56 protein-coding genes (1 of these 56 running past the window's edge) are annotated in these 56,455 nt (G+C 41.4%); 20 read left to right on the top strand and 36 right to left on the bottom strand.

Annotated elements, in window-relative coordinates; translation table 11 throughout:
• Window positions 1–124: 124 nt before the first annotated feature.
• Complete coding sequence (locus tag P2W73_RS12365; RefSeq protein WP_276502358.1) at window positions 125–1,207, bottom strand: AAA family ATPase; 1,083 nt, start codon at window positions 1,205–1,207, stop codon at window positions 125–127.
• Between the two features lie 252 nt (window positions 1,208–1,459).
• Here P2W73_RS12365 and P2W73_RS12360 point away from each other — a divergent pair, with 252 nt between their 5' ends.
• The gene (locus P2W73_RS12360) at window positions 1,460–2,011 is read left to right on the top strand and encodes a pyridoxamine 5'-phosphate oxidase family protein (RefSeq protein WP_276502357.1); all 552 of its coding nucleotides are present in this window, start codon (window positions 1,460–1,462) and stop codon (window positions 2,009–2,011) included.
• Between the two features lie 166 nt (window positions 2,012–2,177).
• Here P2W73_RS12360 and P2W73_RS12355 read toward each other — a convergent pair whose 3' ends face one another.
• From P2W73_RS12355 to moaA, 4 genes are all read right to left on the bottom strand, one after another.
• On the bottom strand, window positions 2,178–2,375 hold the full coding sequence (locus P2W73_RS12355) for a hypothetical protein (protein ID WP_276502356.1): 198 nt from the start codon (window positions 2,373–2,375) through the stop codon (window positions 2,178–2,180).
• A gap of 2 nt (window positions 2,376–2,377) precedes the next feature.
• Entirely contained in the window at window positions 2,378–3,115 is a 738-nt protein-coding gene (locus P2W73_RS12350) for a sulfite exporter TauE/SafE family protein (RefSeq protein ID WP_276502355.1), read from the bottom strand.
• A 7-nt stretch (window positions 3,116–3,122) separates the two neighbouring features.
• A complete protein-coding gene (locus P2W73_RS12345) occupies window positions 3,123–4,307 on the bottom strand; it encodes a molybdopterin molybdotransferase MoeA (protein WP_276502354.1) in 1,185 nt (394 codons plus the stop codon).
• 228 nt (window positions 4,308–4,535) lie between these two features.
• Window positions 4,536–5,516: a GTP 3',8-cyclase MoaA gene (gene moaA, locus P2W73_RS12340; protein ID WP_276502353.1), complete on the bottom strand. Its 981-nt coding sequence runs from the start codon at window positions 5,514–5,516 to the stop codon at window positions 4,536–4,538.
• A 169-nt stretch (window positions 5,517–5,685) separates the two neighbouring features.
• Here moaA and P2W73_RS12335 point away from each other — a divergent pair, with 169 nt between their 5' ends.
• The 9 genes from P2W73_RS12335 to P2W73_RS12300 all read left to right on the top strand — a co-directional run bounded on the left by P2W73_RS12335 (window position 5,686) and on the right by P2W73_RS12300 (window position 15,370).
• The gene (locus P2W73_RS12335) at window positions 5,686–6,135 is read left to right on the top strand and encodes an SRPBCC family protein (protein WP_276502352.1); all 450 of its coding nucleotides are present in this window, start codon (window positions 5,686–5,688) and stop codon (window positions 6,133–6,135) included.
• 238 nt (window positions 6,136–6,373) lie between these two features.
• Window positions 6,374–6,874, top strand: coding sequence for a (2Fe-2S)-binding protein (locus tag P2W73_RS12330; RefSeq protein WP_276502351.1), 501 nt, complete (start codon window positions 6,374–6,376; stop codon window positions 6,872–6,874).
• On the top strand, window positions 6,871–9,264 hold the full coding sequence (locus tag P2W73_RS12325) for a xanthine dehydrogenase family protein molybdopterin-binding subunit (protein ID WP_276502350.1): 2,394 nt from the start codon (window positions 6,871–6,873) through the stop codon (window positions 9,262–9,264). Before P2W73_RS12330 ends, P2W73_RS12325 begins: the two co-directional genes overlap by 4 nt.
• 218 nt (window positions 9,265–9,482) lie before the next feature.
• Window positions 9,483–10,316: an FAD binding domain-containing protein gene (locus tag P2W73_RS12320; protein ID WP_276502349.1), complete on the top strand. Its 834-nt coding sequence runs from the start codon at window positions 9,483–9,485 to the stop codon at window positions 10,314–10,316.
• 971 nt (window positions 10,317–11,287) lie between these two features.
• Window positions 11,288–11,812, top strand: coding sequence for a transposase (locus P2W73_RS26505; RefSeq protein WP_369127523.1), 525 nt, complete (start codon window positions 11,288–11,290; stop codon window positions 11,810–11,812).
• Window positions 11,694–12,200, top strand: a complete 507-nt coding sequence (locus tag P2W73_RS12315) for a YybH family protein (protein ID WP_276502348.1) — start codon at window positions 11,694–11,696, stop codon at window positions 12,198–12,200. The genes P2W73_RS26505 and P2W73_RS12315 overlap by 119 nt, the downstream gene beginning before the upstream one ends.
• A gap of 651 nt (window positions 12,201–12,851) precedes the next feature.
• The gene (tnpA, locus tag P2W73_RS12310; protein ID WP_276502347.1) at window positions 12,852–13,313 is read left to right on the top strand and encodes an IS200/IS605 family transposase; all 462 of its coding nucleotides are present in this window, start codon (window positions 12,852–12,854) and stop codon (window positions 13,311–13,313) included.
• Window positions 13,314–13,367: 54 nt separating this feature from the next.
• Window positions 13,368–14,261 (top strand): AAA family ATPase, encoded by an 894-nt coding sequence (locus tag P2W73_RS12305; RefSeq protein ID WP_276502346.1) that lies wholly within the window; start codon window positions 13,368–13,370, stop codon window positions 14,259–14,261.
• Entirely contained in the window at window positions 14,258–15,370 is a 1,113-nt protein-coding gene (locus tag P2W73_RS12300) for a vWA domain-containing protein (RefSeq protein WP_276502345.1), read from the top strand. Before P2W73_RS12305 ends, P2W73_RS12300 begins: the two co-directional genes overlap by 4 nt.
• Here the strand turns inward: P2W73_RS12300 and P2W73_RS12295 are convergent.
• From P2W73_RS12295 to P2W73_RS12270, 6 genes are all read right to left on the bottom strand, one after another.
• Window positions 15,365–15,982, bottom strand: coding sequence for a nucleotidyltransferase family protein (locus P2W73_RS12295; RefSeq protein WP_276502344.1), 618 nt, complete (start codon window positions 15,980–15,982; stop codon window positions 15,365–15,367). The two genes, P2W73_RS12300 and P2W73_RS12295, sit on opposite strands and share 6 nt — an antisense overlap.
• A 223-nt stretch (window positions 15,983–16,205) precedes the next feature.
• Window positions 16,206–17,366 carry an XdhC family protein gene (locus P2W73_RS12290; protein WP_276502343.1) on the bottom strand — a complete coding sequence of 387 codons (1,161 nt, stop codon included), beginning with the start codon at window positions 17,364–17,366 and terminating at the stop codon, window positions 16,206–16,208.
• A 280-nt stretch (window positions 17,367–17,646) separates the two neighbouring features.
• Window positions 17,647–18,183: a methyltransferase domain-containing protein gene (locus P2W73_RS12285; RefSeq protein ID WP_276502342.1), complete on the bottom strand. Its 537-nt coding sequence runs from the start codon at window positions 18,181–18,183 to the stop codon at window positions 17,647–17,649.
• 74 nt (window positions 18,184–18,257) lie between these two features.
• Window positions 18,258–18,920: a gluconate 2-dehydrogenase subunit 3 family protein gene (locus tag P2W73_RS12280; protein WP_276502341.1), complete on the bottom strand. Its 663-nt coding sequence runs from the start codon at window positions 18,918–18,920 to the stop codon at window positions 18,258–18,260.
• 20 nt (window positions 18,921–18,940) lie between these two features.
• The gene (locus P2W73_RS12275) at window positions 18,941–19,351 is read right to left on the bottom strand and encodes an endonuclease domain-containing protein (protein ID WP_276502340.1); all 411 of its coding nucleotides are present in this window, start codon (window positions 19,349–19,351) and stop codon (window positions 18,941–18,943) included.
• Between the two features lie 234 nt (window positions 19,352–19,585).
• Window positions 19,586–21,331 (bottom strand): GMC oxidoreductase, encoded by a 1,746-nt coding sequence (locus tag P2W73_RS12270; protein WP_276502339.1) that lies wholly within the window; start codon window positions 21,329–21,331, stop codon window positions 19,586–19,588.
• Between the two features lie 150 nt (window positions 21,332–21,481).
• Here P2W73_RS12270 and pulA point away from each other — a divergent pair, with 150 nt between their 5' ends.
• Window positions 21,482–23,449, top strand: a complete 1,968-nt coding sequence (pulA, locus tag P2W73_RS12265) for a type I pullulanase (protein ID WP_276502338.1) — start codon at window positions 21,482–21,484, stop codon at window positions 23,447–23,449.
• A gap of 4 nt (window positions 23,450–23,453) precedes the next feature.
• Here the strand turns inward: pulA and P2W73_RS12260 are convergent, their stop codons facing one another.
• From P2W73_RS12260 to P2W73_RS12250, 3 genes are all read right to left on the bottom strand, one after another.
• Window positions 23,454–23,831, bottom strand: coding sequence for a VOC family protein (locus P2W73_RS12260; RefSeq protein WP_276502337.1), 378 nt, complete (start codon window positions 23,829–23,831; stop codon window positions 23,454–23,456).
• A 65-nt stretch (window positions 23,832–23,896) separates the two neighbouring features.
• The gene (locus tag P2W73_RS12255) at window positions 23,897–24,367 is read right to left on the bottom strand and encodes a hypothetical protein (RefSeq protein WP_276502336.1); all 471 of its coding nucleotides are present in this window, start codon (window positions 24,365–24,367) and stop codon (window positions 23,897–23,899) included.
• A gap of 11 nt (window positions 24,368–24,378) precedes the next feature.
• Window positions 24,379–25,185 (bottom strand): helix-turn-helix domain-containing protein, encoded by an 807-nt coding sequence (locus P2W73_RS12250; RefSeq protein WP_276502335.1) that lies wholly within the window; start codon window positions 25,183–25,185, stop codon window positions 24,379–24,381.
• Window positions 25,186–25,514: 329 nt separating this feature from the next.
• Between P2W73_RS12250 and P2W73_RS12245 the strand changes: the two genes are divergently transcribed.
• Window positions 25,515–26,777 carry a DEAD/DEAH box helicase gene (locus tag P2W73_RS12245; RefSeq protein WP_276502334.1) on the top strand — a complete coding sequence of 421 codons (1,263 nt, stop codon included), beginning with the start codon at window positions 25,515–25,517 and terminating at the stop codon, window positions 26,775–26,777.
• Between the two features lie 109 nt (window positions 26,778–26,886).
• Window positions 26,887–27,456: a DUF1543 domain-containing protein gene (locus P2W73_RS12240; protein WP_276502333.1), complete on the top strand. Its 570-nt coding sequence runs from the start codon at window positions 26,887–26,889 to the stop codon at window positions 27,454–27,456.
• A gap of 71 nt (window positions 27,457–27,527) precedes the next feature.
• Here the strand turns inward: P2W73_RS12240 and P2W73_RS12235 are convergent, their stop codons facing one another.
• The 4 genes from P2W73_RS12235 to P2W73_RS12220 all read right to left on the bottom strand — a co-directional run bounded on the left by P2W73_RS12235 (window position 27,528) and on the right by P2W73_RS12220 (window position 31,385).
• Complete coding sequence (locus P2W73_RS12235; RefSeq protein ID WP_276502332.1) at window positions 27,528–28,358, bottom strand: nickel-binding protein; 831 nt, start codon at window positions 28,356–28,358, stop codon at window positions 27,528–27,530.
• Window positions 28,359–28,411: 53 nt separating this feature from the next.
• Window positions 28,412–28,795 carry a group I truncated hemoglobin gene (locus P2W73_RS12230; RefSeq protein WP_276502331.1) on the bottom strand — a complete coding sequence of 128 codons (384 nt, stop codon included), beginning with the start codon at window positions 28,793–28,795 and terminating at the stop codon, window positions 28,412–28,414.
• A gap of 38 nt (window positions 28,796–28,833) precedes the next feature.
• Complete coding sequence (locus P2W73_RS12225; RefSeq protein ID WP_276502330.1) at window positions 28,834–30,231, bottom strand: FAD-binding oxidoreductase; 1,398 nt, start codon at window positions 30,229–30,231, stop codon at window positions 28,834–28,836.
• A gap of 272 nt (window positions 30,232–30,503) precedes the next feature.
• Window positions 30,504–31,385, bottom strand: a complete 882-nt coding sequence (locus tag P2W73_RS12220; RefSeq protein ID WP_276502329.1) for a helix-turn-helix domain-containing protein — start codon at window positions 31,383–31,385, stop codon at window positions 30,504–30,506.
• Between the two features lie 143 nt (window positions 31,386–31,528).
• Between P2W73_RS12220 and P2W73_RS12215 the strand changes: the two genes are divergently transcribed.
• Entirely contained in the window at window positions 31,529–33,754 is a 2,226-nt protein-coding gene (locus tag P2W73_RS12215; RefSeq protein WP_276502328.1) for an FUSC family protein, read from the top strand.
• Between the two features lie 201 nt (window positions 33,755–33,955).
• On the opposite strand, the gene P2W73_RS12210 is transcribed toward P2W73_RS12215, so the two are convergent.
• The 4 genes from P2W73_RS12210 to P2W73_RS12195 form a co-directional block, all read right to left on the bottom strand.
• Window positions 33,956–34,606, bottom strand: a complete 651-nt coding sequence (locus P2W73_RS12210) for an NIPSNAP family protein (RefSeq protein WP_276502327.1) — start codon at window positions 34,604–34,606, stop codon at window positions 33,956–33,958.
• 134 nt (window positions 34,607–34,740) lie between these two features.
• A complete protein-coding gene (locus P2W73_RS12205; protein WP_276502326.1) occupies window positions 34,741–35,262 on the bottom strand; it encodes a hypothetical protein in 522 nt (173 codons plus the stop codon).
• A gap of 139 nt (window positions 35,263–35,401) precedes the next feature.
• Complete coding sequence (locus tag P2W73_RS12200) at window positions 35,402–35,899, bottom strand: DinB family protein (RefSeq protein ID WP_276502325.1); 498 nt, start codon at window positions 35,897–35,899, stop codon at window positions 35,402–35,404.
• Between the two features lie 94 nt (window positions 35,900–35,993).
• Window positions 35,994–36,851, bottom strand: a complete 858-nt coding sequence (locus tag P2W73_RS12195) for a helix-turn-helix transcriptional regulator (protein WP_276502324.1) — start codon at window positions 36,849–36,851, stop codon at window positions 35,994–35,996.
• Window positions 36,852–36,991: 140 nt separating this feature from the next.
• Between P2W73_RS12195 and P2W73_RS12190 the strand changes: the two genes are divergently transcribed.
• Window positions 36,992–37,432 (top strand): DUF6392 family protein, encoded by a 441-nt coding sequence (locus P2W73_RS12190; protein WP_276502323.1) that lies wholly within the window; start codon window positions 36,992–36,994, stop codon window positions 37,430–37,432.
• A 231-nt stretch (window positions 37,433–37,663) separates the two neighbouring features.
• Here the strand turns inward: P2W73_RS12190 and P2W73_RS12185 are convergent, their stop codons facing one another.
• From P2W73_RS12185 to P2W73_RS12170, 4 genes are all read right to left on the bottom strand, one after another.
• Window positions 37,664–39,115 carry a T9SS type A sorting domain-containing protein gene (locus tag P2W73_RS12185; protein WP_276502322.1) on the bottom strand — a complete coding sequence of 484 codons (1,452 nt, stop codon included), beginning with the start codon at window positions 39,113–39,115 and terminating at the stop codon, window positions 37,664–37,666.
• A gap of 537 nt (window positions 39,116–39,652) precedes the next feature.
• Complete coding sequence (locus tag P2W73_RS12180; RefSeq protein WP_276502321.1) at window positions 39,653–39,943, bottom strand: hypothetical protein; 291 nt, start codon at window positions 39,941–39,943, stop codon at window positions 39,653–39,655.
• Window positions 39,944–40,153: 210 nt separating this feature from the next.
• Entirely contained in the window at window positions 40,154–40,528 is a 375-nt protein-coding gene (locus P2W73_RS12175) for a nuclear transport factor 2 family protein (protein ID WP_276502320.1), read from the bottom strand.
• A gap of 136 nt (window positions 40,529–40,664) precedes the next feature.
• A complete protein-coding gene (locus P2W73_RS12170; protein ID WP_276502319.1) occupies window positions 40,665–41,828 on the bottom strand; it encodes a THUMP domain-containing class I SAM-dependent RNA methyltransferase in 1,164 nt (387 codons plus the stop codon).
• A 162-nt stretch (window positions 41,829–41,990) separates the two neighbouring features.
• Between P2W73_RS12170 and P2W73_RS12165 the strand changes: the two genes are divergently transcribed.
• From P2W73_RS12165 to P2W73_RS12155, 3 genes are all read left to right on the top strand, one after another.
• Window positions 41,991–43,319 carry a cytochrome ubiquinol oxidase subunit I gene (locus P2W73_RS12165; RefSeq protein WP_276502318.1) on the top strand — a complete coding sequence of 443 codons (1,329 nt, stop codon included), beginning with the start codon at window positions 41,991–41,993 and terminating at the stop codon, window positions 43,317–43,319.
• A 5-nt stretch (window positions 43,320–43,324) separates the two neighbouring features.
• A complete protein-coding gene (locus tag P2W73_RS12160; RefSeq protein WP_276502317.1) occupies window positions 43,325–44,347 on the top strand; it encodes a cytochrome d ubiquinol oxidase subunit II in 1,023 nt (340 codons plus the stop codon).
• 214 nt (window positions 44,348–44,561) lie between these two features.
• Complete coding sequence (locus tag P2W73_RS12155; RefSeq protein ID WP_276502316.1) at window positions 44,562–44,957, top strand: ATP-binding protein; 396 nt, start codon at window positions 44,562–44,564, stop codon at window positions 44,955–44,957.
• A 23-nt stretch (window positions 44,958–44,980) separates the two neighbouring features.
• Here P2W73_RS12155 and P2W73_RS12150 read toward each other — a convergent pair whose 3' ends face one another.
• Together P2W73_RS12150 and P2W73_RS12145 are read right to left on the bottom strand one after the other, a co-directional pair.
• A complete protein-coding gene (locus tag P2W73_RS12150; protein ID WP_276502315.1) occupies window positions 44,981–45,451 on the bottom strand; it encodes a hypothetical protein in 471 nt (156 codons plus the stop codon).
• Between the two features lie 98 nt (window positions 45,452–45,549).
• Window positions 45,550–46,725: an acetyltransferase domain-containing protein gene (locus P2W73_RS12145; RefSeq protein WP_276502314.1), complete on the bottom strand. Its 1,176-nt coding sequence runs from the start codon at window positions 46,723–46,725 to the stop codon at window positions 45,550–45,552.
• A 119-nt stretch (window positions 46,726–46,844) separates the two neighbouring features.
• On the opposite strand from P2W73_RS12145, the gene P2W73_RS12140 reads away from it, so the two are divergent.
• Window positions 46,845–47,591, top strand: coding sequence for an SGNH/GDSL hydrolase family protein (locus P2W73_RS12140; protein WP_276502313.1), 747 nt, complete (start codon window positions 46,845–46,847; stop codon window positions 47,589–47,591).
• Window positions 47,592–47,605: 14 nt separating this feature from the next.
• Here the strand turns inward: P2W73_RS12140 and P2W73_RS12135 are convergent, their stop codons facing one another.
• The 5 genes from P2W73_RS12135 to P2W73_RS12115 all read right to left on the bottom strand — a co-directional run bounded on the left by P2W73_RS12135 (window position 47,606) and on the right by P2W73_RS12115 (window position 52,822).
• Window positions 47,606–48,889: a hypothetical protein gene (locus P2W73_RS12135; RefSeq protein ID WP_276502312.1), complete on the bottom strand. Its 1,284-nt coding sequence runs from the start codon at window positions 48,887–48,889 to the stop codon at window positions 47,606–47,608.
• Window positions 48,890–49,005: 116 nt separating this feature from the next.
• Window positions 49,006–49,740 (bottom strand): DUF4397 domain-containing protein, encoded by a 735-nt coding sequence (locus tag P2W73_RS12130; protein ID WP_276502311.1) that lies wholly within the window; start codon window positions 49,738–49,740, stop codon window positions 49,006–49,008.
• A 358-nt stretch (window positions 49,741–50,098) separates the two neighbouring features.
• Window positions 50,099–50,575 (bottom strand): YMGG-like glycine zipper-containing protein, encoded by a 477-nt coding sequence (locus P2W73_RS12125; RefSeq protein WP_276502310.1) that lies wholly within the window; start codon window positions 50,573–50,575, stop codon window positions 50,099–50,101.
• A 310-nt stretch (window positions 50,576–50,885) separates the two neighbouring features.
• Window positions 50,886–51,287, bottom strand: coding sequence for an RNA recognition motif domain-containing protein (locus tag P2W73_RS12120; RefSeq protein WP_276502309.1), 402 nt, complete (start codon window positions 51,285–51,287; stop codon window positions 50,886–50,888).
• Between the two features lie 446 nt (window positions 51,288–51,733).
• The gene (locus P2W73_RS12115) at window positions 51,734–52,822 is read right to left on the bottom strand and encodes a DUF2911 domain-containing protein (RefSeq protein ID WP_276502308.1); all 1,089 of its coding nucleotides are present in this window, start codon (window positions 52,820–52,822) and stop codon (window positions 51,734–51,736) included.
• Window positions 52,823–53,008: 186 nt separating this feature from the next.
• Between P2W73_RS12115 and P2W73_RS12110 the strand changes: the two genes are divergently transcribed.
• Window positions 53,009–53,437, top strand: a complete 429-nt coding sequence (locus P2W73_RS12110) for an SRPBCC domain-containing protein (RefSeq protein ID WP_276502307.1) — start codon at window positions 53,009–53,011, stop codon at window positions 53,435–53,437.
• A 27-nt stretch (window positions 53,438–53,464) separates the two neighbouring features.
• Here P2W73_RS12110 and P2W73_RS12105 read toward each other — a convergent pair whose 3' ends face one another.
• From P2W73_RS12105 to P2W73_RS12095, 3 genes are all read right to left on the bottom strand, one after another.
• The gene (locus P2W73_RS12105) at window positions 53,465–54,580 is read right to left on the bottom strand and encodes a family 20 glycosylhydrolase (protein ID WP_276502306.1); all 1,116 of its coding nucleotides are present in this window, start codon (window positions 54,578–54,580) and stop codon (window positions 53,465–53,467) included.
• 43 nt (window positions 54,581–54,623) lie between these two features.
• Window positions 54,624–55,145: a DUF6265 family protein gene (locus P2W73_RS12100; protein ID WP_276502305.1), complete on the bottom strand. Its 522-nt coding sequence runs from the start codon at window positions 55,143–55,145 to the stop codon at window positions 54,624–54,626.
• 81 nt (window positions 55,146–55,226) lie between these two features.
• Window positions 55,227–56,455, bottom strand: the 3' portion of a protein-coding gene (locus P2W73_RS12095) for a M20/M25/M40 family metallo-hydrolase (RefSeq protein ID WP_276502304.1). Its footprint extends 328 nt past the window's final position; the window shows 1,229 of its 1,557 coding nt (coding positions 329–1,557); its start codon lies off the right edge, out of view; it ends in the stop codon at window positions 55,227–55,229.

The following is a 56,455-nucleotide window of genomic DNA, read 5'->3' as shown; positions in this document are numbered from 1 at the left end:
TTGCCTCGTTGTTTGGCTTAAACAAAAAAATGTTGAGTTTATTAAATGGCTGGCAGTATTACATGAAATTTATATCCCGCCTCCAAAAAAATTGAGTGTTTGATGGCGACTTAATCAGCAGACCCTAATTATCACCTTTGTCTTGTTCAATAATTATTTCTTTGTCCGAGTATTTCGAATATATAAAAGGGCTATGAGTTGCCATAAAGAATTGATTTCCGTTATTCAATTTTAAAAGTGTTGGCAATAAAATACGTTGCCAGTCAGGATGCAAACTAAGTTCTGGTTCGTCGATAAAGATTACATGATTTTTTGTAAACGTATTATAACAAATAAAACTCAACATCTGTTTTTCACCCGCAGAAAGCTTGTCAGAAGAAATCGCATTTCCTATATCTCCAATTGTCAAATTGCTTAGTCTTATTCCTTTATGTGTAAAAATCGAAACAATCAAATCACCTAGAATAGTAAAGGGCTGAAAATACTGTTTCCTAGTATCTTCTAGACTAATTATTTCAGCTTGAATGGAAGTAAGTAATTCAGAATCATTTTGATTGTTTCGATAGCGAATTTGGTTTATGATTTTTTCAGACTGCTCCTTTTGCAAGGCATTAAATGTCTCTGTTATTCTAGCAAACTCTGATGTTACTAGTGAAACCAAATCGTCAGTTGAAATGGAAGAAATAAATCTTTGATTATGATAAGAAAGTCTTTGTGATAATTCATTCAAAGCATCTTTAATTGTAATTCTTTCAGCATATGTATTTCTTCTTCCATCCATACTAAAGCCACCTTCAATTCTCCTAAAAGTTGGGAAAAAAATAGTTGGCAATGAAATCTCTCTTAGATTATTCGAGTGCCCAAATAAAGAGGGGTGCCTCATTTCTAACTCTCGAATATTTCTTTCGCTTATGTTAAATGTTCTCCCACCAGGATCGACTCGGAATTCATAATTATAACCTCTTTCTTTTTTTTGTTCGACCTTTTTTACGTTTATCACTGAGTTTGATGTTTCCAATTCAATTTCATTAAAATTGATCTCAGTAATAAGGTTATAAATGTAAGCACCATTTAGGTACCAGATAAGCTTAAGTATGGTCGTTTTGCCAGCGCCATTTTTGCCAGTTAACAAATTAATATCAGCATTAAAGGACTCTTCCATATCAATTCGTCCATTTAATCCTGAAACTTTTAATTTTTTTATCATAGTGATGAAATTGTGTTAGTTTATTGCAGCCCAAACATGCCTTGATAATTTATACGCTGTACCGCTAAAAATACAAAATATTAGTATCCAGCAAAATAGCATTATACATTTTACACCTGCTTGTCGGTAGGCACGTTGTTTATAGCGCCAATACAAATTGCCACGTTATACAGCTTTTTCAACAGCTCGTTTTGATGGGGGATTGTCACTCCGATAAATTTTAAAATTATCTTTGCCACCAATATTTTTTTTATGGGTAAATTTTTTGAAGCCATTAACGATCATCATCGTGAATTTATAGAAGCACAACATTTATTTTTTGTCAGTACCGCGCCATTAGATGGTGGCGGGCATATTAATCTTTCACCAAAGGGCCTGGATAGTTTCCGGGTACTAACTCCTTCGAAAGTAGCGTATATGGATATTGTCGGAAGTGGTAATGAAACCTCTGCCCATATTCTTGAAAATGGTCGCATCACATTTATGTTTTGTGCATTTGATGGGCCGCCAAATATTTTACGTTTATATGGAAAGGGCTATACAGTTTTGCCTACCGATAAAGAGTGGGAAGAGTTGTCATCTCATTTTGTGTTACTACCCTCGACCCGCCAAATCATCGTGGCAGACATTTTCAAAGTGCATACTTCCTGCGGTTTTGGTGTGCCCTATTATGAGTACGCCGGCGAAAGAGATCATTCACATAAATGGGCCGAGAAGAAAGGCGCTGAGGGACTGGAAGCTTATAAGCAGGAGAAAAACCTGGTTAGCCTGGATGGATTGCCGACAGCTTTGATGAATAAATAGCAAGGATGCTCTCAAACTTTTTTAGAGGCCGATTAGATATCTATTAGTAGTTACTTTTTAATCGGAAGTTTTCTTACTAATCAAACACTCTATTTACTTTTTTGCCTTGACGCAAAAAGTAACAAAAAAAGTCAAGGCTTCAGAAAAATGGCTAAAATTTGTTTCGTTATGCTACGGCGAAAAAGCTTACTATCGTCTGCATATCGCTGTTCGGCATTTGTGTGTATCGACAATTGTAACGCTTATCATCATTTTCGCCGCTTAACGCATTACTCACAAATTTCTTAACGCCATTTTTCTGAGGCCGTTTCAAATACCCCAGTAGCTTCGATTTTTTTGCTTTTACAAATGTCAAAAATTGCATTATTAAGCAGTAGTAAATAATAATTTATAGGCAGCCACCATTAATACAACGGCAAGCATATACTTTAAAATATCCTGCCTGAACCTGAGTGAGCCAAAATAGGCGCCACATATACCGCCGACGAATGCGATGATGACGTACCAATACATGTCATTGCTAAATTGAATGCCCTTAGTTAGTTGACCCGCCAGCCCGGCTATAGAATTCACAAAAATGAACAAGGCGCTGATCGCAGCCGTTTGTTTCATGTCGCTCCATTTCAACAGCAGTAAAATCGGCGATAAAATGATTCCCCCGCCGATCCCGATCAAACCGGACAGCAACCCAATGGCTGCACCGATTAACAGTGACAAAAAGATGTTCGGTTTTTTTAATTCATCGATCGTGATATTCCTGAAAAATAAAAAACGAATGATGGGTATGATCAGCAGCAGTCCCAGGATTTTCTTATAAATTACTGCATCGACCGTCACCAGTCCGCCGACATAGGCCATGGGTATGGAAGCGATAGCAAAGGGCAAAAATAGTTTCCATTTGAAATGCTGACCACGATAAAATTGGATGAATGAAGTAAGCGATACAAACAGGTTGAGCAGGAGAGCAGTGGGCTTCATTACGTCGGGAGCTATACCAAATATTGCCATCAATGCCAGGTAGCCGCTGGCACCTCCATGACCGACAGAAGCATACAAAAAAGCAACAAAAAATAAAAGAACATAAAACAAGATGCTACTATCCATATATTTTTTATTCGGGTAACAGATGTATCTCAACTAAGTCATCCTTCTGGCAACTAGTCACCTCTTCCTCAATTTTAATAAGGCAGTTGGCTTTTGCAAACGAACTTAAGCGATAGGACTCCTGTGCAGTTAATGGTGTCACTTTTTCACCATCATAAAAACCTTTTAAAAAATGAGTAAGCCCCGCCGCTTTCTTAAACTCGGTTGCCAGCGATGCCTGCAAAACCCGCACACTGGTTTTTTGTTGCCGCATTTTTCTTAAAGCAGGCTCTGCATATTCATAGAAGCAAGTAAGCACGGAAGCGGGATTGCCCGGTAATCCAAAAACCAGTTTATGTTCCTTTTTGCCAAAGAATAAAGGCTTGCCCGGTTTCTGTTTTATTTTATGAAATATTTTTTCAACACCATTTTCTTCGGCTGCTTTTACTACAAAGTCATAGTCGCCAACACTCACACCACCGGTCAAAAAAACAATGTCATTCTTCTGCAAAGCCTCTCCTAATACTTGCTTTACTTTTTGCAGGCTATCTTCTACTGTATAAACCGCTACCGCGTCAATATGCATTTGTTTTAACGCTGCCTGTAGTGTGTAAGAATTGGATTCATAAATCTGGCCTGCCTGTAATGGTTGACCCGGTCTTTGCAATTCATTCCCGGTTACGATAATGCCAACTGCAGGCGAGGCATAAACCTTTACTTCCTTAATACCGAGACCCGCAAGAAAACCGACAGCGGCAGGTAAGAGAACCGTGTCCTTAGGAATTGCCAGTTCAGCTTTTTTTATTTCCGAACCTTTGAGCCGCACATTCAGTCCCTGTGTGATATTTTCATCTTCAATCAACAGGTGATCGTTCTCCACTTTTGTCTTTTCCTGCATCACCACCGTGTCGGCTCCTTTTGGAACAGCAGCGCCGGTAAATATTCGAACGGCGCTACCAGGTAATAGTTCAAACTCCTTGTCACTGCCGGCCGCCATTTCACCTCTAACAGGCAGCATCTTTTTTGCTTTCCAGCCGGCAAATGAAAATGCATAGCCATCCATGGATGATTGATCGAATGATGGAATATCAATGGGGGAGAATATATCTTCGGCTATTACTAAACCTGCTGCCTTTTGCAACGGCAACAATGTTGGCGTTGAGGCACTGGTAGCGTCCAGTATTAATTTTTTTGCATCTGTTACACTTATCATGTTTGTGCTGGTCAATTGTTTTTTAATAATAAACTATCATTGCGATAATTCATAAGGAATTTTATAGCCCCTTCTAATGTTGACAATAGTTGATTCTCCAAATCCATTGTATATTTTAGTTAAGAACTTAGTCCGGGCATAAATCTCCGATTATTTTGCAGAGTCTTCGAAAAGCGAGGGTTGTGAGTTGCAAGCCTCCCCTAAAGGGGGAGGTTTGGAGGGGGCCGTTTACCCCCCAATGGTGATCATGCTCCTGTTATTGATATCTTCTGCATGCAGGTGTTCAAAATCAGTGTTAAACTGGCCACCCAATTCTTTGGCTTTGGCCTGAATACTTTGATGGATCAGGGGGACGACGTCTTCACCTTTTCGAAGCGCAGTAAGCAGGTCGGTTTCACCTTTTGAAAATAAGCAATTCTTTAGTTTGCCATCAGCAGTAAGCCTCATGCGGTTACAGCCACTGCAGAAAGGTTCACTCATCGTACTGATCACTGCAAATGTTCCTTTGTGTCCGGGCACCTGGTAAGCCTTGGCGGTATCATGAATATCTTCCTGTAGCCGGATGATCTCATATTTTGTAGTGATTAGCTCCAGCATTTCATGATAAGAAAAAACTTTATTGCTGGTCCACCGGTTACCGGTAAAAGGCATGAATTCAATAAAACGTACATGCACCGGTTCCTGTTTTGTCCATTCTACAAAGTCCAGCAATTCGTTTTCATTCAAACCTTTCATCACCACCATGTTCACTTTTACATGAAATTCTTTTTGCATCAACAAGTGAATATTGTCATATACCAGCTTAAACTGGTCCCGGCGGGTGATGAGCTGAAACTTTTCGGGTTGAAGCGTATCGAGGCTTATGTTCAATGATTTTACACCAGCTTGTTCTAACGTATCTACAAAATCATGAAGTCTCGTGGCGTTCGTAGTCAGTGTCAGTTTCACCGGCAATTTTGATAAAGCGAGGATAATTTCTTTGGCATCCTTTCTCACCAGCGGTTCTCCGCCCGTAAGCCTGATCTTATTCACGCCCAGATCGACAAATGTTTTAGCCAGGGATTCAATTTCAGGCAACTGCATCAGCCGCGAAGCCGGGGTGAATTCATAATCTTCTTCCGGCATGCAGTAAAAACAGCGCAGGTTACAATTGTCCGTGAGAGAAATACGGAGATAGTTATGCACACGATGGTAGCGATCAACGATCATCTTACGAAATTACAATAATAAGCGGATGTATGCAGAAGACATATTTAGCGAAAGTTCAATATAAAATAAATAAAATTGGGACAGAAGATTTTCATAACTTAATAGAGGAATTGTTGGCAAAGGATATGATACGAACCTCCGGGTTTATTACTGTCCAATTTCTTGTCATATGCAACTCACAGGCAAACATGTGATCAACGCCGGTCCATCCCGGATCTGGAAGTTGTTGATGGACACCGAGACGCTTGCCAGGATAGTGCCTGGTATTTCCAGGTTAGAAAAAACAGGCGACAATCAATTTAAATCTATACTCGAAGTAAAACTGGGCCCGGTCAATAGTTCATTTACCGGCGACCTGCAAATGGAAAATATCAACGAAGGAAAAGACTTCACGTTAAAAGTTCAGCAGAAAAGCAAGATCGGCAATGCAAATGCGGCTATCATTATCGCCTTACAACCTGTCAATGACAATCAAACAGAAGTGACATTCGATGGTGATGTAAAATTATCCGGCATGCTGGCGTCTATGGGGCAGCGCCTGGTTGGCGGCGTAGCCAATACGTTATCCAAACAATTTTTTTCAAACCTGGAAAAAGAATTAAAAACTCCTGTACTCTAAAAGCCCCCTGTCCCCCCGAAGGGGGAACTTAGGTTGAAGATACTTTGTGAATTTTAAGCAGATTTAAAAAGGTGACAGAAGTGGATGAGAAACTATCATAGCTAAAAGAATCTTTGAATAGTGAGGGCTGTGTGTTGGTGGCTTCCCCTAACGGGGGAAGTTGGAAGGAGGCTCCAATGCCCAATGAATTGAACGCTGGTAACAAAAAATCTTACTAAAATTTTAAAATAAAAATTCCATGAGCATCAAAATAACCGTCACCGTCAACGGAGTCAAACATACTGATAAGGTAGAACCAAGACTTTTGCTGGTTCATTACCTGCGTGATGTGTTGAGACTTACAGGTACTCATGTCGGTTGCGATACGAGTAGCTGTGGCTCGTGTACCATTCATGTAAATGGTAAAGCCACTAAAAGCTGTACGCTGCTTGCCGTGCAGGCAGATAAAACCAAGATCACTACGATCGAAGGTTTGTCAACAAACGGAGAATTACATCCGCTGCAGGATGCTTTTAACCAGTGTCATGGTTTGCAATGCGGCTTCTGCACGCCGGGAATGATTATGACGGCTGCTGATCTTTTACAGCACAACAAAAAACCGACAGATGAAGAAGTCCGTGTGGCGCTGGAAGGAAACTTTTGCCGGTGCACCGGCTATCAAAATATTGTAAAATCAGTGCAGTATGCTGCTGAAAAAATGACTGCAAGAAAAAAAATTAAAAAGGAGGCAACCATATGAGTTCCGGAAATGGTATGGCCAAAACCAATGGCCTGATCGGTAAATCCGTTAAGCGGGTTGAAGATAAAAGGTTTATTACCGGCAATGGAAAATATGCCGATGATATTGTATTGCCGCATCAAACCTATGCTTCGTTTGTGAGAAGCCCTTATGCGCATGCAAGAATTTTGAGTGTGGATATAGCTGCCGCCAAAGAAATGCCCGGCGTTATTGCCATCTATACGGGAGCAGATGTAGCGAATGTGAATGGTGTTCCATGCGGCTGGCAGGTAAATTTTAAAAATGGCGACACGATGAAAGAGCCCAAGCATGCATTGCTTGTGGCTGATAAAGTAAGACATGTAGGCGATGCGGTTGCCATCGTCATTGCTGAAACACAGGAGTTGGCTGTGGATGCTGCAGAAGCGGTGAATGTGGAGTATGAAGAATTGCCTTGTGTGATTGATGCTGCTAAAGCTGCGCAGGCTGGTGCGCCTTTAGTGCATGATGATGTGCCGAACAATATCTGTTATGACTGGGCATTGGGAAATCCTCTTGCAGAAGTAAATGAAGCGATTTCTTCCGCTGCGCATGTGACAACACTTGAATTTATCAATCAACGATTGGTGCCGAACGCAATAGAGCCGCGGTGCTATAATAGTTCGTATGATTCCATCAGCGATAAATATACATTGTACACCAGCACTCAAAATCCGCATGTGATCCGTTTACTGATGTGTGCTTTTGTATTGGGCATTCCGGAACATAAGGTAAGGGTAGTGGGGCCGGATGTCGGCGGCGGTTTTGGCAGCAAAATATTTCATTATACAGAGGAAGCACTGTTGACATGGTGCACTAAACAAATAAAAAGACCTGTCAAGTGGACCGCTACAAGAAGCGAGGCATTTCAACTGGATGCACATGGAAGAGATCATATTACCAAGGCGGAAATGGGTTTTGATAATGAGGGAAAAATTATTGCACTGCGGGTAAAGACTTTTGCCAACCTGGGTGCTTATCTTTCTACGTTTGGCAGTTGTGTACCTACTTATCTTCACGGCACATTATTACAAGGTCTTTACACCACACCAAAAATCAATGTTGATGTGACCGCTGTTTTTACGCATACTACACCTGTTGATGCCTATCGCGGTGCAGGACGACCGGAAGCCACCTATTTATTGGAAAGATTGGTTGACCTCGCTGCATTGGAAATGAATATGGATCCCGCAGCGCTACGTTTCAAAAATTTTATTCCGCCATTTGACGGCGTCAATCAGCCCGGTTATCAAACACAGGTCGCATTGCAATATGATAGCGGTAATTATAAAGGCGTGTTAGAAAAAGGTTTGCAAATGCTTGGCTATAGCGATGTTCGCAAGGCACAAAAAGAATCGGCCAATAACGGAAAACTGCTTGGTGTTGGTTTTTCTACCTACATAGAAGCCTGTGGTATTGCGCCTTCAGCAGTAGTTGGTTCACTAGGTGCAAGGGCCGGTTTGTTTGAGGTTGGACAAGTAAGAGTACAACCAACCGGCAAGGTCAGTGTATATACCGGGGCTCATTCCCATGGCCAGGGACATGAGACCACTTTTGCGCAAATAGTAGCAGACAAGCTGGGCATTGCTATGGAGGATGTAGAAATACATCATGGTGATACCGAAACCGTGGCATTTGGCATGGGTACTTATGGTTCAAGAAGCCTCGCAGTCGGCGGCACCGCTATCGTCAAAAGCCTGGAAAAAATCATTGAGAAAGGTAAAAAGATTGCCGCTCACCGGTTAGAAGCCAATGCAGATGATATAGAATTTTCATCAGGTAAGTTCACCGTGAAAGGCACCGACAAATCAGTTGCCTTTGGCGATGTAGCATTAACGGCTTATGTGCCGCATGTCTATCCGAAAGATCTTGAGCCAGGTCTCGACTTCAGCAGTTTTTATGATCCCACCAATTTCACCTATCCTTTCGGCTGCCACATCGCAGTCGTGGAAGTGGACAAGGAAACTGGTAAAGTAGACCTGAAACGTTTTATTTCGGTGGACGATGTAGGCAATGTTGTTAATCCAATGATCGTCGAAGGACAGATCCATGGCGGCGTAGTACAAGGTATTGGCCAGGCATTGTTTGAAGGTGCGGAGTATGATGAAAACGGGCAGCTGACGAATGCATCATATATGGATTATTGCATGCCAAGAGCGGATGATCTGCCAATGATTGAAACAGGTAGTCAAATTACTCCCTGTCCTCACAATCCACTGGGAGTAAAGGGTGCGGGAGAAGCCGGTGCCATTGGTTCAACGCCAGCTGTCGTCAATGCTGTGATCGATGCATTGTGGAGCGGCGGACACAAAGTAAGGGACATACGTATGCCATTGACGTCAGAAAGAGTATGGAAGGCAATGCAAAATTAATCGGAGGAAAATGTTCAATTTTCAATGTTCAATGCTCAATCTTCAATGAAAAGCTCTTTGCATATCAGATGAATTATTGTTTGCCGGACTGCAAAGCCCTGATTGAGCTTCGTTGCGTCGCACTCTTCTACGTTCGGTTCGCTGTTCATCTTTTAACCCATTTGCAAATTTGCACATTAGCACATTGGCATATTTATCAATTTTCAAATTTTGTATTTATGATACCTGCTCCATTCGATTATCAAAAAGTAAAGACAATAGATGAAGCGATTGCTGCTTTGTCAGCCGGGGACGAAAAAATATTAGCTGGCGGACATAGCTTGATCCCGGCTATGAAGCTGCGTATGATTCGCCCTTCCAAACTGGTTGATATAACCGGTCTGCTTGCCCTCAAAGGCATTAACGCAGAAGACGGCGAGATCGTTATCGGCGCCGCTGCCACTCATGCGGATATCGCCAATGATAAACTTATCAGGAGCAAACTTCCCTTTTTTGCCGAAGCTGCTTCCCGCATCGGCGATCTGCAGGTCCGCAATCATGGCACTATTGGCGGCAGCCTGGCTCATGCCGATCCTGCTGCAGACTGGCCTGCATTGGTATTGGCTGCCGATGCGGCCATTAAAGTGCAGGGCAACAATGGTAAACGAAGAATAAAAGCCACTGATTTTTTCCAGGGGTTATTTGGTACGGCTTTGCAGCCAGATGAGATCATTACTGCTGTACGCATACCTGCTCCGGCTGAAGGAACAAAAACAAGCTATCAAAAATTTGAGCAGCCAGCTTCGAGGTTTGCCATTGTTGGCTGTGCCGTGATGCGGCTTCCCGACGGAAAAATAAACATTGCTTTTACGGGTGTCGCCGATCATGCGTTTCGTGATGCCAATGCCGAGGCTGAGGTATCCGGTAGGCCGCTAAATAACGATACAATTGCTGCGGCAACCAATGCCGCTGTCAGGGACATAAGTATTTTAAGTGATCACTATGCATCAGAAGAATATCGCAGGCACCTGGCAAAGGTTTACTTGAAAAAAGCATTGCAGGCAGTGATGTGATACAGCATGATTTAAAACATCATTGGGGCGGTAGGGATGCCGCCTTTTTTTAAAATGTGCTTGTCACAGATTTGAAACTGGAGACTCCTACGGAGTCTGTATAATCTGTATCATAATCTTCTAAAAACGGGTTGCCCCGATGGGGCATGAAAATGATCTCTGGTGATTGGAATGTCAATGAGGCAATATGCTTTTAAAGCCCGTAGAAGCCGCCTGTAACAGTGTGAATATTGCATTAATAACCGGGTTTCGTTTTAATTGAAAATGCAACGGGGAGAACCCTACGGAGTCTTCGAAAATGTGGGATATTGGGTTTCTAAAAACAGGCTGGCTGATGGGCATGAAAATGATCTCTGGTGTTTGGAATGTCAATGAGGCAATATGCTTTTAAAGCTCCGTAGAAGCCGCCTGTAACAGTGTGAATATTGCATTAATAACCGGGTTTCGTTTTAATTGAAAATGCAACGGGGAGAACCCTATGGAGTCTTCGAAAATGTGGGATATTGGGTTTCTAAAAACAGGCTGGCCGATGGGCATGAAAATGATCTCTGGTGTTTGGAATGTCAATGAGGCAATATGCTTTTAAAGCTCCGTAGAAGCCGCCTGTAACAGTGTGAATATTGCATTAATAACCGGGTTTCGTTTTAATTGAAAATGCAACGGGGAGAACCCTATGGAGTCTTCGAAAATGTGGGATATTGGGTTTCTAAAAACGGGCTGGCTGATGGGCATGAAAATGATCTCTGGTGATCGGAATGTCAATGAGGCAATATGCTTTTAAAGCTCCGTAGAAGCTCCCCGTTTTTTGAAAAATGATTCGTAAGTATATCCCGGCTCCGCAGGAGCGTCCCGTTTAAATCGAAAATTTTATTTATGCCAAACAAATATTCCCAAATCTACCTGCAATTTGTTTTTGCCGTCCAACACCGTCAGGCCCTAATCCCGAAAGAACATAAAGAAGAGTTGCACAAATACATAATGGTATCATTCAAAACAGGAAATCAATAATGATTGCGGTGCATTGTATGCCAGGTCACATTTTTATAGGCTTTAAACCGGTCATTGAAATTTCAAATCTGGTAAAAGAAATAAAAGTGGCCAGCACCGGATTTATCAACGATAACAAATGGGTGAACCGAAAATTTAACTGGCAGGAGGGTTATGGTGTATTTTCCTATTCACAATCACATATTGACAAGGTGGCCAAATATACCCTAAACCAGGAAACCCATCATAAAAGAGAGCCTTTCGGACTGAATATCCCGAATTTCTCAAAAGCTGTGAAATCGCTGATGAAAAATATCTTTTCGACTTTATGGATTAAAAAATATCTGCAAAATTTTTATTACCTAACCAAACCATCTAAAACAAATCGCAATGAAAAAATTATCCAACTGCCTGGTTGTCGCCGCCATCATCTTCCTGGCTGCCTGCAATTCTGCATCCACCGACAAAACAACAGGAACCGCAGAGTCAAAAGAAACAGCCTCATTTGATCTTGCTGCGGCCAAATCATCTATCGAATCAATGAATGCAAAGTTCAGTGAGTCTTTTAGAAAAAAAGATTCCGTCGCCATTGCTTCGTATTATGCTGATGATGCATGGATGCTGCCTCCCAATAGCGACCCGGTAAAAGGCTCAGGTATCGTTTCGCTTTGGGGAGAATTCACCAGGATGGGTTTTTCTGATCTTAAACTTATGACGGATGATGTTTCAGGAAACCAGGACCAGTTAGCAGAGACCGGCCACTATGAATTGATTGGCGCTGACAATAAAGTAATGGATAAAGGAAAATATGTTGTGGTTTGGAAACCTGTAAATGGGGGGTGGAAATTATATCGTGATATCTGGAATACCAGTATGCCCGCCGCACCGGTGAAATAGATTTCCTGCTTTCCTGGATTATAACGGATCGTTATATGGAAATAGGGGACTCCTACGGAGTCCTCAAATATTTTATTATTGTTTTCCATAAGCTGGGCGCCCCGATGGGGCAAACGGATTTTGCAAACTAATAAAAGCGTTTAATAACATAAGCGGAATAAGCTCCGGAGGAGCTGCTTGTTTATAAAAAAATCATTACGGGAAGAGTTCTTAGCTCCGTAGGAGCTTCCTGTTTTATGGCAGTTGAAAAACGTTTCTCAGGCCCCTAGGAGCCGCCTGTTCAAAAAGAGATACAGGCGACTCTTACGGAGTCCGAAAAATCAGATACCTTCTTTTCTATAAGCAGAACACCTCGTGGGTGAATAGGATAAGCTCCATTGTAGCTTTTAGTATGAAAAGGATAAATCTCTTTTCTATAAACGGATACACCCTGAACGGAAATTTCTTAACTTAATGATATTGCCTGATGGGCAAACGGGTTTTGCCTAATAAAAGCGATTGATAGCCTAAGCGGGATAAGCTCCGGAGGAGCTGCCTGTTTTATAACAAATTGGCAACGATGTTTTCCCGGCTCCGTAGGAGCCACCTGTGAAATAAAACAGTGGTTGTATGAATAATTGCAATTGCTGAATGAGTTTAAAAAATCATTTTATGCCAAACACATATTCCCAAATCTATCTGCAGTTTGTTTTTGCCGTGCAACACCGCCAGACATTAATTCCAAAAGAGCACAAAGAAGAGTTGCATAAATATATTACAGGAATAGTTCAGAAACGAAAATCAAAAATGATAGCAGTGCATTGCATGCCTGATCATGCACATATTTTTTTGGGGTTTAAACCGGTAATGGAAATTTCGGATCTTGTAAAGGAAATAAAAGTAGCTAGCAACGGATTTATCAATGACAACAAATGGATGAAGGGGAAATTTAACTGGCAGGAAGGATTTGGTGTATTTTCTTACTCCCAGTCTCATATTGACAGGGTGGCAAAATATGTTCTGAATCAGGAATCACATCACAAAAAGAAAACATTCCGGAAGGAATACCTTGAATTTCTTGAAAAGTTTGAAATTCCTTATGAAGAAAAATATCTTTTCGACTTTATGGAATGATATCTAAAAGAATATTGAAATGGTGAAACTTCTCCTTGCAAATAGTGATCCAGGATGATTCAACTATCCGACATAAAACAAATGCTTCTGTCGCAAGGCTATATTTCAGATGATGCAATAGCTATGTCTGTATTTCTTTCCCTGCAACTGAATAAGCCTTTATTGGTGGAAGGACCTGCAGGCGTAGGCAAGACAGAGATCGCTAAAGTAATGGCCAATGCGTTACAAACAGATCTTATTCGCCTGCAGTGCTATGAAGGACTGGATGCTACGCATGCCCTGTACGAATGGAATTACCAGCGGCAACTGTTGCATATCAAAATGACCGAGCATAATTCGCAAACAATAGACGAGAAGGAGAAGACGATCTTCAGCGATAGCTTTTTAATGAAGCGACCCTTGCTGCAGGCCATCACACATCACCAAAAACCTGTTTTGCTCATCGATGAGGTCGACCGGTCGGATGAGGAGTTTGAAAGTTTTTTATTGGAAGTATTAAGTGACTGGCAGATCACCATTCCCGAAACAGGAACTATCAGGGCAACACATATTCCCCAGGTGATACTGACCAGTAACCGAACCAGGGAGTTAAGCGAAGCGTTAAGAAGAAGGTGTCTGTATCTATATATCGATTATCCCGGATTCGAAAAGGAGCTGGCAATTGTACAATCAAAAGTTCCTGGCATTGATAAAAAGCTGGCTGAGCAAATAACCCGCTTCATGCAGGAGTTACGACAGGTGAAACTGGAAAAAACACCCGGTCTTGCCGAAACACTGGACTGGGCCGCGGCCTTAGCCTCACTTCATATTGACCATCTTGATAAAAAGATCATTGAGCAGACACTGGGCGTAATATTGAAAGATTGGAAGGATACCAGGGAAGCGCAATTATCATTGGCGGAGTTGATGATGCGCACCGGCGTCATTTCTAAGCTGGACAAAGTATGATAAGCCGCAAAACATCTTTAACCGGGAATATTGTTCAGTTCTGCCAGTTTCTTCGGCAGAAAGGATTTGCTGCCGGGGTGGAAGAAGAAGCAACTGTATTGCAGGGATTGCAGTTTATCAATTATTCCAGCCCTTCCGTTTTTCATCTCGCTTTGAAAACCACGCTTTGCAAAGACAAAACTCAGCTGGAAGAGTTTGATGAGCTATTTAATGAATACTGGAAACAAATTGATAAAGCTGTTAATTCAAAAATAAAACACGAACCAAAGAAGCAAGCCAGGTCCCAACCGCTATCGCTGCAATCATTAAATACATGGCTGCATGGCAACCGCAATGATGAGACGATAGAAACAGCGACTTATAGCGGGCATGAAAATTTATCCAAAAAAGATTTTTCTACTGTACCGGAAAGTGGAGTTGAGGAGCTAATGCAAATTATCCGGGCAATGGCAAGGCGGCTGGCAGCCAAAACAAGCAGGCGCTATAAATTTTCACACGACAACGATATACCTGATCTGAGGCAAACATTGCGCAGGAGCCTGAGAAGGGGAGGAGAGCTGCTTGACCTGGCTTACCGTAAGCCTAAACAAACCCGCACAAAGATTTTGTTGCTTTGCGACACAAGCAAGTCAATGGAATTGTACACCGTTTTTTTATTGCAATTCATGTATGCATTTCAGCAGGTGTACCGCCGGATGGAAACATTTGTTTTTGGAACCTCGTTAAAACGAATAACGCCTTTTTTGCGGGAACAGAAATTTCATACTGCATTGAATATGCTGGAAGAGGAAAACGACTGGATGGGTGGAACCAGGATAGGAGAGTGCCTGCAGGTATTCGTAAAAAATTATGGAAAAAAAATGCTTGACTCCAAAACGATCGTCATTATTGTCAGCGATGGCTGGGATAAGGGCAATATGGATATTCTTCGTCAGAGCATGGCGTTCATCAAGGCTAAATCAAATAAAATTATTTGGTTGAACCCGCTGGCAGGATTTGCAAATTATAAGCCTGAGACAACAGGCATGCAAACGGCTATGCCTTTTATTGATGTGTTTGCCCCTGTTCACAGTGTAGCAAGCCTGCAACGGTTGAGTAAGTGGCTATGATTGTTGCTCCGTGTTATTGATTAATGCCTTGTAATCATCTTCTGTGTCAATATCAACATTCCCTTTTTCAAATGAAACAGTTGCTAGGTTATCCTGGTATTTCTCTACTATTTTCCTTGCGCCTGCATCACCCTTTAGTGCCTGTAGTTCGGGGAAAACAGACTTGTGAAAGAGGGCCGGCGGACCAGCCACATCCTTGTATTGGCTCGTAACGATTGGGCTAGCGGTCTTTTTTTGTAGGGTGATTAATTCGTTTAGCAGGGCAGAAGAGACATGCGGCTGATCACAAACCATTAATATCACACCATCTGCAGAAGGAGCTATATGCTGCAGCGTCCCCAGGCCGCAACGGATAGACGTGGCCATTCCCTCTTTCCATTCTTTGTTTTCAACAATATGCACTTTTTTTTCATCAATTTCTTTTTCCGATAGTGCAGCATTGGCGCCAAGCACTACAATTACCGGGTTTGCCTCTGCTTCATTGGCCGTGTCGACTGCATTTTCCAGTAAGCTTTTCCCGTTAAAAGGCAGCAATTGTTTGGGTCGCCCCAATCGTGTAGAAGCCCCGGCTGCAAGAATGATGATAGCGCAGTTGTTTATGGTTATATTCATGATCGACCTAAAGGAAATTTTTTAAATTTTTCAAATGAAGTGGTGACCTTATTACCTTAGTAGCCTGTAGCAAAAATGTGATCAAACCTTATTAGCTTATTTCAGCCATCTTTTAGGATAAGGTAATAAGGTTTTATTTTTTTAATCATTATATACTACTAAGGTAATAAGGTTGGGTTCTTTACCGGCTTCAAATATTTGATAACATCTGGTATCAACTTATTTATTTTTTTTCAAACAAATGGATTTGTTCAATTATCAGTTCATTGCGTGAATGAATAGCACCGGAGTTGGCATGAAGTGAGAGTCCTTGTTTACCACTCAATACAGCTTTTATTTCCGATAAAATGGACAATGCAATTTCTTCTGACGTTTCTGCGCCGATATCGAGGCCAACAGGGCTGTGAATGGAACTGAGTTGCTGCTGTGTTAAATTAATTCCCTGTTCGGTAATTTCACCCAGCATTCGTTCCAGTTTTTTCTTCGGTCCCAACATGCCAACATATGTCACGTTTCGCTGCAGCAATTGGATAAGCATGGCCATATCGTAATTGTAATTGTGCGTCATTAACACAAAAACAGTATTGGCATCGATGGCAATTTTGCCGATCACATCTTCAGGCTTTGATAGCAACACCTGGCAGGAAGAAGCGAATCGTTCTTGTTTAGCGTAAGCCGGTCTACCGTCGATGACAGTGGTTTCCCATCCCAGTATCTCTGCCATGCCGACTAATGGTATCACGTCATTGCCTGCACCAATAGCGATTAATGACACAGCCGGCTCTATTAATTCAATGAAAGCGACAAGGCTTTTATTTTCAAAAATGTAGTTCCTGAATAAAGATTGCTTACCGGTTAAAACCTGTTTACCATCAGCCAATAATTTCTCTTTCAGTGCAGGAACATTTCCTTCTCTTACTTCATCTTCCCGTAGCATCAGGCAGGTGCCAGGCTGAGGGTCTTTTTTATTCTCCAATGAGAATAAAGTTACTAGTACCGCTTTTTGTCGCTCCGAAGCCACCGCTTTTAAAAAATTGATGGGACTGTTTGCATCGGAGGTATCGATCGGTTCTATCAAAACCTGGATAATGCCATTGCAACCAAGCCCGATTCCCAATTTGGCATCGTCCTCATCCATGGTATCATAGGTAACCAACATGGACTTTTTTTGGGACATTACCAGCAAAGCTTTCCGCAAGGCATCACCTTCCAAACATCCGCCGCTGATAGCGCCTGTTAACTGTCCCTCCTCTGTGATCAACATCCTGGCGCCGGGACGACGATAAGACGAACCATCAACGTGTACTACGGTTGCCAGGGCTGTTTGCTGGCCTTTGTATTGGGCCTCATCAAATGAGCGGATGATATCGTTAATTTCTTTCACTGATAAGAGAGAAAATTTGTTTGTTCAATTTACTCAAATTTTAGAGAATAAAGATTGATGTATTTCAGGTAAAATTAAAAAGAGTTGTAAACGGTCTATAACTCCTTCGGATCTTTGCGAAAAACTTGTCTGACGACGGGCAGGCTTTGTATTCTCTTTGCGGTTAGATCTTTTTTTGCCGCAGAGAGCGCCAGGAAAAATTCGCAAAGAAAACAAGTTTTTGATATTGACTAAGTCTATTGGAAATTTAACACAGAATCTCAAAATAAGAATTAGCCGCTTACTTAGTGACACAGTCTATTAATGCAGCATACATTTTCCCATTATTGTAGATCGAAAGATGTTCGTTCAATTTGGTGACACTGTATTTATCCGTCGCCATAAAAAGATTTAACAATGATTGAAAATTCAGGGGATAAGGAACCCACCTATTAGCGACGCTGGTATCATATTCTACAATAATAAAATAGTGATCTTTTTGCAGGTACTTATTTAGCTTTTTAAAAAAGGTTGCTTTATCTTTTACATAATGCAGGGAATTAGCCATCAATATGCCGGTCAAATTTTCAACCGGTAAATCATCCTTTACAAAATCCGCCTGCACTTTTTCTATTACCTGTTCATTGTATTGGTCCGGAATTTCATTGAACGAAGATTGGTTTGTATCAACACAATAGATAATACCACCTGGGTCAATAAGATGGGCCAGGGCTTTTGTAAATAAACCATTTCCACAACCCAGGTCGGCCCAGCGGTTTCTATTCTTTAATTGTGGTTGTGCTGGTTGAAGTAACTGTATGGCATCTTTTAACTGCATATCAGTATAATAACATTGTAATAAAAAAGCTGTTCAAATGATGAACAGCTTCCCAAAATAATTTTTACCAACTGCTATTTAAAACTTACACATTCTTTCAACTCCTTCTCTGTATAGGCCAAATTGTATTGCTTCAATACATCATCCGGCACTCCATTCCATTGGTTAGGTTTATTGCCGGCATAACCCAGGTCCTTGACACCAATTTCAGAAGTATAAAAACCTGAAGCCGTAAGATTGCGCATCAATGAGAAAAAGGCAACACCCTGTTTCATTTCCGGCTTAGCCTTGTTGGGGTAAGCGATCTGGTCAACCATTTCGATCTGCTGCTGCGGGCTGCAATCTTTAAATGCCTTTTCATAACGTTTATGGCACTGCAAATCCAACCAGCGCAGGCCTCCCCGCATGGGTACCTGGTGTTCCGGCATGTCCCTTACAATGAAGTCAATGAATTCGGGAACCTTTGCATCGGAAGCGCTACCACTCACTTCATCCTTTGGAATTATAATATCGCCCAGCACAGTAATGGTTGCCATTTCATGATCCGAGAAAAATTTTCCCTGCGCAATGACCGACTTCTCATATTTCATTTCTTCAGCGCTGCGGTGAATCGGGAAGTCGGCCTCTTTAGGCTTTACCTCTTCTACTTTTTTGTCATCGGGTTTGCAACCCGCAATAACTGCCGGCACTGCAACAGCACCGGTAGCGATTAGTTTTAATGATTTACGTCTGTCCATAAAAGAAACCCCCAAACCCCCTAAAGGGGGCTTTTAGACTCCGTTTGTTGAGGAGTGTTTTGTTTATGTAAATTGTTTAACTGCAAAATTTTTTCCTTGATGCTTTTTAAAACATATTCCGTTTCTTCCAATACCTGTTGATTTGTAAATCGAATAATAGTATAACCCCATATTTCCAGTTCCTTTTGCCTTGTCTCATCAGCAGCTTTTATATCCTTTTCATTGTGAATAGCCCCATCCACTTCAATGATAAGTTTTACTTTGTGGCAAAAGAAATCGGCAATATATATTCCAATAGGATGTTGTCTTCTAAACTTTAATTTATCAATCCCCGGTTTTAAACAGAACCATAAGACTTTCTCAGCTTCAATCATGTTTTTACGCAGATGCTTTGCATTTGCAAAAATAATATGCGAAGCACCTTCAAACATTCCACCGCTTTTATATGGGTTCTTTAAACTCATTTTCCTGGCAGTTTCTTAAATCTCCATAAGGGGATTTAAATAGTTGGCTCTAAATGGGCTTTTATACTCCGGTTGTTGGGAAGCGTGTTGTTTATTTACATTAATTTATTTAATTGTATTTTTTTCAAGGATTCTTTAATACGCCTTCTGAATCAATAAAACCTTCTTTTGCTGTCAGGCTCCAAAGCCCCCTTTAGGGGGTTACAGGTTTTGTTTCTTCAACTCATCAATAATATACTCACTTGCCCTCATCGATAGAGCTAAAATTGTCCACGTAATATTTTTATCCGCCTGGCTTACAAATTGGCCGCCGTCTACACAGAAAAGATTTTTACAATCATGTGCCTGGCTCCATTTATTTAAAGCCGAACGTTTAGGATCATTACCCATTCTTACGGTGCCTGCTTCGTGAATGATCTCACCGGGCTTTAAAAGGCCCCAGTTATTTTTTTCATTATCATCGCCACCCCAGGTGATCACCGCACCCATGTTGTGCATGATCTCTTTGAAGGTTTCCTTCATGTGCTTTGCCTGGTTTATTTCATGCTCACTCCACTTAACATTAAACTTCAAAACAGGGATGCCATATTTATCAACGGTAGTAGGATCTATTTCACAATAATTGGATTCTAACGGGATCGCTTCACCACGGCCAGCCATACCCACACTGGCGCCGTAGAAGAAACGATAATCTTCTTTCAATGATGCACCATAACCACCGGCTTCTTTTTGTTTTCCTTTTACTACAAATTTTCCATTGAGGCTTTCAATACCCGCACCAAAACCATAGGAAGGTTGATCATACCCACCCCAATACTCGATATGGTAACCCCTGGCAAAATCAAGTTTCTTATTATCCAACCACCAGGGTGAATACACATGCAGACCGCCTACACCGTCTTCGTTATAGCGTTTACGGTCAAATAATTTTGGAAGAACACCGCCCAGTTGCGCACCGGTAGAATCATGCAAATATTTTCCTACCACATTGCTGCTATTGGCTAAGCCATTCGGATGCCTTTGTGATTTTGAATTCAGCAATATCCTCGCCGACTCGCAGGCACTGGCTGCGAGTATTACTACTTTACCTTCCACCTGGTATTCCATCATGTCGTCTTTGCTGACATAAGAAACACCGGTTGCCAATCCTTCCTTATTGGTCAGCACTTCACGGGCCATGGCATTGGGAACAATGTCTATATTGCCGGTTTTCATTGCCGGGTAAATCAATACGTTTGGCGAAGAAAAGTCGGCTTTGAAAAAACTACAGTTTCTGCCGCATTGGGCACAGAAACCACAGGCGCCGCGGTCTTTATTGTCAGGCAATTGCTGCGTAAGAATTGAAAGCCTTGAAGGGATGACACGAACACCCGCCTGTGTAGCCGCATTTTTTATAAACAATTCATGCAGCCGCGGTTTGGGCGGTGGAAGAAAAAAACCATCTGGATCATTATCCAACCCTTCATTAGTGCCGAATATGCCAATCAATTTATCGATGCGGTCATAATAAGGCTTTACGTCTTCATAACCGATGGGCCAGTCATCGCCTAAGCCGTCAATGCTTTTGCGCTTAAAATCTTTTGGTCCAAATCGCAACGAAATACGTCCCCAGTGGTTGGTGCGTCCACCCAGCATTCTTGCACGAAACCAATCGAATTCGGTTCCTTTTTCTTTTGTATACGGCTCACCATCCAAATTCCAACCACCATAGCAGGCGTCGAAATCGCCAAATGGCCTAAGCTTCGAAGCACCCCGGCGTGGCGATTCCCATGGATTTTTAAATTGTGTAATATCTTTTTGCGGGTCATATAAAGGGCCAGCTTCGATTATACAAACTTTTAATCCTGCATTCGCTAAAACATAGGCCGACATACCGCCACCGGCACCGGATCCAACAATAACTACATCGTATTTTTTTGCCTGCTTCTTAACCTGGAAATCTCCCATATCGCAAAAGGTATTTGTGTCAAATAATGAAGCGCCAATTTACACGTAAACATTCAATCAACGAAGATTTTTTTGACGGGTGAATGTTCACAACCGTTTGCGTAATAGCAAATATTGCGAGTATCTTTAAGTGGTAAAATAAAATGGTTCATGAATAAAGTTCTTATGCTGATCGGCCTGCTCATACCATGCATTACAAAAACACAGCCCGGTAGGTTTGATAATTATCCCGTTTACGTTGGTACTGACCTCGGTCTGCAGTATACACCACAACAATCTTTCTTCCGCATCTGGTCGCCAACGGCCGATGAAGTTGAATTGCGTTTGTACAATGAAGGAATTGGCGGCGAAGCCATTCAAACCATTTCCATGAAAAAAAGTATCAGCGGTACATGGACTGCTTCAATCAAAGGCGATCAGCAGGGAAAATTTTATGTATTCAGGGTGAGGATAAAACAGGAATGGTCAAAGGAAGTTCCTGATCCATATGCAAAGGCAGTTGGTGTAAATGGCAGAAGAGGTATGATCGTCAATTTGGAGCTTGCAAATCCTGCCGGGTGGGAGAAAGATAAAGGCAGCCTGTTGAAAAATTCGACGGACGCAATCATTTATGAATTGCATATAAGAGATGCAAGTATTGCCATGAATTCCGGGATCAAAAACAAAGGAAAATTTTTAGGGCTCACAGAAAAAGCAACAGTTAACGAAGAAGGGTTAAGCACCGGGCTGGATCATATCAAGGAACTTGGAGTAACACATGTACATATTTTACCGCTGTATGATTTTTATTCGGTTGATGAAACCAAACTCGACAAACCGCAATACAATTGGGGTTATGATCCGCTGAATTATAATACCACGGAAGGTTCTTACAGCACCAATCCTTATGATGGGCTCACTCGGATTCGTGAGTTTAAGGAGTTGGTGAAAACATTTCATGCAAACGGATTAAACATTGTGATGGATGTCGTGTATAATCATACCATGCTGACAGAAGATTCTTATTTCAATCAACTGGTGCCCGGTTATTATTACCGGCAAACACCGGAAGGAAAATTCTCCAATGCCACGGCTTGCGGTAATGAAACGGCGAGTGAAAGACCGATGGTGCGCAAGTTTATGCTGGAGTCGCTAAAGTATTGGGTAAAGGAATACCATATCGATGGTTTCCGGTTTGACCTGATGGGAGTGCATGATATTGAAACCATGAATATAATCGCTAAAGAATTGAGAAAAATAAAACCGGATATTTTATTGTATGGCGAGGGATGGACAGCAGGTGCATCACCCTTGGCTGAAACAAAAAGAGCGGTAAAAAAATACGCTTACAGGTTGGATAATATTGCTGTATTCAGCGACGATATACGGGACGGAATAAAAGGCAGTGTATTTGTGAATGACGAGAAAGGCTTTGCCAGTGGCCGGCTGGGCATGGAAGAAAGTATTAAGTTCGGAGTAGTGGCTTCAATCAAACACCCGCAGGTTGATTATAGCAAAGTGAATTATTCCAAAGCACCTTACTCTGTTAATCCTTCCAGTACGGTTACCTATGCAGAGTGCCACGACAATCATGTGCTTTGGGATAAACTGACTCTTTCTGCGCCTGATGTGACAGAAGCAGAAAGAAAAGAAATGCACAAACTGGCATTGAGCATAGTGTTGACTTCACAGGGCATTTCTTTTTTACATGCAGGTACGGAATTTTTGCGTAGTAAAAAGGGCAACGAAAATTCATTCAATGCCGGTGACAGTATTAATGCTATTGACTGGAGTTTGAAAACAAAGAATAAAGATGTGTTTGACTATGTGAAGGCATTGATTAAATTGCGGAAAGAGCATCCTGCTTTCCGGATAAGCAGCGGTAAAGATGTAACAGAGAATATCAGGTTTTTAAAAACTGGTGAGGGAGTTGTTGCTTATACAATTAACGGGAAAATGATGAAGGACAAGTGGAACAAGATACTAGTTGTTTACAACAGTAATCCAGGGGAAATAAAAATTGATTTACCACCGGGAAATTGGCAAAAACATTCATTACCCGGCCAGGAAGTTTATTATCATTCCGTTAAAAACCCGATGTCAGCTGCAGCCAGGAGTTGTACAATCTTTTACCAGTAAAAAATCAGATGACTGACGTAATCCACCACACATTCCCAAACGGATCTTTTACGCCGCAGGCACGTCCATAATCTTTATCAGCCGGTTCTTGGCCTTCAACAGTTAAAGCTCCCGCCGCTAGTGCTTTTTTGTAAGTAGCATCTGCATCATCCACATGTATATACATGCCAGCATTCATTACGGAAAATTGCCTGCCTGTTTCAGCAAACATGATCACAGCATTGCCAACTTTTAGCTCACCGTGCATCACTGTTCCGTCTTCAGCAGGAACTATCAATTGTTCTGTAGCATCAAAAACATTTGCCATAAATTTTCTGAATCCATCCGTGTCTTTTAGGATCAGGTAAGGCATTAACTGGTTGTATTGTCCGGGTATTTTCATAATTGTTATTTAGATCAAAATTCTACCTTAAACTTTTATGAAAATTGGAAAAAAACGACATTTTATTATGCCGTTACCCTTATTGAATAAAAACGATGTGCAATAAAAGAAAGTGGTATACCGATGACCGCTATCAATATCAAAACAGCAATAATAGCGTTCTTTACATTAAAAGCTCCAGCTGTTGCTTTACTTATAGGCACCACTACCTGGGTCATTATTATCCAGATAAAAATGCCATATATAATGCCGGTAACGATGCGATTCCAGGAAAGTAATTTAAGCTTCGGGTAAATAAGAAAGAAAAAGATCGTCCATATAAAAGCGATCAGAAAATGGAGCAGTAATCCCCAAACAGCCATGCTATTACTTCCTGAATAGGCTGATTTGCCAAACACAGCGCTGGCAATATACTTCAATACGATCAAAGGGTCTTTTCCAGTTTTGCTATAAAACTGTACCAATGCGGCAATGATGTCAAGGCTGCCGACAAGCAAACCCGAGAGTAGAATCGTTTTCCAAAAATGCTTTTGCAATGTTTATCGATTTAACTGTATGATTCTTTCCATTCCACACCTTCTGCTTTTCCTGAAAAATATTGTTTGGGATGATAACCCGAAAATTGTTTGAAGTCGTGAATAAAATGCGACTGATCATAATAGCCGCAATCATAAGCAATATCCGTTAATGTTTTATAACAGGTTCCATATTGCTGCGTTGCAAATTGAAAGCGGATGATCCGGGAATATAATTTAGGGCTGAAGCCAGAAAAGATTTTGAAATTTCTTTCAAACTGGCGCATAGAAAGAAAGGATCTTTTTGCCAATTCATCTACGGATCTCAGGGTCTTTGAATGAATGATATTGCTGATAATGGATACGAATGCAGGTTGCTGAACGGCTTTATTCTTCAATATTTTTTTTTCTAACCAGGAAGATAAAATAGAAACCCTTTGGCTATTATTGGAAGCAAGTATTATTTTTTCTTCTAGTTCTCTGCCATCGGGGCCAGTCAAACTTTCAAGGTCTGGCATCTGGTCACTTAGTTCATTGGCAGGGATTGAAAAAAGATGCGGAATGGCAAAAGGGTAGAGGTAAATACCAAATATGCCAAAGCCTCTGTCTATCGTAAAGCGTCTGAAGTTTTGTGATGGACCGTGTAGCCCGCTTGTAAATGATTGTTCAGACTTGCCGGGCGTTGTTATTTCATTAAACAGTCCTTTGTAGTGAAATATCATTTCAACACAGCCATCTGCCACGGAGCGATGGCAATAGGGTTCATCACTTTCGAGCACCCAGAAAAACCGGACGTAAGGAGATAATATGGGTGATGGCGCTATGGTATAATAGTTCATGAATGCATTTCTGAATACTTTTCTAAGTTAACTATTTTGATGCGTAAACAGTAAGGATGATAAGTTGTAGGTTTAGAGATTTATCAATTTAACCCGAAACACTTCAGTAAAATCACTACTCGTTGAAACGGCCAGACGATACCACGATTAAAACTTATCAACTCATTCCCGGAAAAAACATTATCTTCGCCTTTCTTATATGTTATTTCTCACTCAGTTTGTTTTGATTTTTTCTCCTCAAATGTCGTGATAGCTTAACGTAAGGCGGGTAAAGTATCTTCAAATAAGTAGATAGCCTTACCATATTTTTTTAATCAAATTTTATTCAATTGTCATTTCACAATTTGCCGCTCATTGAGCCGGTGCTCAAGGCTTTAGCTCATGAAGGTTACACAAAACCTACACCTATCCAGGAACAATCCATCCCCATTATTTTACAGCAAAGAGATCTGCTCGGCTGTGCACAAACCGGCACTGGTAAAACAGCAGCCTTTGCCATCCCGCTTCTGCAATTAATGCATCAGCAATCATCACCTACCCGTCATCGTGGTATCAGGGCATTGGTGCTGACGCCTACCAGGGAACTGGCTATACAAATCGAAGAAAGTTTCAAAGCCTATGGAAGATATCTTAATCTGCACAAGCTTGTTATTTTTGGCGGTGTGTCACAGGTGCCACAGGTAAATGCACTGCGTCGCGGTGTTGATATACTGGTGGCTACGCCGGGTCGTTTGCTCGACCTGATGAATCAGGGTCATATTTCGCTTCGTGATATCAATTTTTTTGTATTAGATGAAGCAGATAGGATGCTGGACATGGGTTTTGTACATGATGTAAAAAAGATCATTGCAAAATTGCCGGCCAAAAGACAAACACTTTTTTTCTCCGCTACCATGCCGCCCGAAATACAACGGCTTGCCGATGTATTATTAACCAATCCCGGTAAAGTAGAAGTAACGCCGGTTTCATCTACTGCTGACACGATACAACAAACATTATATTTTGTTGAAAAGCAAAATAAGAGATCGCTGTTGATTCATTTATTGGAAGATACCCGTATTCAAACAGCTTTAGTATTTAGCCGTACCAAGCATGGCGCCGATAAGATTGCCAAAAATTTGAAAGCTGCCGGCATCACGGCCGAAGCCATTCATGGTAATAAATCCCAAAATGCCAGGCAATCGGCATTGACCAATTTCAAATCACGACGGACAAGAATATTGGTAGCTACCGATATCGCCGCCCGCGGGATTGATATTGATGAGTTGACGCATGTAATCAATCATGATCTGCCGGATGTTCCGGAAACCTATGTACATCGCATTGGCCGTACCGGAAGAGCAGGGGCAAGTGGTATCGCTATTTCGTTTTGCGATGCAGAGGAAAGAGATGAATTGAAAGCGATTCAAAAGCTGATCAAAAAAGATTTACCAGTTGTAACAGAACATCCCTACGTGATGACCGGTAACAGTCAACCTGTAGTACAGGCAGTTCAACGTCCGTCATTCCAAAAACGGAATTCCGGCAACGGGAATAATTTTTACGGGAAGAGAAGAAATGCCCGTCCATTTTATTCAGCTGATCGTTCATAAAAGAATATCACTGTCGAAAATAAAAGGGCTCGAAAGGAGTCCTTTTGTTTAAGCAAGCCGAAGCAGCAGAGCTGAATGGCTAAGGTTTGATAAACCTTTAAATTTGGTGATGAAACCATTGAAGCTTTTTATGTTGCTGTTGGGCTGTAAACCGTCCGGGAGAAACACCGAACAACACGATATTTTCTTTGCCATCGGAACTGACCTGAAAGATCTTTTGCCCGATATCTTTGATTTTTGGCCGGAAGCCAATCAAAAAATTCATATTGATGCATGGCGTGAAGTAAACAGGGTAGACAACTTTGATGTCAGTGTTGTAAACCGTGATGAGAACAACACCAGTACTCACGAAGAGTTAGTAAGATTGTTTTTCATTAACCTGGGTGGTTATAAGCCCGGCGAGTTTGAAGAATTTCACTACAAAGTGATTGCCGCTGCACCCAATAAAGGAATCGCCATTCAGCAGGCTAAAAAAACTGCGTTCTATCGTCATACCGGGTTCAAAGGCGCCACTTCTCATGTGGATGATAAGTATGGTGTGGACGTGGATGACTTGTATGAAATCTCCGACATCCTGCCCGCAGCGATGAAAGAAAAATATTCCATCAGGCTTACTCCGGCTGTCACATCAACGGAAGATCTATTAGCGTTGGGATATACGATACTGGATAAATTATGAAGCAATTATTAGTATGATTGATTTTTTCAATATTGAATACCTGGTCAATAGAAACAAAAGAAAAGCCCGGATCACCAGTAGTCAAGTGCTACAAAAACTTTGATGGGCTGTGCAAATCCTTTAAGATGCTGATCACCGAGGTCAGCGAACTGGAAGTTTCTACCCATACACAAACCTTTTACAACTTCAGAAATAAGTACCTGCCCCGGATCGGCCAGGTCGCATAATCGTTTGGTCAGTTGTACTGCCGCGCCAAAGAAATCGTTACCTTCCGTAACGGGTTCACCGGCATTGATACCAATCTTTACATGCAGATGTATACCAGGATTTGTTTCTCTGTAGGCGGCCAGATCTTTTTGAATTTCCAGGGCGGTTCTCACGGCTTTGGAAGTAGAATTGAACGTAGCCATAATGCCATCGCCTGTATGTTTCACTTCCCGGCCATTGTTATTGTTCAGGTTATCCCTTACTATTTCGTTATGTTTTCTCAGTATCGTCATTGCCATAATATCTCCATATTCTTCAGTCAGGCTGGTTGAACCAACGATATCAGTAAAAAGAAAAGTACGAACGGAAGAATCAAGTTTGCCATCCGGATGAACGGCCAGGCCGGTGGGAGTAGAATGATCTGGACCCAAAAATGTGGCGATATCGGTTGGGTGCACTTCGATGATCTCACAGGCAATATTGCCATGTGCTTCTGCATGACAAGCCGTGCAGGCTTCTTTGCTGGGTCCTTCGATCAGGCAGAAGATAGTGCCCTGTTCTTCGTTTACCCAGAACTTATGATACTTGACACCATGTCTTTCCTGCACTGCGAGATCCTGCAGATGAGCTCTCTCGATCTCATCTCTCTTTATACCACCAGGCACTCCTTTATGAAGATCCATGTAGAGGGGCATAACAAAAGTGGTTTGGGTTTATAAATAAGAAAGCGACAAGGAATTTTAAGCAGCTAAACTGTTACAACATCTCCTTTCATCGAATTAAGAATTCCTATTACTTCATCAATCTCTGCTTTGGAAACACCATTTTCTTTCAAGGCTTCTGATACATCATCATTTCCCAGGGAAAAATCCCTTTGACTTATTCCAAGATGGGCATGAGCCGATCGCATATCCCGTCCCGTGTAAATATGCGGACCGCCTGTGCCCATGGAAAAGAATTCAAATACAAGTTGTTTAAGTTTGTTCATGTCAACATTCTTGAAATGGTGACTGATTTTAGGGTTGCTGAAATTCTTATCAAGAATATCGTTCACAATCTTCCTTAACCCTTGCTCGCCACCTAATCTTTCGTATAGAGATGGTTTTTGAGTGGTTGCTGATGTATTTTCCATAACAAAACATTTTGCTGGTGTAATCGATAATAACCAGATCAGGCAATAGCTCCCGCTTCTGTTTTTTGTGGTTTTATATTTTGGTTCACCCGGAACAAATTATTGGGATCGTATTTTGCTTTTATCGAAGCTAGTTTTTTATAGTTATCGCCATAAGTCGCCTTTATTCTGTCTTCACCTTCATCCATCATGAAGTTGATATAAGCGCCACCAGCTGAGTATGGGTGTAAGGCACTCCAATAATCTTTGGCCCAATTGATCACGGTGTCTTTTTTTGAAGGATCTTCTTCAATACCTACGATAACAACCGCATAGTTGGCATCACGATAGTTCCATGCTGTATCATTTTTGCCAATCCTGGAAGCAAAACCATTGACAGGATACATGTGCATGGTCGAAAGCGGTTGTGGCATTTCTCTTCCATACTTAGCATGAAGCTGAATCGAAGTTTCATCCACATCTTTCACATAATCTGCTTTCCAATACCATTGCAGGCCCGGCGGATACAATGCATCAAACATGGTTTGCAAAGCAGGCACAGGAAGCGGCCCCACAAAATCCAAAGATGCTTTTTTAACAGCCCGGATTGGTTTAAATATTTCTTCCGCTTTATCCATATCGCCGGTATAGCACCAAACTACACCACACATTTTTTTCAGGCGCAAATGTTCGGGGAATGGATCGACCGGTGGAACAGTAAGAAAAGCAAAAAAACCATTGATGGTATCCGGTGCTTTTGTAATAAAATCATGATACCAGCGCAGCATTTCTTCTGAATCCTCCAGTTCCCAAAGCATGGGACCGCCGTAAACCGTATGTACCGGTCTCAATTGGAAAAGAAATGAAACCACGACACCGAAGTTGCCACCGCCGCCGCGAATGGCCCAAAAAAGGTCGGGGTTTTCTTTGGCGGATGCGGTCACACGCCGGCCATCAGCCAGTATCATTTCCGCTTCTAAAAGGTTATCGATAGAAAGACCATAGTGTCTTGTCAAATGTCCAAGTCCACCTCCGAGGGTAAGACCGCCAACACCTGTGGTGCCGAAAATACCGGACGGCACGGTCATCCCTACCGCATGAGTAGCTGCATCCACTTCCTTTAAAAGACAGCCGCCCTGTACTCTGACAGTTTTATCAGCGGCATTTATCTGGATGGATTTTAACAATGACAGATCGATTACCAGGCCATCATCGCAAATGCCCAATCCCCCGGCATTGTGTCCGCCGCCTCTCACTGCCAGCAATATTTTATTTTCCCGGGCAAAGTTTACACAGGCAATTATATCCTGTACATCTTCACACTGAGCGATCATGGCAGGTCTTTTATCGATCATACCATTGTACACTTTTCGTGCTGTGTCATAATTAGCATCAGTTGAGAGCACCAGTTTACCACGCAAACTGTTTTTGAATGATTGAAGCAATTCCTTTGTCATGAGGTAAATTTTTTAAAGCCTGCCTGTCGCCAGACAGGGCAGGCGGGGTTAATGATAGCTTACAAGACCAGCATAAAGTTATTATGCATCGTTGCGAAGCGTTTTTCTTAAAAGTTCAAAAACCTGTCTGTTAAGCTCAATTAAAAAAATATGAACTGAAAAGCCAGGGCAGAGTAAAGCCGCTTACTTGGTACGGGTTTGTGTTGGATGAAGGGTAGTAGTGCAACTCGCTATTAAAAATCAATCAAACCAGTGACCACAGAATAATCTGACTATTGTGGTACAGGATGGACATTTAGTTTTCTGTATTGTAAAGGAGGGTACCCAAATTTTTCTTTAAACACCCGGCTAAAGTGTGTAGCATTTTCGAAGCCGCAATCGTAGGCAATTTCGCTTACATTTTTTGTGCTTGTGTCCAAAAGCTGTTGTGCATATTCCAGTCTTTTTTCTGCAAGCCATTTTCCCGGTGTGGTGTGAAAGACTTCGATAAAATCTCTTTTGAAAGTGGCAAGGCTGCGTTGTGCGATCCTGGCAAATTCGGCCAGGGATAAATTGAAAGTAAAATTGGCTTCCATGATGTCCTGTAACAAAGGCTTTCTTTGATCACTGACTTTATTTACATAAGAAAGCAAAGCCGAATTGGCGGGATTTGAAAGAATACTAAAAATCAGTTCCTTGAATTTGAGTGCCAGCAAATCTTCAGCCGGCTGAGGTTTTTGCCTGAAGTAGGGGACGATGCTGTAGAAAAAGGCGCGGGTAGCTGCATTCACATTAATTTCAATCAGCATGTCCGGCGAGGGAACCATAGCGTCTTTTAGCGAAAAATGCAGGCGATATTCATCAAACACTTTTTTCAGGTAGTCATCGGGACAATAGAAACAAAGCACCTCCCAGTCTATTTCCCAAAACCTTTCCTGGTTGTAGGCCGTTTTTTTTATAAAAACAGCGGTGTCCCTGGTAAGCATCCAGGACCGGTCCCGGTGATGGATCAGTTTCTTTCCTTCCAGTACAAAGATGATTTTATTGAAGTGGGTGTAAAGATTTATTTTTTTTTCCTCCTGCGGACATTTATAATACAAAAACAAGAGGTCTTTAACGGCCAGTTGCGAAAACATTTCGGGATGTTCAACCTGGAAATCGTAAGTGTTGAGCATACTGCAGTTTTACAGGTTAGAATGGCTATATTAAGTTAAGCATTAAAATAACAGGATGAACCCGGATTGAATAACTTTTCGGCGTTTGGCAATTATTTTTTGGCGGAGGTAAAAAGCACCAGTCAGTATATTTACACTCCCGCATGGATTACATTAAAGAATACCGGAGATTTATCAATAGTCATTACCTGGCTGATGGTGTTCGCATTACTGCCGGCGTATTGTTACCCTCGCTGATCTTTGGCTATTTCGGTCATTTGCAAACAGGAATTTTCCTGTCACTTGGTGCGGTCTGTGCAAGCATTACCGATAATCCGGGCCCAATACACCATCGCAGGAATGGGTTGCTGGCCTGTTGTGGTATCATTTTTATCGTTGCCCTGATGGTAGGCTATTCATTGCAGCAAACATGGATGTTCATGATCCTGCTGCCCATCCTTTGCTTTTTCTTTTCGATGATAGGGGTTTACGGGGCAAGGGTAACTGCGATCGGCATTGCAGCTCTGCTGGCGATGGTGATGATGACCCATGAAGGGTTGAAGGGTTGGCAGGTCGTTTATTTTGCCTTATACATTTTCGCCGGCGGCATGTGGTACACTTTGCTTAGTCTTATTTTATATAGCATACGTCCCTACAAACTGATACAACAGGTGATGGGAGAATATGTGCTTGCCGCTGCCAGGTACCTGCGGGCAAGAGCACAATTTTATGCAACCGGCGTTGACATCGATAAGTGTTACGAGCACCTGATGCAAACACAGGTGGAGGTACAACAAAAGCAGGAGCTGCTGGCCGAAATACTTTTTAAAACGAGAAGTATAGTAAAAGAATCAACACATATAAGCCGCATTTTAATGATGGTGTTCCTCGACGTGTCAGACCTGTTGGAACGAACCATGGCTTCGCATCTTGACTACAAGAAATTGCACGCCTATTTTGACGATACACCTATCCTCACCGAATACAGGGATATTATTTTAATGCTGGCTGACGAACTCGACGAAATCGCACTCTCGTTAAGCAGTGGGCGAGCATCCGGCTATGATCAGCGGATTGACAAGGACCTGGTAGAAGAGAGAGAACACCTGCAACAGCTCAGGCTTAAAATTTTAAATCCCACTAATCTTGAAGGTTTCATCAGCCTTCGTCACATCCTCGACAGCATAGATGATATAGCTGCACGGATACGAACATTGCACCAGTATACGTCCTATGACCGTAAGCTTCGCAATATAAAGGTAAACACACCCGATCCTTCCAAATACGTCACGAGGCAGACCATCGATCCACAACAGTTTCTGTCTAACTTTTCGCTGCAGTCAAATATTTTCAGGCATTCTTTACGTATCAGCGTCGCCGCTGTAGCTGCTTATTTTATTGGCCTGTTATTGCCTTTTGGTCATGGCTATTGGATATTGCTTACAGTAATCGTCATTATAAAACCGGGATATAGCCTTAGCAAGCAAAGAAATATCGAACGTTTGACAGGTACATTGATCGGTGTAGCCATCGGCTGGGGCATTTTATATTTTGTAAAAGACAATACGGCTATTCTTGTACTGTTGGCTATTAGTATGGTTGGCGCCTACAGTTTTATGCGCTGGAAATACCTGGTGAGTGTGGTGATGATTACGATCTACCTGTTGTTTATGTTTCACTTGCTGGAGCCTACTGATTTCAACAAGGTAGTGGAAGAAAGAATCGTTGATACTGCACTGGGTTGCATCATTGGTTTTCTTGCTTCGTTTTTATTGCCGCCTATATGGGAACGTCAGCAAATAGGAGAGTTGATGAAGCAAGTTATCACGGACATCAGCGATTATTTTGAAAGTGTGGCTTATGTTTTTACCGGTCAGCCTTATAATAAAGAATTATCCAAGGAAAAGAGAAAATACGCCTGGGTTTCGCTGGCGAATGTATCAGATGCTTTTACCCGGATGTTATCAGAGCCAAAAAGCAAACGAAAAGATTCAAAAGAGGTACATCGTTTTGTTGTGTTATCGCATATGCTGGTATCACATATGGCTACATTGAGCTATTATGCTGATTCATTAAAACCAGAGTATATTATGGAGGATTATCAGCCCTTGATAAAGGCGAGTGTAGCAGAGTTGAACATTGCTGCAAAGCTATTGGCAAATCCTCAGTTCAATCCACCGCAACGATCTACGGATAACCCGCAGGCTTTACTTGATAAAAAAATCAATGCTCTCATGCAAACCCGCCAACAGGAACTTCAACAGGGAGTATTGGAATCAGGCAATAAACGATATCTGTCCACTTTTAAATCTATTACAGATCAATTTTATTTTGTATACAAAACGACACAGGATCTTCAAAAAATCTCAAAAAAAGTTATGGTCAATTAATTTATTTTTTTGTCAGGCGTTTTGTAATTTCATTGCTCACCAAACAAAAAGGAGGTATTCATGCAATCAACAGATAAATCATGGACGCCTTCGGTTATTATCGGGTAACCGGGCCACTCCAAAAAATAATCTGCCCCTATATGCAGGGGAGCCATCCGCTTCAGGCGGATGGCTTTTTATTTTCAAAATTTTTTATAATAATTATACAGGATAAAGTATAATGCTTTTTTTATCCGTTATTTTTCCGGCAACAGCGTTTACTAATTCACTATGAAATGCATTAAGATGGTTTAGCCTGAATTGGTATTCTTTCTCATTCTTGTAGTGTGTAATTACGATCAGAAGATCTTCAAACTGGTACACGGAAAGCCTGGGAAAATCATTCTCTCCCATTTCACTTATCCATAGTGTAATGTTTGTGATGTTCTCCAGGGCATGAAGAGGAATCCATTCTTTATTGAATAATTGGATTAAGGATTCAAACTCATGATCCACCGATCGATAAAAATCAACTACATAAATTCCTTTTTTGTTTGCAAATGACGCAACCTTATCGGCCAAAGGCTTTACCAGGTGCACATTATGCCACTCCAGCATCATATCATTCGCCGCTGGCCCAAATTTCTTCCAAACTTCGCCACCATAGAATGCGAATAAAAATTTGCTTCTCTGCTCCATGCTGTCAAATCCACGGATCCAAAAAAAACGATCGGGCTCATCCTTAATTGTGAACATTGCCGGAATGAATGCGCCCGTGGATTTTTGTGAATCAATAAAATGCTTTTTAAAATACCGGATAAATTCATCCCTTACGCCGGGCTTTAATAAATAGTTGCGAAGTTCCATCACCATAGTGTACCAGGTAAATTTTAAAACAACCCCGACCGCAAATACCTGTACAAGCTATTCAGGATTGCGTGGGTAATATTTGTCAACAGGTTTGTTACCATTTCCATCATCGTTAGCATCTTGTTACTGTTCGAATATTAATCTATCCTTGTCATGTACATATACCAATTCCATTCCCATGTTGCACCGTTATTTTCGGAAAAGGCCTGGCTCCAGACAGGTTTATCAGGATTGGTTTTATCCCAGTTGAATTTTACAATGATTTCTTTCCCATCAAAAACATCCCTGCCATAGAAAGTACCGATATTATTTTCAAACGATCCCATGACAGGTGGATCAAGAACGCCTTTATTACTGTCAGCCCAATAAATACTCCATAGCCTGGTGACCGGATCAAAAAGCCGGAGCGTCATTCCTTCAAAGGGCTTGCCGTCGATGGTTGTTTTGAAGAGATCAGTATTGCCGATGCCATTTAGAATGATTCGCATTTCTTGTTCTGCATCAAATTCAAACCATTCTGTGGAATTAGCCAGTCTTTTTTTCAGTTTGCGATTGTGAATATTCCAACGACCGGCGAGAAAATCAAAATCAAAGGAAGATGATTGCGCAGATGGTCCGATGCTAAATTCTGCGTCTGCATCCAATATTACGCTAGTCATAAAAAATAATTAAGTATTAAAAACAAACGAAAAGATTAAGCAGGAAATGGGCCCGAAAAATCCACAGAGACCTGTAGCAAGCATGTAATTGGTAGTTTACATGAGTAGTGAGTTTGTCTCTGTGGATAATATGTTTTAATTAAAAATTCATTTCATCGGCGCTGGGACCATAGCTGCCGGGAATAGGAACATTTAAAAGCCGAAGAAACACTCCCAGTTGCGCCCTGTGATGTACGGTTTGGTTATAACTCATCCGGATAACATCTCCCTTGCTTTCCACACTATATATTTGCTCTCCATTACGCAGTGTCCAATCGGGTTCGAGGTCCTTGTCTGTTGCTTTTTCAAGTTCTGCCCTTCCTTCCGCATAAGAACGTTCAAAGTAGGCGAGCAGCTCTTCATTGTTGTTAATGGGGACAGGCTGATAAGGGTTGTTTGCAAAATCAAGTTCATTGGTTGTAAGCGTCATACTCACCCAGGATGGTAATTCCGCAATATGCGTGGCCAGCCTGCGGATCGTCATACTTTTTTCATGGGGTTTCCAGTCGTACTTATCATCCGGCACCCGTTCCAGCATCTTACGGGTGGTGATAGCTTCTTTGTCCATTTCTTTCAGTAGCATGTTGATCATTGACATAGTTATTTGTTTTTGATACAACAAAATAACCAACGGCTACTGACAGCCCTATGTCAGTGTAATTTTTGGAAAGGAAATTTTTTTAAAAAAGAGATTAATAATTTACGGGAAGCATTTTCATATAACTATCCAGTTCGATATGATCCTGTTTTGTAAATGGCAGATCAGTATTTCTCAGTTTCAGGATACGGGCCACTTTAAAATCGCGGTAGTCATTACGCATATGGCACCAGCCTATCAGGTGCCAGCTAAAGGCATAGAATACAAGCCCGATCGGCTCCACCTGGCGTTTGCTTATTTCTTCGTTATTATTTTTATAATCAAGCTCTAATATCATGCGTGATGATATACTGGTTTGAATGATCGACAGGTATTCAAAATCGTAGCGGATGCTTGCCGGCACCTGCAATTTAATGTTGTCAGAAAGTGTGTCTACCTTCTCTTTTTGAGACGATCGTAAAACAGCTTTTATCTTATTTAAGCCATTTGAATAATGCGTTTGGATCGATTTATCGGAAAAGCCGGATACAATTGCTTCCATCAGTAAAAAAGCATTGGCTTCTTCCGTGCTAAAGGAAACCGGGGGCAAAAAATAGCCTTGCACGACAAAATATCCCCGTTGCTGTTCAAAGCTGATAGGAATTCCTGATTCGCCAAGTGCCCTAATATCCCGGTAAACAGTGCGAACACTTATTTTGAATTTCTCAGCAATCTTTTCTGCCGGTACAAATTTTTTGGACTGCAGGTAAGTTAAAATGCTAAATAGTCTGTCAATGCGATTCATAAGCTGGCTTAACGATAAGGGGCTGTAATATACGAAATGGGAAAGTTTTGACCTGACAATTAAAAATTCTGAGATGTTTGTAAGTATATCCATACCGTCGTGCAAAAAGAAGACCCATTGCTCTATCATATCATACTTTTGTCCCTGCAGTTGTTCCCTTGTTTGCATTTACTTTTTCCTGCAAAACTATCTGAGCTATTTATTGCGGGCAAGATGCAGTTGGACGGAGGGAAAGCCACAATAGATAAATTGTCTAAACCGTTTCAATAAAACAACACCACATCAACAAATAAAACGCTGTAAATAAAATGGGAATAACAGACTGGATTGACAAAAATATATCAGAAATACAAAAGATTATATTATATAGCAAGTACTTTGATTCAATAGTCATGGAACAGGGAATTGACGTGTATTTTTTGTTCAACAAACAACTAGGAATAGATCTTGTACTTAGAGAAGATTTATCTATTAAAGCAATACATTTTTTTTCAGGTAAAGATAATGATCAAAATGCGAGTCAATATAAAGACGATTTACCTCAAAATTTACAGTTTTCTTATACTCGGGAGATATCACGAAGTATCCTCGGACAACCCCAAAAATCCGGAGGGGGGCAGGTTGATACTATGGACAATAAAATAATTCCATTTTGGGATAAATATACTTTTGATAATTATAGTTTGCACTTACAATTTTCAAAAGACAGTACTATTGATTTAGTTACACTGATATCTTTAAAAAGGTAGTGTGTTCAAATATCCCAGCTCTTCGAGGCGTGTGTTAAAGCTATATGAAGCGTCTTCGCTCAGCTATGTTAGTACCCATAAAAATAAAGAATGCCCCGGCACGTGTCTCACGTGCCGGTATTTTGTAAGATTGTAGCTTACCGAAACCGTTTCAGTAAAAAAAAGACCCCGGTTGAAACCGGGGCCCTGTAGTACACCTTAGAAATCGAAAGAAGGATGATCAAAGAGATATTACCTTTTTGTAATCAGAATTTTTTCAATTGTTTGCTTACCTGTTTCCCGGCTCAGGATACGAAGATGGTATAAGCCCGGATTAAGGTTATCAATAGTAAAATTATTCGAGATGCCTTTCCATTGTTTAATGGTCCGCCCCGAGATGTCTATTAATAAAGCATCATGTAAGCCCTTCGCTTCCTCTAATACCACACTTACTCTGCCATTGTCACTAGGGTTTGGATAAACAATCAGCTTTCCTAATTGCGCTTCACCTGCAACCGATCTTATCTCGCTGTACTCAAATCTTCCGTCAAAATCAATTTGCCTGATACGGTATTGTGAAATGGTTTTTGAAGTATTGATGTCTTCATATTTGTACACCAGCTTCGAAGTACTGTTACCGTTAGCCATGTGGGAAGGTATAAAGGCAATTTGCGTCCAATCCCCATTATTGAGTCTTTCAAGGGCAAAACCTTTGTTGTTTTGTTCAAAAGAAGTTTCCCATTGCAGGGCAACTAAATCATTATCCCGTTTGGCGGTGAAAGAGCTAAAGGTCACCGGCAGCAACGTACAGCTTCCTGGAAAATTGATATTATTTTTTGTGATCGTAACGGTGGCGGCGCCGGGAGCTGTTGCATTGGCCACCACTATAATGGGCTTTGTATCATAAAATGCCTGGCTGGAGTAAGGGGCATAAGAGATGTTTGTAAAGGTCAACTCGGTATTTGGTCCAAGGTTCATGGGGTTGGGCAAGGCGGGGCTCAACGAGTTGGTTATATCGATATCGCCGATATCTATCACTCCATCGCTATTCATATCAATAAATGTGTTTGCAACAACGGATTCACTCAACGTGGCATGTTCATTTCTAAATGATAAGTTCAATTTGCGCGGAGTAGTACATTGCTTATTTCCACTAATGATCGGGTTGTTGAACAGAATAGTGATGATGCCATCATTTTCACAATGCACCACCTGGCTCAGGTCTGACTGGCTGGCCCATACATCTCCCTTGACAGTTACCGGTACATTACAGGTTGAGAAATTGATCACCACATTTGACATGGTGTAAATATTGCCTGTTTTATTGAACGTAACACCTGAATATTTAACCGGAACGCCTGGCGCTGATGGATATTGATTATACAACGCAGCAGTGTTTTTGCCCGGATCCACAATCGCAATGGTAGCAATCGCATTAGCCAGTTGCGCAGCCGTGGGAGGATTAGTATAGGTAAGATTCGGATAATTGTTAACAGGAGCTGTTTCCCATAAATGAATAAATGCGAATTTATTTCCGTTGTTAAAATCACCGGTGAAGCTTACATCGAGTGTTACCTGGCAGCCACTGGCGCCACTGGTGACGCTTTTAATAATGATGTTAAGATTGGCGGCGGTACATTGCGCCTGGAGTCTGCTGGCACCTGCGACAGCAAACAGTGTTAATAATAGTAGAACTTTTTTCATGGTGTACTTTTTTATTCAAAGGGTAAAAAATGCTAAGCCGGGTTCATAGTGGAGTTATGCGGGCATTGGCATAGGAAGGACTTAGCAGGTTGTCATTTTACCCAAGGGTAAATAAACCATGCGTGGCAGCGTTGAGCTGACTCTACCGATTACTAAATTTTGCGGATTGGTACGGATTCTTCAAGAGGAGTGCTAACTGTATAGCGTCGAATGGATGCTGTAAAAGTCTAAATTATTATTTTCTTATACAAGTTTTACGAGGTGTTTTTTCTAAAATTTTCAGAATTTATTTCGTATAAACCCTATCATCAACGGACAAGACGTGGTTGTGATCTTTCTGGCGGCGAAAAGAGAGATGTATAAATTTCGCAATTGCTTTTAGTCCCTGGATACATTTATATACTGCCGCATTTATAAAGGTTATCATATCCAGAAAATTTGTTCTGCGATTTAACAAAACCCAATTGCAATTAACAAAATGAAATAAAAAAGCCCCTGCCGACTAAGTCGTTGCAGGAGCCTTTGATCAATTATGAGTTATCTTACCATTGAAACAGCAGTATTGCTGTTTTTCCTTTTCATGCTTTGAATAAACCACATGAGCGTAAAACTGGGAATAAAATCGGTGCCCGGCAGTATCTCCTCTATAAAATTACCAATACCACCTAAAGCACCCCGCCAGCCACCAAACGTGGTCATAAAGATGACCGAAGAGATAGGCGCCCAAAATACATCGCCAATTTCACCCAATAAGGGAACAGCGTAGGTCGCATACCCGATCAAATCCATCAGGATACAAAAAATAAGTGAAGGTTGTTTTTTGTTCATTTCCTTTTTATTGTTGTTTTTATTTTATCAAATATGCTGCCGTTTTAATGCAGGCGATGTATAGAAGAAAAAAGTACTTTAATAGTTGCAGGAGAATGACAATCAGGCTCCAAAATTTAAAGTTCGTTAACAAGAAAGCTTTCAGATGCAAAAGAGCCTGGCAAATGCATTATTTGCCAGGCTCTGCCACTACGATTTTTCGCAATACGATCAATAGAAAAATTGTTCTTTGACAATCTTGCCATCTTTTACTTCGTACAAGGCAATTTCATCCATCTTTGTACGGCCCATGCCTTTCATTGTAACATCCATACCCATGGCTACACTAAAATGATTGCCTGCTACTAATGGCTCGGATGAGTAGCCGCCATGCATTTCTTCTACCATTTCATTAAATTGTTTTCCTTTCTGCCTGATGGCATCCAGTCCTTCGACTGATTGTAGCCCGGGGGAGGCTGGCGGTTCAATGCTTTTTGCATTGTCGGCAAACAATTCGTTTTGTATCTGATCCCATTTTCCTTCTTTGGCCAACTCGTTAAATCGGGCAGCTACTTCCGTAGTTGTGCGGGTTTGTTCTGCGATCATGATTGAAAAAGTTTTAATTGTTTATAAGAGGAACATAAAAGCTACGCCATTTTTTCATGCCGCCGCATTAAAAAATTATAAAGCAGGAAAATTTAGGGATGAATACTGAGTTGCCGGTTACCGCAATTGGTAATTCTTATTTCTCGCGGCTTCCTTTATAGAGTTCATACTCCAGCAGCCGGCAATCAATAGTGCTGGTATAAAACTCAATACGCCGTTTTGCCTTCAACCCTATTTTTTTTGCCAGTTCCAGGTTGCCGGTAAATACATAACCATAGTAGCCGCCGCAGCGCTGTTTCATAAAATCGCCGATTCGGGCATATGTTTTTTCCAGCTCATTTAGTTCTCCCAATCTTTCACCATATTCCGGGTTCATAAATACAACGCCAGGCACATTTTGAGGAACCTGTGTCGCTGTAAAATCACAAACAGCAAACTCGATCATGTTCGCAACTCCGGCGGCAATTGCATTTTTCCTCGCATTGGCGATTGCCCTGTCGCTATAGTCGGTGGCGATAATTCGTAGCCCGGCAGTATCTGTAATTTGTTCTTCCAATAAGGCATCTTCTTTTTTATAAATAGTCTCATCATATCCCTGCAAATGCATAAACGCATAATTGGTTCTGAAAAGCCCGGGTCTGCGATTGGTGGCAATCAGTGCGGCTTCTATCGCTATGGTTCCGGAACCACACATCGGATTGATGAAGGGAGATTTTTTGTCCCAGCGTGTTGCATAGATGGTGGCGGCGGCTAATGATTCAAGCATAGGAGCTTGTCCCGGTATTTTGCGATAGCCATGTCTTGCCAGTGAATCGCCGGAAGTGTCTATAAAAATTTCGGCTTCTTCATTTTTCCAAAACAAATGGATAACGGCCCCGGTGAGTTCAGCCCCGGTGGCAGGTCTTGTTCCTCGTTTATCACGAAGCCTGTCAACAATAGCGTCTTTCACCCGCAGGTTGGCAAACATGCTGTTATTGATCGTCGGATTATTGACATTGCTGGTGATGGAGAAATACCCATTTTCAGGCAGGATCGTTTCCCATGGATAGCCAACTAAATTTTTATAGATGGCATCGGCATTGTCAGCAGTAAATTTTTGAAGACTGTATAAAACCTGGCTTGCACAACGAAGATTTAAGTTCAGCCTGATACAATCGTTAATAGTTCCTCTTAGATGTACCCCGGTTACAAAACTATCATCAATGGTAAATCCAAGATCGGTTACTTCCTGTTCCAAATAGGGTGTAATTCTTTTATGCGATGTAATGGTGATAAAACCAGTTGTGGTAAATAAATTCATACAAGCGAAGGTAGATAATAGGAGGGGAGATCAATGTGAGCTGTATAATTTGGGACAATGATAGCTGAGTTTGAAAATGATAAAATATCCTTCTCATCCTGACCATCTGCGTTCATTCTTTAACTATTTTTGCTTTACTCTCTCATAAAATAAATAATTGCGATGGACGATTTTATTGCAGCCCGGTCGCAGATGGCCCTTTCGCTTGGCTTTCATATTATTTTCTCCTGTATTGGTATGGTGATGCCTTTTTTTATGGCTGTCGCACACTATTATTGGCTACGAACAAACAATGTAGTTTATAAAAATATTGCTAAGGCCTGGAGTAAAGGCGTTGCGATTTTTTTTGCGACGGGTGCGGTTTCGGGAACGGTTCTTTCGTTTGAGCTTGGGTTGCTATGGCCGGAGTTTATGAAGCATGCAGGACCAATTTTCGGGATGCCGTTTTCGTTAGAGGGAACGGCTTTTTTTATTGAAGCCATTGCCTTAGGTTTTTTTCTTTATGGCTGGGATCGGTTTAATAAATGGTTTCATTGGTTTACCGGAGTAGTGGTGGGTATCAGTGGTTTGCTCTCAGGCATATTGGTAGTAGCCGCCAATGCATGGATGAACAGCCCTGCAGGCTTTGATTATGTCAATGGACAATACCTGAATATAGATCCTATTAAGGCGATGTTTAATGAAGCCTGGTTCTCACAGGCTTTGCATATGTGCCTTGCAGCTTTTGTAGCCACCGGTTTTGCGGTAGCAGGTGTTCATGCCATTATGATCGTGAAGAAAAAAAATGTACAATTTCATAGTAAAGCTTTCACCATTGCTGCAGCGTTTGCTTGTGTTGCCGCCATTTTGCAACCGATTAGCGGAGATCACTCGGCGAAAGATGTAGCCAAACGCCAACCCGCTAAGCTGGCTGCAATGGAAGCTCATTTTCATACACAAAAAACTGCACCCCTTATAATCGGTGGCATACCGGACGAGAAGAACAAAAAGGTCAATTATAAAATTGAAATACCGGGTTTGTTAAGTTTTATGGCGTTTGGTGATTTCAACGCCGAAGTAAAAGGGCTGGACCAAATTCCTGCAGATTATCATCCACCGGTAGCAATTACTCACTTTGCCTTCCAGGTGATGGTCGGACTTGGTATGGCAATGATGCTGTTGGCAATTATCTATTTCATTGCCGTATGGAAAAAAAGAAATTGGCTGACGAGTAAATGGCTACTCAACCTGTTTGTGCTGGCTACACCGATGGGCTTTATCGCGGTAGAAGCGGGGTGGGTAGTAACGGAGGTAGGAAGGCAGCCCTGGATCATTTATGGCGTCATGAAAACTGTTGATGCAGTGACGCCTATGCCTGGAATTGTTTATTCGTTTTACATTTTTACTGCGATTTACATTTCGCTGTCGATGATTGTAATCTTTATGCTTTATCGGCAAATAAAGATGGTGCCAACCCTTTATGATATAAACGTGGATCAAAAAACAAGCTGACTGTCATGTTAAACATTGTGATCATTTACTTGTGGATGGCGATTTTACTCTATTTATTATTAGGTGGCGCTGATTTTGGCGCCGGTATATTGGAGTTGTTCACGTCTCAGAAAAACGAAAGAGTAACCAGGCGTACCCTATACAGAGCTATCGGTCCAATTTGGGAAGCCAATCACATGTGGCTGATCATTACCATTGTCATTTTATTTGTAGGGTTTCCGTCTATTTACACGACAATGTCAATTCATCTTCATATTCCATTGGTAGTGATGTTGCTGGGAATCATCGCCCGTGGCACGGCATTTACTTTCCGACATTATGATGCTGTGAAGGATGATATGCAGAAAATATATAACCATATTTTTACGTGGTCCAGTCTCATCACGCCGCTTTTCCTGGGAATCATCGCAGGCAGTGCGGTATCAGAACATATCGACGTTTCGGCCCGCAGTTTTTTAGCAGCCTATATTTTTAGCTGGTTAAATTTTTTCTCCATCTCAGTCGGCTGTTTTACTGTTAGTATTTGTGGTTTCCTGGCAGCGATTTATCTCGTTGGCGAAGCTGACAAAGAAGTTCATCGCCTGCATTTCATTAAAAAGGCCCGTCACATGAGTATCGCGGCCTTGGTTTGTGGGGCACTTGTATTCGTAGCTGCCCGCTTCGACAATATTCCTTTAACAAAATGGATCTTTGGAAATGCAGTGGGCCTGACGGCGATAAGCCTGGCTGCCTTGTCACTTTTGCTGCTTTGGTATTTGCTGGCTAAAGGCCGAACAAAGCTTATCCGTATACTAGCAGGTTTTCAGGTGACGATGATCTTGCTGGCCACAACTTATATCCATTACCCCAACATCGTCATTTTAAAAAATGGCGGTTATTTATCATTAGTAGAGCATCAGGCTGATTACAAAACAATTCAATCGCTTGCCTGGGCCTTGTTGCTGGGAAGCATTTTTATTTTGCCCGCCTTGTTTTACCTGATCTATAGTTTTCAAAGGAAAAACCAGGTGGATAAGCAAGTTAGCTAATCTTACTCTGGACAAACAAATGATTGTAGTAGTAACACTACAACAGAAAGCCATAAATCTTTATGGCACAATCCTAATTTCTTCTATTTACCGCCCCGTTGTTATTTCGTTGATTTGCAGATGTGCAAATTCGCTAATACGCTTTAACAATTTATTAGGATTTTTTTATCATTTTGGAATCATTTTACGTAGAAAAAGTACTTTCAATATATCTATGGAAAATCTAAAACAGCTAATCGACCGTCTAACCGGCATTTTTCAGCCCGCCGCGGTCCGCAACCAAAGTTTTTTTGTCAATGAAGTTCCCAATGATTTACCGATTGACAATAATCCTCAATGGATTGCTTCTGTTGTTAGCCGTATGCTATCAACTGTAGTAAATCATGTAAAAAATACCAGCATTCGCCTGACCGCAAAAAAGCACGGCCATGAAGTGATACTCGAGGTGCAGGAGTCTGGAAGTGTCAATGGCTATGCGATGGCCAGTGAGCTACAACAGGTGAATTCTTTGGCTGAAAGAATAGGAGGGCATTTAAGTATCAGTTTACCAAGGGCTAATATTACAGCTATTGCATTCAGCTTTCCTAACGTGCCTTCGTTAGCCGTCTAAGACTTCCCGGTCGTCTTGTATTATTAACGTCTAAAGCGGAATACATAGCTTCTTGAGCCGGTGTAGACATATGCTTTGAAGCGATTGGTGCCCGTGAAGATCACCTCATCGAAGTATTCAGTCCTTACTTCCTGCGTAGTAAAATTGACCGCTGTAACATGCATACTGTGCACATACCGGTCATCGCAGTCATAATCACCATCTTCGTTAGTATAGCATTGATTTCTCACCCAGTCACGACGAATATCCCACGCTCCCTGGTAAATTTCACCGGCACTATTAACGTATTCCAATTGTCCATCTTCGGAAAAGGTAAACGTTCCTTCCCTAAATGGAACACTGCTGGTACTACCTCCCCAGCCAATGCGATCTACATCTACTAAATGCCAGGTGCCCTGGATGCGTTTATCGTATCGTTTTAGAAAATCTTTGCTGCAGCCTGTAAAGAGTAGGAGTGGTAGAAAAAGAAAAGGAGTTAAGTAGATTTTTTTCATACCTGTGGTTTTAGCTGAAGAAAAATTACACTAATCCCAATTGCGGAAAAAAAAGGAAGAGTTCCTTTAACCAAAATTTTAGTGAAAGCTTTTGTCAATCAAACATAGCTCAACCACCAACGCCGGTGTTGCACTTTATAATTGCTATACCATTTGCACGGCAGGTATAAAACGGCGACAACAAAGATCCAGACACCGTACACGATCCATAAATTAAAACCGAATGTCTGTGGCCTGAATAAAAATAGACTCCGGGTATCGACAATCTGTGATGTAGTATGACCCGTAGCGAAGAAAACGATTACCAGCAATGTGTGGATCAAATAAAAATGAAGTATGTAATAGAAGAAGGGGACTTTTCCATAGACAGAGACGACTTTGGTCCAACCGGCTTTCACATTTTCTATCATAGCCAGGACAAGCAATGCTGGTCCCAGTGTCATACAACTATATTGAAGAGAGGGCGGATATTTATTGGTGTTCAAAAAAGAAAAGAAGGAATCGCCATCCCACGCCCCGGGGTCGCCATAGCCTTTCAACATTCTTAAAACAATAAATAACAGTATAAGCGAAAGCCCGGTTGCCAGTAAAAATTTCTTTCTTTTTTCCGGAGAAAAATCCTTGTGAAACCAAACGCCCACTGAATAACCCATCAACATGATACCTGTCCATGGAAGTATCGCATAGAACACACCGACAAGATGACTGCTGTCTAAAGGAATTACCGTTCCCTGTGATGTTAGCAGAATAGACAATAGATTGCCGGTAATGCCAGAAGCAGGCAGTTGCAGGTAATCCAAAATATTATGACCGAAAAACAATATGACCCCGGCAACAAATATGACGTAATAAGAAGCTCTTACCAGCAGGCCAAGGATAACCATGCTCCAACCGATTGCCCATATTACCTGTAGAATGATAAAATTATAAGAGGGATTGAATGTAATACCGAATGTAACAAGAGTGATCTCTACCAATACCAGCCACAGTCCCCGCTTGAGAAGAAAGGTGCTTGCTTCTGCTTTCGTTTTGCTTCGGGAAGATAAATGAGCCGAAACCCCGGATAATAAAACAAAAGTCGGAGCGCAAAAATGCGTTATCCAACGAGTGAAAAATAATGCTGGTGTAGTGGTTGCCGGGTCCAATGGGTCTGCAGTCATTGCTGTAGCATGAAAAAAATCGCGGGTGTGATCGAGAGCCATGATGATCATAACAATTCCGCGAAGAATGTCTATAGAGTTAACCCGGTAAGCAGCGGCGGTAGTTGTTGGCATAAGGGAAAATAATTATTTTTTACATATTTCTACATTCCGTTTATGTATTTCTGCAATTCACTCACTTCCTTTTTTCGGGCGCCAGGGAAAAAAATAGCTTGCACTCCTAAATTAGCATGATGCGCATATTGTTTATTGGGGATAGTTTAGTAAAGGGTTCTGTTGGTGTAAACTGGGTTAGAATTTTTGCTTCCAAACATAAAAATTGGATTGTTGAAAATGCGGGTAAAAATGGTGAGACACTCGCTATGATCCACCGGCGATTGATGAAAAAATTGGGCCGGGATAGATATGACGTAATATTTTTTGAAGCCGGGGTAAACGATATACTAATTCCCGGGTTATTACAAAAAGGATATTGGTTTAAAAAAGCCGGCAAGTATTTGTTGAAAAAGGGAGCCAATCCCCATCAGGATGTAGCAGATTTTGAGAAACAGTACCGGCAATGCATCAACGATATTGAGCGAAAAACCAGCGCTGCTATAATTCTCAGCACCATGGGTTGCATTAATGAAGATCTTGATGCTGAGCTCAACAGGAAACGTTGTGCCTGCAATAAGGTCATTCGGGAGATAGCCCGGGAAAAAGAGCTCGGCCTGGTTGATGCCGGTGCGTTGTTTGATGGCTATCTGAGAAGGTATAAAACCCATAATTATTTATTAGGCGATTTTTTCAACACGGCCTGGTTTGACAAAATCTGGTGCCGGCTGGGTTGTCACGATCATCTTAGCAAGAAACGGGGACTTTATCTTACCGTTGATGGCGTACATCTCAACAAAGAGGGTGCAAAAATTTATTACATCGAAACCAAAAGGCAATTGGATGCCATGAGTTCCGGTAAAAATTTAAAATTACAAATGAGCTAACTCTTGTAGGTTTATCAATGCGAATGCTGATCTACATATGCTGAAATCCAACCTACCTGGCCGTTTTTAACGAGGTAAAATTGTTTTGTTTCATAGATGGATTTGAACTGGCGCATTATCTTCAGTAAAAGCCCTGTGCCGGCCATCATCGAACGCTGATCAAAAACCTTTTGTACTCTTTTAATTTCTTTGGATGCAAATGATTTATTTATGGAAGGGTCTTTTATTGTTTTTGGAAGTACTTCGCCCGAAAGTGAAGCGAAGTTTTTATACAGCTTTTCGCTGAAGCTCAGGACATCCCCGTATGTTACCGGTACTATCGCATTATTGATAAGCTCAGGTTTTATAAGTGTTGCAACAGCCCAGGCAATTCCACCGCTGAAAGCGATATAATCATTCATATTATATGCACCGCTTGCATTGACTGCATAGATAATTTCCTGCTCTTCCGCAGCTACTAAAACACGGTACAGCTGCTTGCTGTAATTATCCAGTGTTTTATCAAACTCATCACATCTTTTTTCAGCCGCATTTGCCGTGCTTTTGGTACCCCAGTTTAAATTGAACAGTTTAAAGTCGGTAGTATTGCCATACGGGAAATATCCGCCTTTTGTATTACCACTGCCAATATCGATCAGGAAAGTATTGTAGCGTCTTGCATCGGGCACAATGCCTAAATGTGATAATCGTCCTTCCTGCATAGCGTCAATCACTTCCACATGACGGTGTTTCTCATTTATCCTTGTCTTGAAAGAATCGATCAGTTGTTTGATCCATTCGTTTTTTTGATCCTTTGAAGCCTGCATCTGGACACCGCTGCTGATAACAGTGAAAATTTTTTCAGCTGGTATTTGATATTCTTTTACAGCGATATTATAAAAAGAGTAAAATCCTTTTAACGTAGATTCAAATGTGGCAGGGGTGAAGGAAATGAAATCCGTATTAACGGATGTATCTTTTAAAATATTGAATGACCCATTATCTTTTGCATTCCTGCCTATTTCGAGCAGGCTCATCTTTACCCCTTTTGAGCCAACCTCTATGCCGCTGTAGAGTGAGGAGTTATCATATTTTAAAGAAAGGTTGCTTTGAGCAATGATGATTGTATGGCTGATTAACATCGCGGCAGCGGCGACAAAAAAATTCTTTACATAAGCAGATTGCATGGCTGAAGGATTTTTCTCAGTGATGAAAATAGCGAAAAGCAAGACACTATGATTGGCCCTGCTTAGATTTATGAGACCACTGTTTTGTCTCGTATAGGGAAGCTGGTTCTGTTGATTTTTGGGTCGATTCACAATCAAAGAGTTGGAATAAAACTATTGCGGCAAATCAAGCGGCGCTGGTTGTAAAGAAATTATCAACAAAAAAACTCCGGTTGAATGCCGGAGTTTTTTTGGGACATAAATAACAATTATTGACCGTTAGTTAAACTGCCATTTGTGATATATTTAATTTGCACTCCCCTGGTACTATCAGTTGCGCCCGGCATACCCACTAACAGTACGGTATATGCTTTTCCCTGCTCAACGGAAATCGTTCGATTGGTGTTGATTGTTGTTTCGTTTTTTACAGCGATGTTTATTTCACCCGGTGTTGCTGGAATAAAATCCGAAACATTGGTGAAGGAAGCATTACCATCAATCAGGCTGGTGCCGCCGGCTGTAATAGTAACTTTTGGACTGGTTGAATCCGGGATAGCGTTTATATAACGAACATATGCTTTGCCCGATGTATTTGATAAGCTATCAAATACATCGTTGACTAAAACATTTTTATAACTGCCATTTGCGCCCACCAGGAATAATGAGTAAAACTTGTTTGGTTCAAACGTATAATCAACAGTGGCGAGAGTTGAATCACCCGTGGCATCAAATGACTCAACCGTTCTTGCTCCTGTATAAACCCGTTGATAGGTGCCGGTATAGTTTGTATAAGTAAGTGGTGAATTAATAAGATTGTTATTGGAAAGAGCAATCCCAATACCGGACTTATCTGGAGCCAGGTTAAAAGCCATTAGCCCGGCTACTGGTGTACTTGAGTTATCAGAGTCATTAAACTTAGTACAGGCTGTAAGTGTAATCGCTATCAACAGAGTTCCGCTAACCACTGCAACACGAGGTCTGAAGGATAAGAATGAGCTTTTCATGTGTTTTTCTTTATGTTTTTTTTATCAAATAGTAGCAGTCAAAAAATATCACTGCGATTGTAAATCTGCCGGGTTAAAAACTTTGACAAATTCACGTCACTGTATTCCCGGAAATAAAAATGTATAACAAATACGTGAAGTAGTTGGCGTTGGTTTAATTCTTTCGTTAAAGCAGTTATAAAACTGGAAAAAATAATGCCAACGGGATAATCAGCGTATAAAGCGATAAGAAGTTAAAATATTATTAACAGGTTTTGCGGCTCCGATAATATTTAATTCAGATATGATAGGATCTTATAAAAGATAAGGCTTATCATTTGATAAGCCTCACTATAAATTAACCTAAACTCTATTTGTCTTAATAACGACCATCTTTTTTGTCCTGCGAACGCCCAATGCCATAACCAACGCCGCCGCCAATTACACCACCGATCACAGCACCCAGTGCCCTGTTCTTTTTGTTAATTACTGCGCCCAGTACAGCCCCTGAACCGGCGCCGATTGCAGTACCTTTGGCTGCTTTGCTCCAACCTTTCTTTTGCTTTGCCTGGTTTTCGGTTGATGATACCATAGATCCGCTACGGGTACCTGAGTAGCTCCTTCGTGCTGTCGATCTCGATGATGCAGTGGTCGCATAATTAGTTTTATTATATGCATCCATTGCATTGATTCTTTCATTTTGAGCTTTCCAGTTTTGGAACTCAGCAAGGCCGACGGTGTCAGCATAGTTTAGATTCTTAGTCATATCAGCGGCTGTTCCAGATTTACCATTACATGCAGTAAATAGGATAGCCATTAATCCAACAATACTTAAAGTGTAAAAAATTCTTTTCATAACTGTAGTTTTAATAATGATTTGAAATTTTAATTCACTACCAATTATTCATAAAGGATGCCACAAAAAGCGAAGTTGTTAAGGGTTACGACGGGAAATTTTTAATTGCTTCGAAATAAAATATTTACAAGGCAGTTCTTTTAACAAAAGGGTTTTCAAAAAACACCGATTCAATAGTATCGTTATCCCAATAATTTTTTTCGATTTTCTTTAAACTTTTAACCAATAAAAAAGTCCCGGATCAACTCCGGGACTTCTTCGTTTATTTTAATTTGCTCCTGGCTAACCAGGAATGTTTTAACAAAAAAGATTAATAACGGTTTCTGTCTCTGCTATCCCTGTTGGGACCTGGTCTTGAGCTGCCGCCGGGTCTGTTACCACCGGGCCTGCTGTTAAATCCACCTCTATTGAAACCTCCGCCGCGATCACGGTTGCCACCACCGCCGCCAAAAGAAGATCCGCCACCGCCACTTCTTTCATCAGCTTGTTTTACCACCAAAGGTTTTTTACCCAGAGAAATATCGTTCAAATTTTCAATGGCATCCCTCGCTTCGGCGTCGTTCTGCATATCTACAAATCCAAAGCCCCGGCTTTTACCAGTTTCTTTATCGATTGCCACTTTGGCGGAATTAACAACGCCAAATTTTTCAAATATTTCCATTAACTCGTCATCGTCGAGGTCATAGGGAAGGCCGGCAACAAAAAGATTCATACTGTTGGTTTTGCACAAATGTAATGAACTAAATGCTTATTGTCGCTTTAAGTTTTAAAGGATGAAAATATAAGTGTAAACCCTTCGTGATGGATGCTAAGAAGTTAAAAAAGGGGATAGTAAAAACTATCCCCCTGATAAGCAAGGGGCGAATCGGTTAACCCCAGCTATTTTAAGTATCAGATTAATGATACAGGATGACTTTTTCCCCGATTTTTCTGCCCGGCAAGCAAACATCGGGTGGCTTTTCATAAGTAAAGACAGGATATCGGAATTCAGATTTTCAAGGATTTTTTGGATTTTAAAACAGGATGTCTTTCAACAACACAAAGAAACAACACAAGACTGCCGAAAAAAATAGTAGAATGCTCTATTCTTGCGTACAATTTTGTTCTGTCAGTTTGTAGCTGTTCTACTACATACTTTCACTTATGCAACCCTCAGAATTATAATGCACCAAGCTGTTTTAAATATTTTTCGGAGTTGGCCTTCACATTGGCCGGAGGATTCAAGCTTAGTGATTTTTTGAAGTTGACAATTGCATTTTTCTTATCACCTTTTATCGCATAGCCTTCACCAAGACTGTCCCAGACATTTGCACTTTTGGGATGTCTCTGTGTATTTAATTTAAATATTTCGATTGCTTTATCATGTGCACCCTCGTTGAGTAATTGGTAGCCATATAAATTCAATTCATTTTCCGTTGCAATAGCTATGGCGTTCGCCATCATCTTAGCAGCTTCTTCTGTCTTTCCCGTTTCTTTTAACAGATTGGATTTAATACTCAGTGTAGTGAAATTGCTATTTTGCGTGATTGCCTGGTCTATCCATTTCATCGCCTGGTCGTAATTGATTTTATTTTGAAGGGCATAGTTAGCAGCACTGGAATATCCTTGCCAGTTGAAACCAATAGGTCCTTTTAATTCTTCCGCAGCATTGCTCATCACTATTTTGTCAACATCAAATTCGATTTTCACCGGGAACTGTTTTTTCTCCCAGTTAAGATTAAGTTCAGCGGAATTTTTTGTAAGGTTTGAGAAATCATAGGTAAGCATTTCAGTGGGCGCAATGTCTCTTAGTTGAATTTTAGCCCTGAGTTGATCATGTTTTGGATCATACCAAAAGCTTCCCCAGGAACGGTTGTCTTTTGATAATATGACTTCACCCGTATTATCCCGGTTAATTACAAAAAACAAACCGTACAAACCGGCTGGAACATCCTGGCCTTCCATTTTTGCATCATGAGAAAATTGGATGGTGGTGTTTTCGTTCGCACCGGCCCGCCACGGAGCTTCATTTGCTGCACCAAAAGGTTGCACATTCCATCCATAAGGAACAAGATTGCCCCAAACCTGTCGTCCTTTTACTGAGGGCCTTGAATAGTTAATCGTGACAGTGGAAATTCCAATTGTCTGTGTGACAGTTGCAGCAGGGCTTGGAGTTCGCGGGGTTGTAATTCCCTGGCTGCTTAAAGATGTAGAACCCAATGCGGTCAATAGAACCAGCATGGATTTCGCAGTTAATAATTTTGGCATCGCTTATTTTTTGAGATTAAAAAAGTAGTTGCCTTAATAAATTACGAAGAAAAAATCCTGTGCGACAGCATTCTACTCAAACGGTGAAACAGCATGCCCAAAGGCTGTTATTGTTATTTGAAGTACAGTAATAATTGCTCCGGCAAAACATGGCATTATTTTTTTGGCTGGAAGGAAAAGCTAACAATGAAAAATAATATAACGGGCAGTACCAGCATTGTGATCAACGCACCAGTGTCAAAGGTTTGGGAAGCATTAACCACTCCGTCTATTATCAAGCAATATTTTTTTGGGACCAACACCATTACCGATTGGAAAGTAGGCCGGCCGATAATTTTCAAAGGAGAGTGGGAGGGCAAGACCTATGAGGATAAAGGTACCATCCTCGATTTTGAACCTGGCAAATTGCTTCGCTATTCGTATTGGAGCTCCATGTCGGGCAAAGAAGATAAACCTGAGAATTATGCCAACGTGAGCTATCAATTGTCGGAAAAGGGAAATGCTACGGAACTAGTGATAACGCAGGACAATATTGCTGATGAAAAGACGAAAGAGCACTCGCTGCAAAACTGGAACAAGGTATTGGCTGATCTGAAAAGCTTATTAGAGCAATAGGAATAATTTTATAACGTACCGGGTTAATTATCTTGTAAGCTTATTTATTTCAGAAAAAAGCTGTTTAAAGGTTTCATGCGGCGTATTAGTGCCCCGCTGCTGATCTGGTTTGTTGCTGTAAAAATCTCTTATAAATGGTTGCGCTCCCGACCAGACGGTTTGCATCATTCCCATGAATCTCGGCTGCATTTTTACAGTTGAGCCTTTGCGAAATGCAATCATGTCCTGTAACTGAGTGATGGCAATTGATGGATTTCGCCAGGGACAGGTAACCACTCTAAATCCCTTCATGGCAAAATAAACAGCCGTCTTATCAGGTCTTTCATAATGCCAGTCACAGATCACCACATCTTTGTCGATCATATCAACGGAAGCATGAGTATTGTTTTGACTGGCTTCCCACATGCCAATGCCGGTGGTGGTGCCATCGATCATCCTGTCGCCCCAGATCCATAATTCACGGTTTGATTTTGCCAGGTGATCATGGATGAGGTTCACTTCGTCAGCAAATAATTTAGCTTTCGATTTTCCTTTACATCTCGGGCATTTATCGCTGCCGATATAAAATACTTCGTCCATTCCGGCATGAAATGCATCTGTCTCAAATACATCACATAGTTCGTCCACTAAGGCAAACACGATTGGATGTACTTTTGGATGCAGTGGACAATAGCTTTTACAATACAAGCTATCTGCATTAGGCCATTTGTAAACCTCCGGCATTTTCACCTCCGGAGTTTCATCTAATTCGGGATATACTTTCAATAAGTTAGTCGTTTTTGTTGCCCAGGACTGATGGCCTAAAAGGTTGATCTGTGGAATGATCCTGATTTTATTTGCCCGGCAAACATTTACGATTTTCTTCACTTCATTTTTTGACAGTGCAATACTGTCCCGAAGTTCAGGATGGCTGCTGTATTGATAATTGAAATCAACCCGTAAGAGCAATGTATTTACCTGTCTTGGCGCCAGTTCTTTTTCGATAAACTGAACGAATGAATCCACAAAGGAAGAGGGAGGTGCTGCAATTGCAAATCCCCGCACAGGAAGTATAGAATCCAGTTGATACTGAGCCCTGAGTTTGCTACCAGCAGTTAATGCCAGTGTAAGAAGAAAAACAAAAAAGGCTTTTTGTGCAATCATTTTTAAATGTAGTTACTGTTTCATGAACAATCACAGTGATTCTCTATTTTACCTTATGATAATTAAAATAAAAAGTGTCTTTGCCTCCGTTGGCTGCAGGCCCGATAATAAATGCTCTTACTGTTGCAGAATCTATCACCGTGTAATTAACGTCGGTTGGAAAATCGTGTGCAGGATTGCTAAACCGGACGCTCGAATTGGAGAGTTGAGTTGAAGTAAATTTTACGGCCTTTCCATCATTCTGATTTTTTACCCTGTTTTCAAATACCCAATTTTCGTTCTCTTTATAAACGGTTGCTTCTTCAGTATAACTGGTATCCGTTCCTTTCACAGAAAATACTTTCGAGTTGAATGTTCCATCGGGATTTTTTGTCCATCGTTCAAAAGATTTTCCATTTTCGTTTTCCCAGGTTCCTACCAGCTGATCAAATATCACGGATGACGATGATGCTGAAACATCCTTTTCGACTGGGGAACTTTCTCCGGCATTATTGCAGCCTGCGGCCAAAATAATTGCACACAACAGCAACCGTTTGCGGGGGAACAAAAATTGACAGGTATTCATCTGTTTGCTTTGTTGTTTGTAAACAGGCAGAAATTTTCATTTGCAGAGATAAAGCCTATAGTTACTGTCTGTTGTTTTTATTTAATCCAGCCCACCTTTGCGGGTTGGCGATTTTTGTTCCGGCCATTTTCCTGGTTCTTTTGTTCGTTGATTAAATGGCAAAACTGCTTTTTCCCTGGAAGCCGTCGATGGGTCTTCACTGGCCATATAAGCCAAAATCGCTGTAAGAATTGCGTTGTTGCGTACATCATCAAAAACAATTTTGTCATAAGTATCCCTGTTGGTATGCCAGGTATAAGAACCATATAGCCAACTATTGGAGCTTAGTGAAAATGCCGGAACTCCTGCTGCTACAAAAGATGCATAATCAGAGCCACCTCCACCGGGTGATCCCGGAAAACGGGTTTCGATTCGTTGACGAATAGTGTCCGGCACTTTGGCCAACCAGCGTCCGAGATAGTCATACGAATGCAGAAATCCCTGCCCGGAAATATTTACAACGCGGCCCGTTCCATTATCCTGGTTAAACAAGACCTGGATATTTTTTATGATCTCCGGGTGATCCTCTACAAATGCCCTTGAGCCGTTCAGCCCCTGTTCCTCGCTCCCCCAATGACCTACGAAGATGGTGCGTTTTGGATTGGGATATATTTTTTTAAGGATGCGCATTGCTTCCATCATCGTTAATGTGCCGGTTCCATTGTCAGTAGCGCCGGAGGCTCCATCCCATGAATCAAAGTGTGCAGAGAGCATCACGTACTCATCAGGTTTTTCAGCACCTTTTATCTCTGCAATCGTATTGAAGGTGGGAACGAAACCCAATTCTTTTGAGTCGGCCCTTACGCTGATTTTTGGTTTACTCCCTGATTCGGTAAGCCGGTATAAAAGACCATAATCCTCAAGAGAGATATCAACTGTTGGAATTTTAGTTGTGTTAGCTCCAAAAATTTTGTTGACGCCAAATCCCGACGACCAGTTAGATGCGACAAGACCGACTGCTCCGGCCTTTTCCAGTGACAAAGCAAGTGTTTTGTTGGTCAGTCCCGTTTTGGAAATTCGTTTGCGCCAGGCATCCGTCAAGGCACCACGTTCCTTTTTCATTTTTTCTACTGATTCTTTGGTACCAAACTCTTCCCAGTTATAATCGGGCCTGCCTGTCGGTTGATTCATAGAGATCAGTACAAATTTTCCTTTTACTGAAGGCAGCCACTCCTGAAAGGAAACAGAGTCCGGTGCATCGGCCAGGATAATTGTTTCAGCAGTGATTGTTTTTCCTTTAGTGCCGGGGCTCCACGCTAATTGCATACCTT

Source organism: Terrimonas pollutisoli (assembly GCF_029360765.1).
GTDB classification, from domain to species: domain Bacteria; phylum Bacteroidota; class Bacteroidia; order Chitinophagales; family Chitinophagaceae; genus Terrimonas_B; species Terrimonas_B pollutisoli.
Note: the sequence above shows the minus strand (reverse complement) of the source record. Positions and strands in the feature narration are given on the sequence as shown.

Excerpts from the sequence above, each read along its gene's own strand:
- P2W73_RS12365 (WP_276502358.1), bottom strand. The coding sequence starts at position 1,207 with ATGATAAAAAAATTAAAAGTTTCAGGATTAAATGGACGAATTGATATG.
- P2W73_RS12360 (WP_276502357.1), top strand. The coding sequence starts at position 1,460 with ATGGGTAAATTTTTTGAAGCCATTAACGATCATCATCGTGAATTTATA.
- P2W73_RS12355 (WP_276502356.1), bottom strand. The coding sequence starts at position 2,375 with ATGCAATTTTTGACATTTGTAAAAGCAAAAAAATCGAAGCTACTGGGG.
- P2W73_RS12350 (WP_276502355.1), bottom strand. The coding sequence starts at position 3,115 with ATGGATAGTAGCATCTTGTTTTATGTTCTTTTATTTTTTGTTGCTTTT.
- P2W73_RS12345 (WP_276502354.1), bottom strand. The coding sequence starts at position 4,307 with ATGATAAGTGTAACAGATGCAAAAAAATTAATACTGGACGCTACCAGT.
- moaA (WP_276502353.1), bottom strand. The coding sequence starts at position 5,516 with ATGATCGTTGATCGCTACCATCGTGTGCATAACTATCTCCGTATTTCT.
- P2W73_RS12335 (WP_276502352.1), top strand. The coding sequence starts at position 5,686 with ATGCAACTCACAGGCAAACATGTGATCAACGCCGGTCCATCCCGGATC.
- P2W73_RS12330 (WP_276502351.1), top strand. The coding sequence starts at position 6,374 with ATGAGCATCAAAATAACCGTCACCGTCAACGGAGTCAAACATACTGAT.
- P2W73_RS12325 (WP_276502350.1), top strand. The coding sequence starts at position 6,871 with ATGAGTTCCGGAAATGGTATGGCCAAAACCAATGGCCTGATCGGTAAA.
- P2W73_RS12320 (WP_276502349.1), top strand. The coding sequence starts at position 9,483 with ATGATACCTGCTCCATTCGATTATCAAAAAGTAAAGACAATAGATGAA.
- P2W73_RS12315 (WP_276502348.1), top strand. The coding sequence starts at position 11,694 with ATGAAAAAATTATCCAACTGCCTGGTTGTCGCCGCCATCATCTTCCTG.
- tnpA (WP_276502347.1), top strand. The coding sequence starts at position 12,852 with ATGCCAAACACATATTCCCAAATCTATCTGCAGTTTGTTTTTGCCGTG.
- P2W73_RS12305 (WP_276502346.1), top strand. The coding sequence starts at position 13,368 with ATGATTCAACTATCCGACATAAAACAAATGCTTCTGTCGCAAGGCTAT.
- P2W73_RS12300 (WP_276502345.1), top strand. The coding sequence starts at position 14,258 with ATGATAAGCCGCAAAACATCTTTAACCGGGAATATTGTTCAGTTCTGC.
- P2W73_RS12295 (WP_276502344.1), bottom strand. The coding sequence starts at position 15,982 with ATGAATATAACCATAAACAACTGCGCTATCATCATTCTTGCAGCCGGG.
- P2W73_RS12285 (WP_276502342.1), bottom strand. The coding sequence starts at position 18,183 with ATGCAGTTAAAAGATGCCATACAGTTACTTCAACCAGCACAACCACAA.
- P2W73_RS12280 (WP_276502341.1), bottom strand. The coding sequence starts at position 18,920 with ATGGACAGACGTAAATCATTAAAACTAATCGCTACCGGTGCTGTTGCA.
- P2W73_RS12275 (WP_276502340.1), bottom strand. The coding sequence starts at position 19,351 with ATGTTTGAAGGTGCTTCGCATATTATTTTTGCAAATGCAAAGCATCTG.
- P2W73_RS12270 (WP_276502339.1), bottom strand. The coding sequence starts at position 21,331 with ATGGGAGATTTCCAGGTTAAGAAGCAGGCAAAAAAATACGATGTAGTT.
- pulA (WP_276502338.1), top strand. The coding sequence starts at position 21,482 with ATGAATAAAGTTCTTATGCTGATCGGCCTGCTCATACCATGCATTACA.
- P2W73_RS12260 (WP_276502337.1), bottom strand. The coding sequence starts at position 23,831 with ATGAAAATACCCGGACAATACAACCAGTTAATGCCTTACCTGATCCTA.
- P2W73_RS12250 (WP_276502335.1), bottom strand. The coding sequence starts at position 25,185 with ATGAACTATTATACCATAGCGCCATCACCCATATTATCTCCTTACGTC.
- P2W73_RS12240 (WP_276502333.1), top strand. The coding sequence starts at position 26,887 with ATGAAACCATTGAAGCTTTTTATGTTGCTGTTGGGCTGTAAACCGTCC.
- P2W73_RS12235 (WP_276502332.1), bottom strand. The coding sequence starts at position 28,358 with ATGCCCCTCTACATGGATCTTCATAAAGGAGTGCCTGGTGGTATAAAG.
- P2W73_RS12230 (WP_276502331.1), bottom strand. The coding sequence starts at position 28,795 with ATGGAAAATACATCAGCAACCACTCAAAAACCATCTCTATACGAAAGA.
- P2W73_RS12225 (WP_276502330.1), bottom strand. The coding sequence starts at position 30,231 with ATGACAAAGGAATTGCTTCAATCATTCAAAAACAGTTTGCGTGGTAAA.
- P2W73_RS12220 (WP_276502329.1), bottom strand. The coding sequence starts at position 31,385 with ATGCTCAACACTTACGATTTCCAGGTTGAACATCCCGAAATGTTTTCG.
- P2W73_RS12215 (WP_276502328.1), top strand. The coding sequence starts at position 31,529 with ATGGATTACATTAAAGAATACCGGAGATTTATCAATAGTCATTACCTG.
- P2W73_RS12210 (WP_276502327.1), bottom strand. The coding sequence starts at position 34,606 with ATGGTGATGGAACTTCGCAACTATTTATTAAAGCCCGGCGTAAGGGAT.
- P2W73_RS12205 (WP_276502326.1), bottom strand. The coding sequence starts at position 35,262 with ATGACTAGCGTAATATTGGATGCAGACGCAGAATTTAGCATCGGACCA.
- P2W73_RS12200 (WP_276502325.1), bottom strand. The coding sequence starts at position 35,899 with ATGTCAATGATCAACATGCTACTGAAAGAAATGGACAAAGAAGCTATC.
- P2W73_RS12195 (WP_276502324.1), bottom strand. The coding sequence starts at position 36,851 with ATGCAAACAAGGGAACAACTGCAGGGACAAAAGTATGATATGATAGAG.
- P2W73_RS12190 (WP_276502323.1), top strand. The coding sequence starts at position 36,992 with ATGGGAATAACAGACTGGATTGACAAAAATATATCAGAAATACAAAAG.
- P2W73_RS12185 (WP_276502322.1), bottom strand. The coding sequence starts at position 39,115 with ATGAAAAAAGTTCTACTATTATTAACACTGTTTGCTGTCGCAGGTGCC.
- P2W73_RS12180 (WP_276502321.1), bottom strand. The coding sequence starts at position 39,943 with ATGAACAAAAAACAACCTTCACTTATTTTTTGTATCCTGATGGATTTG.
- P2W73_RS12175 (WP_276502320.1), bottom strand. The coding sequence starts at position 40,528 with ATGATCGCAGAACAAACCCGCACAACTACGGAAGTAGCTGCCCGATTT.
- P2W73_RS12170 (WP_276502319.1), bottom strand. The coding sequence starts at position 41,828 with ATGAATTTATTTACCACAACTGGTTTTATCACCATTACATCGCATAAA.
- P2W73_RS12165 (WP_276502318.1), top strand. The coding sequence starts at position 41,991 with ATGGACGATTTTATTGCAGCCCGGTCGCAGATGGCCCTTTCGCTTGGC.
- P2W73_RS12160 (WP_276502317.1), top strand. The coding sequence starts at position 43,325 with ATGTTAAACATTGTGATCATTTACTTGTGGATGGCGATTTTACTCTAT.
- P2W73_RS12155 (WP_276502316.1), top strand. The coding sequence starts at position 44,562 with ATGGAAAATCTAAAACAGCTAATCGACCGTCTAACCGGCATTTTTCAG.
- P2W73_RS12150 (WP_276502315.1), bottom strand. The coding sequence starts at position 45,451 with ATGAAAAAAATCTACTTAACTCCTTTTCTTTTTCTACCACTCCTACTC.
- P2W73_RS12145 (WP_276502314.1), bottom strand. The coding sequence starts at position 46,725 with ATGCCAACAACTACCGCCGCTGCTTACCGGGTTAACTCTATAGACATT.
- P2W73_RS12140 (WP_276502313.1), top strand. The coding sequence starts at position 46,845 with ATGCGCATATTGTTTATTGGGGATAGTTTAGTAAAGGGTTCTGTTGGT.
- P2W73_RS12130 (WP_276502311.1), bottom strand. The coding sequence starts at position 49,740 with ATGAAAAGCTCATTCTTATCCTTCAGACCTCGTGTTGCAGTGGTTAGC.
- P2W73_RS12125 (WP_276502310.1), bottom strand. The coding sequence starts at position 50,575 with ATGAAAAGAATTTTTTACACTTTAAGTATTGTTGGATTAATGGCTATC.
- P2W73_RS12120 (WP_276502309.1), bottom strand. The coding sequence starts at position 51,287 with ATGAATCTTTTTGTTGCCGGCCTTCCCTATGACCTCGACGATGACGAG.
- P2W73_RS12115 (WP_276502308.1), bottom strand. The coding sequence starts at position 52,822 with ATGCCAAAATTATTAACTGCGAAATCCATGCTGGTTCTATTGACCGCA.
- P2W73_RS12110 (WP_276502307.1), top strand. The coding sequence starts at position 53,009 with ATGAAAAATAATATAACGGGCAGTACCAGCATTGTGATCAACGCACCA.
- P2W73_RS12105 (WP_276502306.1), bottom strand. The coding sequence starts at position 54,580 with ATGATTGCACAAAAAGCCTTTTTTGTTTTTCTTCTTACACTGGCATTA.
- P2W73_RS12100 (WP_276502305.1), bottom strand. The coding sequence starts at position 55,145 with ATGAATACCTGTCAATTTTTGTTCCCCCGCAAACGGTTGCTGTTGTGT.